Annotated in this window: 45 protein-coding genes, 2 tRNA genes and 7 pseudogenes (1 of these 54 running past the window's edge); 26 read left to right on the top strand and 28 right to left on the bottom strand. The window is 56.0% G+C overall.

From position 1 onward, the window contains the following. The 3 genes in view from tgt to JCM25354_RS06230 are tightly spaced (at most 10 nt apart) and all read left to right on the top strand, a layout consistent with a single transcriptional unit that may run on beyond the window. Window positions 1–408: the final stretch of a tRNA guanosine(34) transglycosylase Tgt gene (gene tgt, locus JCM25354_RS06240; RefSeq protein WP_025885377.1), read on the top strand. Its footprint begins 765 nt before the window's first position; 408 of the gene's 1,173 nt are visible here — the last part of the coding sequence; its start codon lies beyond the left edge, outside the window; the stop codon is at window positions 406–408. A 10-nt stretch (window positions 409–418) separates the two neighbouring features. Then, the gene (queG, locus tag JCM25354_RS06235) at window positions 419–1,480 is read left to right on the top strand and encodes a tRNA epoxyqueuosine(34) reductase QueG (protein WP_025885376.1); all 1,062 of its coding nucleotides are present in this window, start codon (window positions 419–421) and stop codon (window positions 1,478–1,480) included. Continuing rightward, complete coding sequence (locus JCM25354_RS06230) at window positions 1,473–1,682, top strand: ribbon-helix-helix domain-containing protein (protein WP_025885375.1); 210 nt, start codon at window positions 1,473–1,475, stop codon at window positions 1,680–1,682. Before queG ends, JCM25354_RS06230 begins: the two co-directional genes overlap by 8 nt. A gap of 72 nt (window positions 1,683–1,754) precedes the next feature. On the opposite strand, the gene JCM25354_RS06225 is transcribed toward JCM25354_RS06230, so the two are convergent. The 6 genes from JCM25354_RS06225 to JCM25354_RS17130 all read right to left on the bottom strand — a co-directional run bounded on the left by JCM25354_RS06225 (window position 1,755) and on the right by JCM25354_RS17130 (window position 3,821). Then, window positions 1,755–2,009, bottom strand: coding sequence for a hypothetical protein (locus tag JCM25354_RS06225; protein WP_025885374.1), 255 nt, complete (start codon window positions 2,007–2,009; stop codon window positions 1,755–1,757). Beyond that, on the bottom strand, window positions 2,006–2,476 hold the full coding sequence (locus JCM25354_RS06220; RefSeq protein WP_279379550.1) for a DUF2778 domain-containing protein: 471 nt from the start codon (window positions 2,474–2,476) through the stop codon (window positions 2,006–2,008). Before JCM25354_RS06220 ends, JCM25354_RS06225 begins: the two co-directional genes overlap by 4 nt. Window positions 2,477–2,666: 190 nt before the next feature. Next, window positions 2,667–3,089, bottom strand: a complete 423-nt coding sequence (locus JCM25354_RS06215) for a DUF6691 family protein (protein ID WP_199899916.1) — start codon at window positions 3,087–3,089, stop codon at window positions 2,667–2,669. Further along, the gene (locus tag JCM25354_RS22320; protein ID WP_243443938.1) at window positions 3,086–3,349 is read right to left on the bottom strand and encodes a YeeE/YedE family protein; all 264 of its coding nucleotides are present in this window, start codon (window positions 3,347–3,349) and stop codon (window positions 3,086–3,088) included. Before JCM25354_RS22320 ends, JCM25354_RS06215 begins: the two co-directional genes overlap by 4 nt. After that, window positions 3,349–3,510, bottom strand: coding sequence for a hypothetical protein (locus JCM25354_RS22315; RefSeq protein WP_243443937.1), 162 nt, complete (start codon window positions 3,508–3,510; stop codon window positions 3,349–3,351). The genes JCM25354_RS22320 and JCM25354_RS22315 overlap by 1 nt, the downstream gene beginning before the upstream one ends. Continuing rightward, window positions 3,510–3,821 (bottom strand): ArsR/SmtB family transcription factor, encoded by a 312-nt coding sequence (locus tag JCM25354_RS17130; protein ID WP_051537269.1) that lies wholly within the window; start codon window positions 3,819–3,821, stop codon window positions 3,510–3,512. Before JCM25354_RS17130 ends, JCM25354_RS22315 begins: the two co-directional genes overlap by 1 nt. Window positions 3,822–4,094: 273 nt before the next feature. Between JCM25354_RS17130 and JCM25354_RS22310 the strand changes: the two genes are divergently transcribed. From JCM25354_RS22310 to JCM25354_RS06190, 4 genes and pseudogenes are all read left to right on the top strand, one after another. Continuing rightward, complete coding sequence (locus JCM25354_RS22310; protein ID WP_243443936.1) at window positions 4,095–6,896, top strand: PAS domain-containing hybrid sensor histidine kinase/response regulator; 2,802 nt, start codon at window positions 4,095–4,097, stop codon at window positions 6,894–6,896. 20 nt (window positions 6,897–6,916) lie between these two features. After that, on the top strand, window positions 6,917–7,267 hold the full coding sequence (locus JCM25354_RS22305) for a response regulator (RefSeq protein ID WP_243443935.1): 351 nt from the start codon (window positions 6,917–6,919) through the stop codon (window positions 7,265–7,267). A gap of 32 nt (window positions 7,268–7,299) precedes the next feature. After that, a pseudogene (locus tag JCM25354_RS17120) lies at window positions 7,300–8,126 on the top strand (TerB family tellurite resistance protein). A 116-nt stretch (window positions 8,127–8,242) separates the two neighbouring features. Further along, the gene (locus tag JCM25354_RS06190; protein ID WP_025885370.1) at window positions 8,243–9,256 is read left to right on the top strand and encodes a sulfite exporter TauE/SafE family protein; all 1,014 of its coding nucleotides are present in this window, start codon (window positions 8,243–8,245) and stop codon (window positions 9,254–9,256) included. Window positions 9,257–9,293: 37 nt separating this feature from the next. On the opposite strand, the gene JCM25354_RS17115 is transcribed toward JCM25354_RS06190, so the two are convergent. Then, window positions 9,294–10,418 (bottom strand): aldose epimerase family protein, encoded by a 1,125-nt coding sequence (locus tag JCM25354_RS17115; RefSeq protein WP_243443934.1) that lies wholly within the window; start codon window positions 10,416–10,418, stop codon window positions 9,294–9,296. A 385-nt stretch (window positions 10,419–10,803) separates the two neighbouring features. Between JCM25354_RS17115 and JCM25354_RS06175 the strand changes: the two genes are divergently transcribed. Continuing rightward, complete coding sequence (locus JCM25354_RS06175) at window positions 10,804–11,649, top strand: MlaA family lipoprotein (RefSeq protein WP_084294652.1); 846 nt, start codon at window positions 10,804–10,806, stop codon at window positions 11,647–11,649. Window positions 11,650–11,661: 12 nt separating this feature from the next. Further along, window positions 11,662–12,278 (top strand): annotated as a pseudogene (locus JCM25354_RS17110) (MlaC/ttg2D family ABC transporter substrate-binding protein). 387 nt (window positions 12,279–12,665) lie between these two features. On the opposite strand, the gene JCM25354_RS06165 reads toward JCM25354_RS17110, so the two are convergent. The 4 genes from JCM25354_RS06165 to JCM25354_RS06150 all read right to left on the bottom strand — a co-directional run bounded on the left by JCM25354_RS06165 (window position 12,666) and on the right by JCM25354_RS06150 (window position 16,655). Next, a complete protein-coding gene (locus JCM25354_RS06165; protein ID WP_025885368.1) occupies window positions 12,666–13,829 on the bottom strand; it encodes an acyltransferase family protein in 1,164 nt (387 codons plus the stop codon). A gap of 406 nt (window positions 13,830–14,235) precedes the next feature. Then, window positions 14,236–14,754, bottom strand: a complete 519-nt coding sequence (locus tag JCM25354_RS06160; RefSeq protein ID WP_025885367.1) for a GNAT family N-acetyltransferase — start codon at window positions 14,752–14,754, stop codon at window positions 14,236–14,238. A 67-nt stretch (window positions 14,755–14,821) separates the two neighbouring features. Next, window positions 14,822–16,501, bottom strand: coding sequence for an energy-dependent translational throttle protein EttA (gene ettA / locus JCM25354_RS06155; protein WP_025885366.1), 1,680 nt, complete (start codon window positions 16,499–16,501; stop codon window positions 14,822–14,824). An 80-nt stretch (window positions 16,502–16,581) separates the two neighbouring features. Next, a tRNA-Ile gene (locus JCM25354_RS06150) sits at window positions 16,582–16,655 on the bottom strand. Window positions 16,656–16,819: 164 nt separating this feature from the next. Here JCM25354_RS06150 and JCM25354_RS06145 point away from each other — a divergent pair. The 3 genes from JCM25354_RS06145 to JCM25354_RS06135 all read left to right on the top strand — a co-directional run bounded on the left by JCM25354_RS06145 (window position 16,820) and on the right by JCM25354_RS06135 (window position 19,461). Beyond that, on the top strand, window positions 16,820–17,164 hold the full coding sequence (locus JCM25354_RS06145; RefSeq protein ID WP_025885365.1) for a SelT/SelW/SelH family protein: 345 nt from the start codon (window positions 16,820–16,822) through the stop codon (window positions 17,162–17,164). Window positions 17,165–17,258: 94 nt separating this feature from the next. Beyond that, a complete protein-coding gene (gene ppa, locus JCM25354_RS06140) occupies window positions 17,259–17,780 on the top strand; it encodes an inorganic diphosphatase (RefSeq protein ID WP_025885364.1) in 522 nt (173 codons plus the stop codon). Window positions 17,781–17,991: 211 nt separating this feature from the next. Further along, on the top strand, window positions 17,992–19,461 hold the full coding sequence (locus JCM25354_RS06135; protein ID WP_025885363.1) for a carbohydrate porin: 1,470 nt from the start codon (window positions 17,992–17,994) through the stop codon (window positions 19,459–19,461). A 66-nt stretch (window positions 19,462–19,527) separates the two neighbouring features. Here JCM25354_RS06135 and JCM25354_RS17105 read toward each other — a convergent pair whose 3' ends face one another. The 7 genes and pseudogenes from JCM25354_RS17105 to JCM25354_RS06100 form a co-directional block, all read right to left on the bottom strand. Continuing rightward, window positions 19,528–20,751, bottom strand: a complete 1,224-nt coding sequence (locus JCM25354_RS17105; RefSeq protein WP_035446903.1) for a glycosyltransferase family 4 protein — start codon at window positions 20,749–20,751, stop codon at window positions 19,528–19,530. Between the two features lie 151 nt (window positions 20,752–20,902). Then, on the bottom strand, window positions 20,903–21,769 hold the full coding sequence (locus tag JCM25354_RS06125) for a hypothetical protein (RefSeq protein WP_051537259.1): 867 nt from the start codon (window positions 21,767–21,769) through the stop codon (window positions 20,903–20,905). Window positions 21,770–21,985: 216 nt separating this feature from the next. Then, window positions 21,986–24,862 (bottom strand): glycosyltransferase, encoded by a 2,877-nt coding sequence (locus JCM25354_RS17100; protein ID WP_159103460.1) that lies wholly within the window; start codon window positions 24,860–24,862, stop codon window positions 21,986–21,988. Beyond that, a complete protein-coding gene (locus JCM25354_RS06115) occupies window positions 24,855–26,612 on the bottom strand; it encodes a tetratricopeptide repeat protein (protein ID WP_025885361.1) in 1,758 nt (585 codons plus the stop codon). Before JCM25354_RS06115 ends, JCM25354_RS17100 begins: the two co-directional genes overlap by 8 nt. A gap of 31 nt (window positions 26,613–26,643) precedes the next feature. Beyond that, window positions 26,644–28,098: an HlyD family type I secretion periplasmic adaptor subunit gene (locus tag JCM25354_RS06110; protein ID WP_025885360.1), complete on the bottom strand. Its 1,455-nt coding sequence runs from the start codon at window positions 28,096–28,098 to the stop codon at window positions 26,644–26,646. 3 nt (window positions 28,099–28,101) lie between these two features. Further along, a pseudogene (locus tag JCM25354_RS17095) lies at window positions 28,102–30,271 on the bottom strand (peptidase domain-containing ABC transporter). A gap of 270 nt (window positions 30,272–30,541) precedes the next feature. After that, on the bottom strand, window positions 30,542–30,913 hold the full coding sequence (locus JCM25354_RS06100) for a hypothetical protein (protein ID WP_025885359.1): 372 nt from the start codon (window positions 30,911–30,913) through the stop codon (window positions 30,542–30,544). A 153-nt stretch (window positions 30,914–31,066) separates the two neighbouring features. On the opposite strand from JCM25354_RS06100, the pseudogene metH reads away from it, so the two are divergent. Together metH and JCM25354_RS06090 are read left to right on the top strand one after the other, a co-directional pair. Next, a pseudogene (metH, locus tag JCM25354_RS17090) lies at window positions 31,067–34,573 on the top strand (methionine synthase). 135 nt (window positions 34,574–34,708) lie between these two features. Continuing rightward, entirely contained in the window at window positions 34,709–35,458 is a 750-nt protein-coding gene (locus tag JCM25354_RS06090) for a YdcF family protein (protein ID WP_025885358.1), read from the top strand. Between the two features lie 74 nt (window positions 35,459–35,532). Here JCM25354_RS06090 and JCM25354_RS22300 read toward each other — a convergent pair whose 3' ends face one another. The 3 genes from JCM25354_RS22300 to JCM25354_RS06080 form a co-directional block, all read right to left on the bottom strand. Continuing rightward, window positions 35,533–35,850 carry a hypothetical protein gene (locus JCM25354_RS22300; RefSeq protein WP_051537257.1) on the bottom strand — a complete coding sequence of 106 codons (318 nt, stop codon included), beginning with the start codon at window positions 35,848–35,850 and terminating at the stop codon, window positions 35,533–35,535. A gap of 8 nt (window positions 35,851–35,858) precedes the next feature. Then, window positions 35,859–36,407 carry a hypothetical protein gene (locus JCM25354_RS22295; protein ID WP_051537256.1) on the bottom strand — a complete coding sequence of 183 codons (549 nt, stop codon included), beginning with the start codon at window positions 36,405–36,407 and terminating at the stop codon, window positions 35,859–35,861. Window positions 36,408–36,498: 91 nt separating this feature from the next. Then, window positions 36,499–37,575, bottom strand: a complete 1,077-nt coding sequence (locus JCM25354_RS06080) for an alkene reductase (RefSeq protein ID WP_025885357.1) — start codon at window positions 37,573–37,575, stop codon at window positions 36,499–36,501. A 123-nt stretch (window positions 37,576–37,698) separates the two neighbouring features. On the opposite strand from JCM25354_RS06080, the gene JCM25354_RS06075 reads away from it, so the two are divergent. From JCM25354_RS06075 to JCM25354_RS06065, 3 genes are read left to right on the top strand one after another with little or no spacing between them, the layout of a single operon-like run. After that, window positions 37,699–37,995, top strand: coding sequence for an ArsR/SmtB family transcription factor (locus JCM25354_RS06075; protein WP_025885356.1), 297 nt, complete (start codon window positions 37,699–37,701; stop codon window positions 37,993–37,995). 58 nt (window positions 37,996–38,053) lie between these two features. Beyond that, the gene (locus JCM25354_RS06070; protein ID WP_025885355.1) at window positions 38,054–39,178 is read left to right on the top strand and encodes a hypothetical protein; all 1,125 of its coding nucleotides are present in this window, start codon (window positions 38,054–38,056) and stop codon (window positions 39,176–39,178) included. Beyond that, window positions 39,156–40,169 (top strand): hypothetical protein, encoded by a 1,014-nt coding sequence (locus JCM25354_RS06065; RefSeq protein WP_025885354.1) that lies wholly within the window; start codon window positions 39,156–39,158, stop codon window positions 40,167–40,169. The genes JCM25354_RS06070 and JCM25354_RS06065 overlap by 23 nt, the downstream gene beginning before the upstream one ends. A gap of 73 nt (window positions 40,170–40,242) precedes the next feature. Here JCM25354_RS06065 and JCM25354_RS06060 read toward each other — a convergent pair whose 3' ends face one another. Then, complete coding sequence (locus JCM25354_RS06060; RefSeq protein ID WP_159103459.1) at window positions 40,243–40,440, bottom strand: hypothetical protein; 198 nt, start codon at window positions 40,438–40,440, stop codon at window positions 40,243–40,245. Between the two features lie 167 nt (window positions 40,441–40,607). Between JCM25354_RS06060 and JCM25354_RS17080 the strand changes: the two are divergent. The 5 genes and pseudogenes from JCM25354_RS17080 (at window position 40,608) to ahpF (ending at window position 46,104) form a co-directional block, all read left to right on the top strand. Continuing rightward, window positions 40,608–41,590: pseudogene (locus tag JCM25354_RS17080) on the top strand (RluA family pseudouridine synthase). 240 nt (window positions 41,591–41,830) lie between these two features. After that, window positions 41,831–42,745 (top strand): RNA polymerase sigma factor RpoH, encoded by a 915-nt coding sequence (rpoH, locus tag JCM25354_RS06050; RefSeq protein WP_025885352.1) that lies wholly within the window; start codon window positions 41,831–41,833, stop codon window positions 42,743–42,745. Window positions 42,746–42,834: 89 nt separating this feature from the next. Then, window positions 42,835–43,461, top strand: coding sequence for a CPBP family glutamic-type intramembrane protease (locus JCM25354_RS06045; protein ID WP_035446914.1), 627 nt, complete (start codon window positions 42,835–42,837; stop codon window positions 43,459–43,461). A 378-nt stretch (window positions 43,462–43,839) separates the two neighbouring features. Beyond that, window positions 43,840–44,401: pseudogene (ahpC, locus tag JCM25354_RS17075) on the top strand (alkyl hydroperoxide reductase subunit C). Between the two features lie 117 nt (window positions 44,402–44,518). Continuing rightward, window positions 44,519–46,104 (top strand): annotated as a pseudogene (ahpF, locus tag JCM25354_RS17070) (alkyl hydroperoxide reductase subunit F). Window positions 46,105–46,139: 35 nt separating this feature from the next. Here the strand turns inward: ahpF and JCM25354_RS06025 are convergent. The 6 genes from JCM25354_RS06025 to argC all read right to left on the bottom strand — a co-directional run bounded on the left by JCM25354_RS06025 (window position 46,140) and on the right by argC (window position 53,027). After that, window positions 46,140–47,429, bottom strand: coding sequence for an adenylosuccinate synthase (locus JCM25354_RS06025; protein WP_025885350.1), 1,290 nt, complete (start codon window positions 47,427–47,429; stop codon window positions 46,140–46,142). Window positions 47,430–47,441: 12 nt separating this feature from the next. Further along, window positions 47,442–48,587 (bottom strand): ATP phosphoribosyltransferase regulatory subunit, encoded by a 1,146-nt coding sequence (locus JCM25354_RS06020; protein ID WP_025885349.1) that lies wholly within the window; start codon window positions 48,585–48,587, stop codon window positions 47,442–47,444. Continuing rightward, window positions 48,584–49,744 carry a phosphoserine transaminase gene (locus JCM25354_RS06015; RefSeq protein ID WP_035446900.1) on the bottom strand — a complete coding sequence of 387 codons (1,161 nt, stop codon included), beginning with the start codon at window positions 49,742–49,744 and terminating at the stop codon, window positions 48,584–48,586. Before JCM25354_RS06015 ends, JCM25354_RS06020 begins: the two co-directional genes overlap by 4 nt. Before the next feature lie 102 nt (window positions 49,745–49,846). Next, a tRNA-Leu gene (locus JCM25354_RS06010) sits at window positions 49,847–49,930 on the bottom strand. A 59-nt stretch (window positions 49,931–49,989) separates the two neighbouring features. Continuing rightward, window positions 49,990–51,948, bottom strand: a complete 1,959-nt coding sequence (locus tag JCM25354_RS20035) for a putative bifunctional diguanylate cyclase/phosphodiesterase (RefSeq protein ID WP_025885347.1) — start codon at window positions 51,946–51,948, stop codon at window positions 49,990–49,992. A gap of 173 nt (window positions 51,949–52,121) precedes the next feature. After that, window positions 52,122–53,027 carry an N-acetyl-gamma-glutamyl-phosphate reductase gene (gene argC, locus JCM25354_RS06000; protein WP_025885346.1) on the bottom strand — a complete coding sequence of 302 codons (906 nt, stop codon included), beginning with the start codon at window positions 53,025–53,027 and terminating at the stop codon, window positions 52,122–52,124. 66 nt (window positions 53,028–53,093) lie between these two features. On the opposite strand from argC, the gene JCM25354_RS05995 reads away from it, so the two are divergent. The 4 genes from JCM25354_RS05995 to JCM25354_RS05980 all read left to right on the top strand — a co-directional run bounded on the left by JCM25354_RS05995 (window position 53,094) and on the right by JCM25354_RS05980 (window position 57,455). After that, a complete protein-coding gene (locus JCM25354_RS05995; protein ID WP_025885345.1) occupies window positions 53,094–54,470 on the top strand; it encodes an amino acid permease in 1,377 nt (458 codons plus the stop codon). A gap of 38 nt (window positions 54,471–54,508) precedes the next feature. After that, window positions 54,509–55,312, top strand: a complete 804-nt coding sequence (locus tag JCM25354_RS05990) for a class I SAM-dependent methyltransferase (RefSeq protein ID WP_025885344.1) — start codon at window positions 54,509–54,511, stop codon at window positions 55,310–55,312. Window positions 55,313–55,390: 78 nt separating this feature from the next. Beyond that, a complete protein-coding gene (gene mazG / locus JCM25354_RS05985) occupies window positions 55,391–56,179 on the top strand; it encodes a nucleoside triphosphate pyrophosphohydrolase (RefSeq protein WP_025885343.1) in 789 nt (262 codons plus the stop codon). 448 nt (window positions 56,180–56,627) lie between these two features. Beyond that, window positions 56,628–57,455 (top strand): FkbM family methyltransferase, encoded by an 828-nt coding sequence (locus JCM25354_RS05980; protein WP_035446910.1) that lies wholly within the window; start codon window positions 56,628–56,630, stop codon window positions 57,453–57,455. Window positions 57,456–57,671 lie beyond the last annotated feature (216 nt).

The following is a 57,671-nucleotide window of genomic DNA, read 5'->3' as shown; positions in this document are numbered from 1 at the left end:
GATGACCTGCTGGGCGGTGTCGAGCGCGGCGTGGACATGTTCGATTGCGTCATGCCCACGCGCGCAGGCCGCACGGCGCGCGCCTATACCGAGCGCGGCACGCTGAACCTGCGCAATGCCCGCCATGCAGAAGATAACCGTCCGATAAGCCCTGATTGCGATTGTCTGGCCTGTTCGCGCCACAGCCGCGCCTATCTGCATCATCTCTTCCGTGCCAATGAGATCCTCGGGCCGATGCTGCTGACATGGCATAATCTCGCCTATTACCAGCGTCTCATGCGCCAGATCCGTGCGGCCATCGTCGATGGCACCCTGCCGCAGAAGGCCATCGCCTTGCGCGCCGACTGGGCCGCAGGGGACTGGACGCAGGACGAATTCCCCCAGCCGGACTGGCCGCCCGTGCCATGACCCATACAGCATGACGAAGAGCATCGAAGACCGCATTGCCGACCATGCGCGGCATCTCGGCTTCGATGCGATCGGCTTTTGTGACGCTTCCCTGCCCGAGGAAGCCCGCACGCGTCTGCGCCAGTTTGTCGAGGACGGACGTCACGGCACGATGGGCTGGATGGAGCAGCGCATCGAGCAGCGTGGCGACCCCAGGGCGCTCTGGCCTGAAGTCCGTAGCGTGATTTCGCTCGGGCTTTCCTACGCACCCGAGGCCGACCCTGCCGAAACGCTCGACCAGCCCGATACCGGCACGATCTCGGTCTATGCCCGCCATCGCGACTATCATGATGTGCTCAAAGGCATGCTCAAGCATCTCGCGCAATTCGTGGTGCGTCAGGATGTTGGCGGCGATGGCACAGAGGTGAAGGTGTTTGTCGATACGGCACCGGTCATGGAAAAGCCTCTGGCCGAGCAGGCCCAGCTCGGTTGGCAGGGCAAGCACACCAATGTCGTCTCACGCGTTCATGGCTCCTGGCTGCTTCTGGGCGAGATCTATACCACGCTCGAACTTGCCGCCTCACCGCCTCGCGCCGGGTCATGCGGCAGTTGCACGCGCTGCCTGGCAGCCTGTCCTACCGATGCCTTTCCTCGTCCCTATGCGCTCGATGCCCGGCGCTGCATTGCCTATCTCACCATCGAGCATGACGGGCCGATCCCGGTCGAATTTCGCAAGGCCATGGGCAATCGAATCTATGGCTGCGATGACTGTCTCAATGCCTGCCCATGGAACCGTTTTGCTGCAACGTCACGCCACATGAAGCTTCAGCCCCGGGCCGATCTGATGGCGCCCAGACTAGATGATCTGGCCCGGCTGGACGATGCCGGATTCCGCAGCTTTTTCTCCGGCTCGCCCATCAAGCGTATCGGACGCAATCGCTTTGTGCGTAATGTGCTGATTGCGCTCGGTAATTCCGGCGATCGCGCGCATCTGCCACTGGTCGCGCATCTGACGCAGGACGAAAGCCCGATTGTCGCTGACGCTGCCGCATGGGCACAAACCGAATTACAGAAAGCCGCACCGAATGAGTGATCTCGTCAAACGCAGCTTCACATTGTCACGCCATCGCACCAGTATCGCCCTTGAGCCTGAATTCTGGGCCGTGCTGGAAGAAATGAGCGCAGATAATTCTCTCGCCTCTCTGATCGCCAGTATCGATGCGACCCGTCCACCGGAACGCCCGCTTGCCTCGGCATTACGGGTGGCTTGTCTGGTTTTTCTGCGCAGCACGTGAACATGATCCGTCAACGTATGTAAGCATCAAGCCGTCGGGATTATCACCACTTCCTTCGGCACCCTGTGACTGTCAGCCCCTGCGACGGCGGCCCATCAATGCGCCCAGCCCCGTCACGATGACATACGCCAGAACGATGCTGACCAGCATCATCGTCGCCATGATGATGCTGGCCTGGCTCAGACCCAGACCAAGAGTGTCATTGAGATAAAAGACAGGTGACAGGATCTTCCATGTCCGACCTGACCAGGCAAAATAGTGATGCGTCGCATTGCCCAGAGCAAGATAGACAAGAAGAGCGACCGGCAGGGTAACAAGCACTTTCATTTGACTTCCAGCGTCCCGTAGGAACGCATTCCGTTCAGATAGACGATAGGTTGCGCAAGCAGAAACTCACGCAGGCGATAGAAATCATGGGTATCGGGTAGCGTGATGCATCCCTTGCTGATCCCCCAGAACCCGACCGGATGCAGCCGGAAAGCGCCTCGTCTTATGCCATCTATCGATGTCTGATCATCTATGACGCCATCATCACGGTAGAGAGCGAACCAGTCCTGACGACGGGTACCCGCAAAGAAATCACCGATATGATCCCTGACACCACCCAGGCGGCCTCCGCACTGCCGATCGAGGATATGATAAAGCCCTAGCGGAAGGGGGCCATTATTCCTGTTGCCGGTCGCAGCGGAACGATTGGTCAAGTCGCCAGACCCGGAATAGGCAGGAAAGGAACCGAACCCTGCACAGGTAAGTACCGAGAAATCTTTTCCGTTGAGGTAGAATACGCAATGCACGGACAATCGGGCTGTCTCCGATATCAAGAACAGAATGATCTGCAGCAATAATCTTCTCTTTTTTACATTTTTCTGGCTGGAAAACCATTGGTGCACGATCCCGCCCGCGCTTTTGCCAGTCTCTTGTCTTGCTGATCACCAGCATTGATTCTGCCGGGCGGTTCAGTCGCCAGTCACTCCGGTTACAGACTCACCCCGGATCTCGGCTGAACACACCATGAAACAACGCAATACCTGCGCCCATGGAAACCAGAAACAGCAGGGCTTTGGCACCACCGAACAAAATGGCGGCGATAGCTGGCCCCGGACATAAGCCGATCAATCCCCATCCGATACCGAAAAGGATGCTTCCCAGGACGAGATGCGCGTCAATCCGGGTTTTCCCGGGGAGATGAAACCGGGCATCGTACCATGGACGCACCATGCGCTTTTGCAGTCTCAGGCCAGCAAATGTCACACAGACCGCACCACCCAGCACGACCATCAAAGAGGGGTTCCAGTCCCGGCCAGGCATCAGAAAGGACTGGATGGTTTCAGGGTCGGTCATCCCCCCCGATATGAGACCAAGCCCGAATATCACGCCGCATAGCGCAGCAAGGCCAAAGCGCTTCACGGTCTTGTCCACCACCCTGCCATGTGATGGGCGCAGATGGCTGTTGCGATTGCGGCAGTCATGAAACACCCAACAGCGACAAGAGACCGGGGAGACAGACGCGCCAGCCCCATCACACCATGGCCGCTAGTGCAGCCACATGCCATCTGCGACCCGAAGCCGACCAGAACGCCGGCAGGGACAACCACAAACCAGGGCTCCCTGATTGTCAGAGGAGGCCAGTGACCCGAGATACCTCGCCAGAGAAGAGGCGCAACCATCAGACCCAGAAGAAAGATAACAGCCGGGCGATCAGCTGCCTGTTGAGAAACTTTGCAGCCATGCCACTGATCCCGGCTATGCGCCCGATCCCCATAAGATAGATCGTGCAGGCTGTCCCGATCAGCACACCCCCCAGAAGACTGGTGAAAAAAGGCGCCATCAGAATGCTCCATCGTCAACGCGAGGCTCGCAATAGATGGTATGTAGCGCTGCAATAACATGCCCGGCTTTTTCATCGGCCAAGTGGTAGAAGACAGAACTGCCCTCACGACGGAAATTGACGACGCGTGCGGCCCTCAGGCTGGTGAGGTGGCGAGACAAACCAGGCTGGCCGATGCCAAGCATCCTTTCGATCGCACCAACAGACAATTCCTGACCGACCAGAAGACAGGCGATCATCAGGCGCTCCGGATGGGCGAGAACCTTAAGAAGCAGGGAAACCTGCGAGGCTGTCTCACGCATGGGTATCATGATTATTCTCTTATTATCGATAAACCGATAATTATCACCTGATACAGGTCTTGTCGAGCAGAAGATGTCATGATGCCATCTCCTGGTCACCAGGCAGGCCGATACGGGAAGGGATCGCGCAACCCTGATCTGGTCTGACCGTTTGTTTTGCCAGGTGGTCTGCACGGCACCACCCCTGCTCGACGAGGCTTTTCTCTGGTCAATGACATTCGTTGTCGATAATTAACGATTTGAATTCCCGCTTTCACTGTGGCGCAAGGGCCCTGTCGATCCATGACATCTCGTCCCTCATTTCCGCTTCCCTTTTCGGAAGCACTTTCACGCGCCCTTGAAGCGGAACTCTCCCAGGGTGCGTTTGCCTCTGCGGAAGAAGCCCTGAAGGCCGGTTTGTCTCTTTTACGGCAGAAGCGCGAGGCAGCAGCTTTGCGCGATGCCAGGGCTTTCCCGCTTGCAGGCGGGGAATGCGGTGCCCTGATACGCGCGCTTGACTGGGCTCATAACCCTGTGGGTGCCTTGTCCCTGTGGTCTGACGTCCTGCGCGCCACGATCACAAACATCGTTAATTCCCCGGTCGCCAAAATGCTTTTCTGGGGGCCTGATCATATTCTGTTCTACAATGATGCCTTCAGCCGTATTGCTGGTGACCGGCATCCTTGTGCGCTGGGTATCCGCAGCGACGAGGCCTTTCCCGAACTATGGGCATGGCAGAAGCCCGTGCTTGAGCAGGCGCTTCACGGTCAGGCCGCGACATTCCGTAATCGCCATGTCAGGTTCGATCATCCGCATGGACGTGACAGCTTCACGCTTGATCTTTACTACACTCCGGTTTTCGAGACGGATGGGCATGCAGCTGGCGTACTCTGCACCGTGGTCGACAATACCGAGCGTGTGAAAGCCGAAGCCCGTCTTGCTGCAAGCGAAGCCAATCTGCTTCGTGTCACCAATGCAACGCCAATGCTCGTCTCCTACGTCGATCAGGCCCATATCTATCGTTTTGCCAATGCAGCCTATGAGACTCTGCTTGGTCTGAAGCTGGACAGTATTATCAATCGTCCCGTGTCCGAAGTATTGGGTGCACGCGTTTACGAAGACAGACGACCGGATCTGGAACGCGCCCTTTCCGGCCAGACAATCACAGCCGAAACACTCTTGCCACAGCGCGATGGCACATTGCGCCACACCGAATTCCGCTATGTACCCCATACAGATGGTGAGGGCGTCGTGCATGGCGTCCATATCCTTGGCATTGACATCGAAGAACGGGCAAGGCGCATTGCCGAGGTAGCCGCCAGCGATCTTCGCTTTCGTACGGCAATGCGGGCTGTTCATGGTGTACTCTGGACCAATAGTGCCGATGGCCGCATGACTGGCGAGCAGCCTGGCTGGGCTGCACTGACGGGACAGAGTTATGACGCCTATCAGGGTTTCGGCTGGGCCAATGCCGTTCATCCCGATGATGCAGCCGCGACCATTGTCGCGTGGAATACCTCTGTCACAGCACGCAGCATGTTTGTTCACGAACATCGCGTTCTGAGCCGCGAAGGGGTCTGGCGGAATTTCGCCATACGCGCCCTGCCAATTCTGAATGATGAAGGCGTTATAACCGAATGGGTTGGTGTGCATTCGGACATCACTCACCAACGTGCGGCAGAAGCTGCCTTGCGTGAGCGCGCCGATGATTTGGCGCGTCAGGTAAGCCATCGCCAGCGCGCCGAAGAGCAGCTTCGCAAACTCAACGAGACGCTCGAGAATCGCGTCATAGAGGAAATTGCCGAGCGCCGTCAGGCAGAAACCCGCCTTGCCCAGGCACAGAAAATGGAATCCATTGGCAAACTGACCGGCGGTGTAGCCCATGATTTCAATAATCTGCTTCAGGTGATCAGCGGTAATCTGCAGTTACTGGGCAAGGATGTTGCCGGTAATGCGCGTGCTGAGCGTCACGTCAGTAGCGCCATGGGCGGTGTGCAGCGTGGCTCGCGCCTGGCCAGCCAGCTTCTGGCGTTCGGGCGTCGTCAGGCGCTGGAGCCGAAGATCGTGAATGTCACGCGTTTTGTGCGTGGCATGGACGAAATGCTCCGACGTGCCATTGGCGAGGGAATCGAGATCGAGACAGTTGTCTCGGCAGGATTGTGGAACACCTTTATCGATCCCGCGCAGATCGAGAATGCACTTCTCAACCTCGCCATCAATGCCCGTGATGCCATGGATGGCCATGGCAAACTGACAATCGAACTGGGTAATGCCCTGCTCGATGATTCCTATGTACGCCAGCATGACGACGTCAAAGCAGGTCAGTACGTACTGCTTGCTGTTTCGGATACCGGCACTGGCATGACTCCCGAGATCCTGTCGAAAGTGTTTGAGCCCTTTTTCTCTACCAAGGCCGAAGGCAAGGGATCAGGTCTCGGTCTGTCGATGGTCTATGGTTTCGTCAAACAGTCCGGTGGCCATATCAATATCTACTCCGAGCCGGATGAAGGCACGACAATCAAGCTGTATCTGCCACGTTCAATAGACGCCGAGGATGTGGAAACTGACCTCCACATGACCCCCGCTACAGGCGGCACCGAAAGAGTACTCGTTGTTGAGGATGACGACGAAGTGCGGGCTACGGTGGTCGAAATGCTCTCCGATCTCGGCTATCAGGTGCTAAAGGCGACAGATGCCGCCAATGCTCTTGTAGTGATCGAAAGCGGCATTCCCATCGACATGCTGTTTACTGATGTGGTGATGCCAGGAACGCTCAAAAGCCCGGAACTGGCCCGGCGCGCCAAAGAGCGTCTGCCTGATATCGCTGTCCTGTTTACCTCGGGTTATACCGAGAACTCGATCGTCCATGGCGGTCGGCTTGATGCCGGGGTGGAACTCCTTTCCAAACCCTATACGCGCGACGCTTGGCACGGAAATTCCGCCATGTTCTTGCCAATCGTGCGCAACGTCAGCAGGCGGCTGATCCGGCCGTATCAGAACGGCAGATCCACCCGCTCTCTCATTCTGCCGATGCAACATCGGACGGCTCTGCCCCCTCTCGTTCCCTCTACCTCACAATCCTGCTGGTTGAGGATGACCGTCTGATCAGACAGACGACGTCAGAAATGCTCAGGGATTCCGGCTATCTGATGATAGAGGCCAGCGATTATGCCGAAGCCCTGATCGTACTCCAGACCATGCCAGTCGACGTGCTGCTGACGGACGTGAACCTGCCAGGTCTTTCCGGCAAGGATCTCGCCACTCAGGCCCGTAGCCTCAAACCGGATATCGGAATCATTTTTGCTACAGGTGACACTCATTCTGTCCAGGGCGATCCATCCGTTACGATTTTGCCCAAGCCCTATGATCTGACAGCACTGACCAATGCGATCAGCCAGAGCCTGCCGCGCCTTTCCGTGAGGAATGATGAGGGTACAGTCGATCTGCCCTGTGCCAATCCGTCAGCCATCGTTTGAACTCATCCCCTGCCTCATGCTACCGATAGATCATGGCATTCTGGGGCAAGATGTTCGGTGGTGTAGCCGGTTTCGCAGTGGGTGGACCGATGGGCGCGCTCATGGGGGCGGCGCTCGGTCATGCCGCCGATCGCGGCTCGCTACTTGAAACGCCAGCCGGTGGCTGGCATGAGCATTGGCGCACAAAAGGCCAGCCCGATCCAAATGGGGCAGCGTTCATGGCGGCCGCTAAGATGGCAACCCTGCTTGGCAAGACCGATCAGCTTTATGCCATCGGTCTGGTTGCACTCTGCGCCAAGATGGCCAAGATCGATGGACCTGTGAACAAGGCAGAGATCTCGGCTTTCAAATCCCTTTTCCAGTTTCCGGCAGAAAACAGCCGGGAAATCGGCATGCTTTTCGACCGCGCACGTGACCGGACGGATGATTTTGAAATGTATGCGCGCGAGCTTGGAAAGGGATTCGCCAAGGATCGCGCACCACTCGAAAATCTGTTGATGGCACTATTCGTTATTGCCAGAGCCGATCTGCCCCCCGGTGCGCCTCTCAACCCTGCCGAGACAGCTTTTCTCAGAAAGATCCATACGGCTTTCGGCTTGCCTCCGGGAGCCTGGGACCGGGCTGAAACCGGACGCTCCGCTTCGGCAAGCAATGAAAACGATGCCTATGTCGAGCTTGGCCTTTCTCGTTCAGCCAGTGACCAGGAAGTACGTACACGGTGGCGCGTCCTGATCAGGGAGCATCATCCTGACGTTCTGGGGCAGAAAAATCTCAGCCCCGATGCCATGGCCAAAGCGCTGATCGTGTCGCACGCATCAATGCCGCCTGGGACAGGATCAAACGCGACCGAAAACTCTGATCGTTCTGACAACCTGACATGATTTGATATCAAATTGAGAATAATTCTCATATAGATTCAACGATCGCTGCCTTCCTCAGCCCTGAGTCGGGCTATTGAGACGGAATGCGAGGATCATGCTGGTTTTTGTGCTGCTTTTCTGCCTGTCCTGCGGGGCTTTTACCATTTCTGCTGTGGCAGGTGGCGGAGCGGGTCTGGTTATCATGCCTGTTCTCGGCCTGCTCCTGACTGCGTCGAAGATACCGGCTGCGCTTTCTCTGGGAACCATGTGCAGCACGATCGGCCGGATTGCGACCTTCCGTCATGCGATTGACTGGCGCGTCGTGTCCTGTTTCCTGCCCGCCGCCTTGCCTGCCGCAGCATTGGGTGTGTTCTGTCTGCGGCTCATGCCCCCGGTCTATCTTGAAATGTTTCTGGGCCTGTTTCTGAGTGGCAATGTTGTTCTGCTGCTACGCCCAGCCTCACCGGTCATGACCGATCAGGGCGCCTGGAAGTATCTGCCCGCCATTGGCCTGGCGGCCGGGTTCATCTCGGGTTTCACTGGCGCCACGGGACTGTTGTTCAATCGCTTCTACCAGAAACTGGGCCTGCAGAAAGAAACCATCATTGCCACGCGCGCAGCGAACGAAGTCCTGCTCCATGCCATAAAGCTCTTTCTGTACGCCCGTTTCGGATTGTTTGACGGCCCCGTGCTTGTGGCTGGGCTCTGTGTCGGCGTCTCTGCCCTTGCGGCCCTCAGGGTCACAAAAATTGTGCTTCCTTTGCTCAGCCATGCCCAGTTTTGCCGTATTGGCCATGCAGCCGCTGCGTTGGCCGGTCTGTTTATGTTGGGCAATGCCGCACATCAGATCGTGCAGAAGGACGCGATGTCATTCCGCTATGGACGCTTTAATGGTGAGACCGAACTGGCCATGACCTGGCGTAGCCACCGTCTTGCGCTGGAAATCGAACGACCTCTCGAGATCGAGGTCAAACATCGTATCGCCGGTTTTACTGATCCGCATACCGGACTGGCAAAGGAAAAGCTGACCGTACTGCATCTGGCAGCAGATCGGGGCGTCTTCGTGACACATCGGGAGTTCATGCCAGATCCTGGCCATCACCGCCGCCGCCATCACAGAGACGCCTGAAGCCTGCCTGCCCAGAGACCAAGCAGGCAGGGTAGGCTCAGCGCGTGCCGAGCTTGAAGATGGTCGTGTAGTCGAATTTCTGGCCCGGACGTAGCTCCGTCGTCGGGAAAGAAGAATGATTGGGGCTGTCCGGAAAATGCTCCGCCTCGATAGCCAGGGCATCGGTCTGGCGATAGGCACGATGTGAGATACCGGCATATTTCCCGGTCAGGGAATTCGATGTGTAGATCTGAACACCTGGCTGATTGGTCGAGACATCGAGCGTACGACCCGAAGCCGGATCATACACCGTCACTGCGGGGCGCGGTGCTTTGCCATATTCTCCCTCGACGACCCAGTTATGATCATAACCGTGCGCGTACATCATCTGGATGAAATCACTGCGCAGGCGATCGCCAATACGTGCAGGCTTGCGGAAATCAAGTGGTGTTCCTTCGACCTGGGCCAGCTCTCCTGTCGGGATCGAGGTCGAATCCGTCGGAGTGTAACGCTCTGCATTAACCCGAAGAACCTCGTTCTCAATCGAACCCGAACCTTCGCCGTTCAGATTCCAGTAGCTGTGATTAGTCAGATTCAGCACGGTTGGTGCGTCTGTGGTGGCCTGATAATGCAGGCTGAGCGCGTTATTGTCATTGAGTGTATAGGTAATGCTGGTCGTCAGCGTTCCCGGAAACCCCTGATCACCGTCCGGGCTGACCAGACGCAACGTGACGGAAGCCTCTCCGGCAGTCTTTCTGGTATCGACCAGTGTCCAGACGTGTTTGTCAAAGCCGATCTTGCCACCATGCAAGGCATTTGGCGGATCAGTCAGATCGGTGTGATAGCTCTTGCCATCTATCGTAAAGGTGCCATGGGCCAGACGATTGGCGTAACGGCCGATCATGGCGCCAAAAAACAGCCCCCCTTCTGCCGAGTCCTTCGTATAGCCTTCAAGTGTCCCGAAACCGAGGACCAGATCCTGGACATGGCCAGCACGATCCGGGGCCTCAACGGACTGGATGATTCCGCCATAGGTAATAACCCGAACAGTCATGGCGTGGTCATTGGTCAGTGTAATGATTTTGACGTCCTGACCACCCGGAGTCTTGCCCCAGGCTGAACCGTCACAGCCGGCGCTGCCAGCGCCGCACCATCTACCATACTGGCAAACGCCGCCAGACAAACAGCGCTCATAACAATTGCTCTCATGGGAAAGGTGCTTCCATCTGTTGATTTGACGCCACACTGGTAGGAGAAACGATCCATGTCAAAATACTTGGAATCCATCTTCGCCAACCGTGGCCCTCCTCAAACGCTAGGCAGGGAGCATGAGTTGACATCTACGGTCTGGCATCTGTCGGACATCATGCTAAAAAACCACAATGCTGCGTCTCCAGAGAGACAGCATTGATGTCTTCTCCCCTAAAGGAGATGGTGTCATGCTGCATCTGTGGCGGCGCTTTCAGGCTATTGAAACCGGGGCTGTTCACAGCCTGTAACGAAACGATCGTGGGCTTGTGCGCAGATTCTGGCGCAGCCAGGCGCGCTGACACGACTTGGGGACTGCGATGACCGCACCGCTAGGTGATTCCGATAACCGGCCTGATACCGGATCTGCCGTCGAGAACCGGACGCAACGGCACAAGCAGCGTAAAGGTGGCCGTCTTCTTGTCGGACTGACAGCCCTGCTCTCTCTGAGCGCCTGCGCCAGCTGGCGTAATCCGCCACCTAAAGACCCGGAAGCCCTTGCAGACTACAAGGAAGCAAACGACCCCTATGAGCCTGTCAATCGCAAGATGTATGGCATACAGATGTGGGCCTATCATCATGCGTTGCGACCTGTCGGCAAGGCCTGGGCCTGGGCAGTTCCCAAACCGATTCGTAACTCAATCGATAACCTGAACCAGACATGGTATATGCCGACCGTCTTCTTCAGCGATGTCGGTGCAGGAAAGCCGCGCCGCGCCGGCGACGATTTCATGCGTTATATCATCAATATGACCATTGGCGCGGCCGGCTTTATCGACGTGGCCACATCGCTGGGTTACCCGCATCACGACAGCGATCCGGGCCTGACCCTCGCCACTTGGGGTGTTCCCAGCGGTCCTTACATGTTCCTTCCAGGACTCGGGCCAAACACATTGCGTGACGCTGGCGGCTATGTCATCGCGCAAGGTCTGTCACCCATCAATTATGTGCCACGCGGCTATGGCCTCCTGACATTCAACTGGGCCTATAATATTGCCGGAGTGCTCAGTGGTTTCTCGTCTCATATTGACGAGATCGATCAGGTCGAGCAGGATTCACTCGACCCCTATGCGTTCATCAGAAGTGCCTGGCAGCAAAACCGGCAAAGCCAAGTCGACTCCATGCGTAACGACCACCGGGCGACCGTGCCGGACTGGTACAATTAAGGACCTCCCGACATGCTCAAGACATGCCTTTCTTTCTCCCGCCGTGCGGCTCTCGGTCTCCTGACCACGGCCCTCGTTTCGGTTACTGCCATCGCCACCCCTGCACAGGCTGAAGACGCACAGGGCTTTGTGAACAATTTTGGTGGCAAGCTGGTCGGAATCATCAACAGCGACAAATCTCTGGGCGAAAAGCGACAGGAAGTCCTGCCGCTGCTCCAGAACAATGTCGATATTGCCACGATCGGCAAGTTCTGCCTTGGTCGCTACTGGCGCACAGCGTCACCCGAGCAGCAGGCACAATACCTCAAACTGTTCCATCAGGTTCTGGTCAATGCTGTCACTGACAAGATCGGTGATTACAAGGGCGTAAGCTTCAGAGTTATCGGGACCACTACCACGCCCAATGGCCAGCTCGTCAATGCCCAGATCATGCGCCCTGGCCAACCAACGGCCGATATCGGTTTGCTGATCGACCGGAACAGCGGCATGAAAATTGTTGATATGATCGGTGAAGGGACGAGCCTGCGCTGACACAGCGTCAGGATTACAGCTCCTATCTCGCCCGCAACGGGGGCAATGTCGCAACGCTTATCAGCGCTCTGGAGCGTCAGCTTTCCCATCGTCACTGATGACAGATATTTCTCTCTGCCGGGGATCAGGATACCCCCCGGCAGAAAGCCTCTTGTTTTGAAAAAAGCTGCACTGCAGGACATACACGGCAATCTCGCAGCACTTGATACGCGCCCTTGCCGGCTACACTCGTGAGATACTCGAATCCGTCGCCCTGACAGGATAACCTCGCTCCTCACAGTATTCCTGCCTGAGGAGTAAATTTTCGTCCTCCCCCACCCGACTGATACTGCCTTATTCGGTCAGACATGCTGGATAGGTGCTCGCTGCCATCGCATCTATCGGGTCAGGGCTTTCTCTCAAGGAAACAGCGCTATCACTCTTGCCATTGGTCCTGGCACGAATGGAAGACGCAGAACCACTCCCGTTCAAGATAAGATCACACGTCAACGACGTGCCCGCATCGCTGACCGAAGGCGGGATCGGATCGGCTCATCCCAGAATACGAGACCCGCCCAGGCAACAAGCAGCGTAACGGGAATCGTCGCCAACCCGTAAGCGAGCAGTTGGCGGGACGTGGGATGACAGTTGGCCACATAGTTCATCCATACGTACAGGATCGGAAAATGGGTAATATAAAGGGGATAGGAAATACGCCCGCTTGCCTTGCATAACCCCAACATTCCACGCCCGGCATTCGAGTGCTGGCCAGCGATGATGATTGCCGGAAAAAGCAGGATCACGCAAAGCGCCTCATAAAAGCCGTTCCATTTTACGCCATCAGATTCCGGGATAATCGGAACCAGCATTGCCGCGGTCATAATGACACTGAGCGGCAGCCACCCAAGCCGGAAACGCGGCAGACGGTCACGAAGGCGGTAAAGCCAAAGCCCCGTAACGAACGGGAAATACAGACGGATCTGCGCCATCCAAAGCGTTTCGAAGCTCGATCCCTGATCCAGTGTTCCGATGCTCAAGGCACAAGCCGTCAGAACGATACCTGCAACGATCGCGATACCGCCGAGCACACGAGCGGACAAATGCCGCAGCACCAATGCATAAGCGATATTGCCTATATATTCCTGAAGCAGGCTCCAGCATGGACCATTGAACGGGTGCGTATCGGTCCAGCGGTTGGGTAGTGGTCCTGCAGGCAGTAGCAACAATCCAAGCACGAACACGCCGAGCAGGGTCTCCAGTGGGACGTTCTGCAGACTGCCCTTGAAAGGATCGAACAGATAACTGACCAGGCCCATGGTCACACCCAGAATTACCAGCGGGTGCAACCGGATCAGGCGAAGCGTCAGGAATTGACCAACGCTCATTTTCTTCCATCGATCATCATAGGCATAACCCATGACAAAACCCGAAAGCGCAAAGAAGAAATCAACCGCTAGAGGAGCATGATGAAGGATAACCTTCTCCCCAACCCAGGTAACCGTAATCCCCTGGATATGGAAAAGTACAACAAGTATTGCGGCTGTGCCGCGAAGCCCGTCCAGCACCTCAAAATGTTCTTTGCCCGTTTCTGTCCGATCAGGGACCGGTTCGGACCTTCCCATATCAAACGATGACACCGTCGCGCCTTCTGAATCCAGAGTATTTACCATTCGCGCTTCTCCTTTTTTCAAAGTATAAAGCAACAAATGCATTAATTAATATTCACTAACGTAATTTTGTTCTGGATAAATATGTTTATTAATATCAAATAATTAACACGTATGCTTGATCGCTCAATCCGATATATTCTGCATAGAAAACCACAACGATCAGACTGAAAGTACGTACGATCAATTCGATATCATGTGAAATCTCCGGCTTTCAGCTGGCAGCAAAGCCGATTTCATGGAGAGCGTTTCGCGCCGGGAATCTAAACACGTCTCCACAACAGAAAATTACGACTTACGCGCGACCACTCCGTGTGGCTGTACTCATATGCCGCGTCAGCTGGTCCTCAGTCAGGAGCGACTGGCAACTTCAAGCAGTGAGGGTCAGGCCCCTGCGCACATCTCGGCTTCAGGCTGTAGGGAACTGTCTGCTCTGTCGGATTTCGTAAACAAGCATTAGATACCCGTCACGCTCGAAGCTCTCAATATGATGCATCCCGATACTACCCAGAACGATACGTGAGGGCATGTTGTCTTCGCGAGTTACCCCCACAATACGTTCAATACCGGCATCGAGGGCAAAACGAAGCGCAGCACCGGCCGCCTCTCGGGCAATCCCCCGCCCCGATGCCTCGGGTACAAGGGCAAAACGCAGACCCAGACCGCGACCATCCGGACGCTCATGCAGACCGGTCATACCGACAAAGCAATCATTCTCACGGATGGTAAAAATGCCGATACCGCGCTTTGCCCAGAAAGCGAGGTCATCGGCCATTTCGTCTTCAACCTGCTGAAGCGAACGAACACCACCCAGCATACGCCCGAAAGACGCGCCACTGGTCTTGAGACGGATCATGTCCTGCATGTCGCGCCAGGTCACCGCTTGCAGAACAAGGCGCTGGGTACGGATCTGACGCCCGAGCGTCACGACCCATCTCCCGGAACGACATCAACAGGATAGATGTCAGAGAGGCACCACCCCGACATCCTCATCCTTAGCGTGCGATGGGACGATACTTGATACGGCTTGGCTCGGTCGAATCGGGACCAAGACGACGACGCTTGTCTTCTTCATAATCCTGGAAGTTCCCCTCGAACCATTCAACATGGCTGTCACCCTCGAAAGCGAGGATATGGGTGGCCAGACGGTCAAGGAACCAGCGATCATGCGAGATCACCACGGCGCAGCCGGCAAATTCGGCCAGAGCATCTTCGAGAGCGCGCAGCGTATCGACATCAAGGTCGTTGGTCGGTTCGTCGAGCAGAATGACATTGCTGTCCTTCTTGAGCATCTTGGCCAGATGCACGCGGTTGCGCTCACCACCCGATAGGACGCCTACACGCTTCTGCTGATCGGAACCCTTGAAGTTGAACGCACCAACATAAGCACGCGATGGCACCGTACGCTTGCCAAGCTGGATAACATCCGTACCGCCGGAGATTTCCTCCCAGACCGTCTTGCTGTCATCAAGCGAGTCGCGTGACTGGTCTACATAGCCGAGCTTGACCGTATCACCGATCTTGAGCGCGCCGCCATCGGGCTGATCCTGACCGGTGATCATCTTGAAAAGCGTGGATTTACCGGCACCATTCGGCCCGATTACACCCACAATGCCGCCTGGTGGCAACTTGAAGCTCAGACCGTCGATCAGCAGACGGTCTCCAAAGCCCTTGGAAAGATTCTCGGCCTCGATCACCGTACCGCCCAGACGTGGCCCCGGAGTAATGACGATGTCAGCCGTGCCACCGGCACGCTCCTGATTCGCGGCCAGCATTTCCTCATATTTGGTGATACGGGCCTTGCTCTTGGCCTGACGGGCCTTGGGCGAGGAGCTGATCCAGTCCTGCTCGGCAGCAAGGGCGCGCTGGCGCGAGCTCTCTTCCTTCTCTTCCTGGGCAAGGCGCTTGCGCTTCTGTGTCAGCCAGGAAGAGTAATTGCCTTCGAACGGATAGCCACGACCCCGCTCGATTTCGAGAATCCAGTTCGTGACATTGTCGAGGAAGTAGCGGTCATGGGTGATAACCATGACGGTACCCTGATAGTCGCGCAGGGTCTTTTCAAGCCAAGCTACACTCTCGGCATCGAGATGGTTGGTCGGTTCATCGAGCAGTAGCAGATCGGGCTTTTCGAGCAGCAGGCGGCACAGGGCCACGCGGCGACGCTCACCACCGGAAAGCATGGTGACGGGGCTGTCGGCGGGTGGGCAACGCAGAGCTTCGAGCGCGATTTCGAGCTTGCGATCCAGCTCCCAACCATCGCCGGCGTCGATCTTTTCCTGCAATTCTGCCTGTTCGGCGAGCAGGGCTGTCATTTCGTCATCGGTCATGGGCTCGGCGAAAGCCATGGAAATCTCATTGAACCGATCGACGGCTCGTTTCAGATCGCCGAATCCCAGTGCCACATTCTCACCGACAGTCAGAGACTCGTCGAGCTTGGGCTCCTGCTCCAGATAACCGATACGTGCGCCTTCTGCGCCCCAGGCTTCACCGCCATATTCCTTTTCGATCCCGGCCATGATCTTGAGCAGAGTCGATTTACCGGCGCCGTTGACACCAAGCACACCGATCTTGACCCCGGGGAGGAAAGAGAGAGTGATGCCCTTGAAGACCTCGCGCCCTCCGGGATAGGCCTTCGTCAGGTCCTTCATGACATAGACATACTGATAGGCGGCCATGACGGATCTCCTGATGAAATGGTCGGTCGGAAAGGACGAGAACGCAGCTCGAGTGCGCTCCTTCAAGGAGCGAAAACCCCTGCGCCCGGCAGGACTCGAACCCGCAACCAAGCCGTTATGAGCGGCCTGCTCTAACCAATTGAGCTACAGGCGCACAGGTAAGCTGCAAATTGCGCAATTCGGTGTTTATTGCAAGTCGAAGAGAGAAAGAAATCCGTTCGCGGTGCAATTTAGCAATGATAAAGACAGGTTCCTGCCCAAAACTGCCCGCCATTCTGATTGCTCTGGCGCCGCAGGACAGCTTCCGGAGAGGCTCTCATGAATACAACATCGCCACCCCTCGCCGAAGGGCGACCGCGCATCGCCATACGTTACTGCACACAATGTAACTGGATGCTGCGTTCCGCCTGGATAGCGCAGGAAATCCTTTCAAGCTTTGGGACCGATCTCGGAGAGGTGGCGCTCATTCCTGATACGGGCGGCCATTTCAGTATCATGCTTGATGATACCCTGATCTGGGAGCGCAAACGCGATGGTGGCTTTCCGGGACCGAAAGATATCAAACAGCGGCTGCGCGACGTAATCGCCCCGGAGCGGGACCTGGGTCACGTCGACCGTCAGGAAGCCACCGGACGACCGGGACCAGACAGGAGGCAACCCTGATCACGCTGCAACTCGGACGTCACAGCATCTGGGCAGGAGAGCAACGAACCGCTAAGATCGGACCATATTACCAACCATATCAGGAAATACAGTGATGGACGTCACCAAGATATCCCCAGGCAAATCTGTTCCAGACGATATCAATGTCGTCATCGAAATTCCTCAGGGCTCTTCTGTCAAATACGAAGTGGACAAGGAAAGCGGCGCAGTATTCGTGGATCGCTTCCTGTTCACCCCGATGAACTACCCGGCAGCATACGGATTCATTCCGAACACGCTGGCAGCCGATGGTGATCCGGCTGATGCCCTTGTTCTGGCACCTGGCCCGATCGTTCCTGGCGCCGTTATTCGCGCCCGCCCTATCGGCATGCTGAAAATGGAAGATGAGAGCGGGCAGGATGAGAAAATCATCTGCGTTCCGCATGACAAGATCCACACGCAATATACCGACGTGAAGACGATCAACGATCTGCCGGAAATCACGCTCAAGGCAATCGGTCATTTCTTCGAGCGTTATAAAGATCTTGAGCCAAACAAGTGGGTCAAAGTCTCAGGCTGGGCCGGACCAGAAGAAGCCAAGAGCGCCATTCTCGCTGCTCTTGACGCCGCAAAGTAAGATGATCCCCCTGTAAGGAAACGTGACCGGAAAGACACAGTGCTTTCCGGTTTTTTACCTTCATATGGGTTTGAGGAAAAAACGTCCATTGCTGACGTTGCCAAATCTAAATCATATGTAATAAAAAGGTCATGTTGAGATCAGGGTCGATATCCTGATTCCTTCCTTTGACGGAATTTTGCGTTTTCCATCCGACTGGCGGACTGCCCTCATGTCTCTTACCCGTAATTCACTAAAGGCGCTGGGCGTGGTCACCACAGCTCTCGCTACATTCTCCGCCATCCCGTCAGCCCAGGCGCAATCGCCGTTGGCCGGTGGCGCACCGAACGGCACCGGCCTCGCGCCCTCCGTACGTGTTTCGAGTCCGATCGGCACCTACAACCTCCAGACCTCATCCGTTCCCCCTCTGCCCCATCCGGAAGCCATTTTTGACGATCCATGGGGGTGGAACACCTGGCTGCGCCAGCATGGTGTCGCGATCCTGCTTGATACGACCAACGAGTTCGCAGGGGCTATTACAAGCCCGACCAAAGGTCTGGGCCTGCGTCAGGGCAGCAGCAACGCCGGTCAATACGGTTTCGAAAATGATATCGACTGGGAAAAGCTGGCTGGTATCCGGGGCTTTTCGACCCATGCCGTTATAGTAGGTCGTTATGGCATTCCAGCAAGCCGCATGTTTGGTGACAACCTGAATCCCAGTCAGGAAATCTACGGCGGCGGCGGCAATGTGGTTGTCCATCTCGTCTACATTTACGGTGAAGAGACACTCTTTAACGGTCATCTTGATATAGCCGCTGGCCGTATTCCTCTTCTGACCGATTTCTCATCGAACCCGCTCTATTGCAACTTTATGAACAATGCATTCTGCGGTAACCCGAAAGCATCGTCAGACAATACGAGCCATTCATCCTATCCGGACTCAAACTGGGCAGCGCGTATTCGCGTACGTCCATCGCAATATACTTATATTCAGGCTGGCGTTTACTTCAATACGATGGGTATCTACGGCGTTCAGCAGATGCGCACCGGCTTCAAATGGAATGGCGCTGATATCAATGGTGAAGCGGCTCCGGTCGAGTTTGGCTGGGAACCAATCTTCGGCAAGGACAAACTGCCTGGTCACTACAAACTTGGTGGTGCCGTGGATACCGCTCCACACCCCGACATGCTCTATGACGTGAATGACAATTACTGGGCTGTTACTGGCCAGGCCCGCAAGGTCCATAATAACTCGTGGTCTGCCTGGGCGCTCGCTGACCAGATGATTCTGCGTCACAAGGGCAATGGGCCCGATGCAGGCCTCACTGTCCTTGGCGTATTCTATAATAACTCACCGGTCACCCAGACCCGCGAACGTCAGTTCTCGATTGGTGTACTTGATCGTGGTTTCTGGAAGTCACGTCCGCTGGATGCCTGGGGTGTGAATTTCAGCTATGTTCAGGTCTCGAAAAAGGTCAAGACAGCACAACAGATCCAGCAGAGCCTGGGCTATCAGACCCTTCTCAATGGATCATTCTTCCCGCAAACCAACGGTATGGTGATCGAAGCCATGTATCAGATCCGGGTTTGGCGCGGGATTACCTTTGCCCCTGACTTTCAGTACTTCATCCGTCCGGGTGCACAGCCTGGCCTGAAGGATGCTGCAACGCTGGGATTCAAATCCCATATCGAAATCTTCTGATCCTCATCTGCCCTGGTATTCCGGGGCAGAACCAGGGTTCATGATCTGAAACACCCGATAGCCCTGTCAGCCTACGAGAGATGCGATCAGGGCGTCGTAATTGGCAAGATAACCTGAAAGGGATAATTCCGCTTCGGCGAAACTTCTCGCCCCTCTCCTGAGACTGGTTGCCAGAGACCGGTCTTCCAGGATTTCCAGAATTGATTGCGCAATACGGGCTGGTTCGAGAAACGGCGTCAGAAGACCGTTATGCCGGTCAGTAATGAATTCTTCTACTGGCGCTGTCTGGCTCCCCACGATCGCACAGCCTGTTGCCATGGCCTCACGCAACGACCAGGAGGCAACAAAGGGGTAAGTCAGATAAACATGGGCATCGGACCGTTTGAGGGTTGTGCGAAAAAGATCATAGTCAACCCTGCCCATGAAATGCACCCGGTCCATATCAAGGTCGGTTACTACCTCATTCAGGAAATGATCGCGCCAGCTTCCAGATTCAGCAGGTGGCAATGCGCCATAACTTGTCCCGTCTCCACCAATCAACACAATGCGCACATCGGGTCTTTCGGCCAGAACGCGTGGCAGCGCCCTCATAAAGCTGTGATACCCCCGATAAGGTTCGAGATTACGCGCAACAAAAGTGACCAACTTGTCGTGTGGACGAATAACATGCGGTCCGATCATGACGTCGCGCCGGAAAATGGCTGGATCAGGTGCGCAGAGATCAAGATTGGCGCCCTCGCGTAACAGGCTGATCCGGTCATGAGCCCAGATCGGATACGTATCTTTCTGGAAGAGAGTCGGCGTCTGCCCATGCTGGTTCAAGTTTAACGCCAGAAGATTAATGGCGTTTTTGACTCTGACATTTGCAAAAAGATCTGACCGGGGCGGAAATTCCGGATCAAAATCAACATCGTTTCGATCCGTATGATAGAAAAACTCGAAATATCCGAGGATTGGTGTTGCAGGATAAACATCGACAAGGTTGAGTAATTCCCCCCAACCGTGATGCCCTATTATAATATCGGGCACATAGCCCAGTCCCTTGAGCGTCTGAGCGGCGCGTGCCACCGCTTCGGCCCGGATCAGCCCGGTCTCGAGTTCACGAAGAGACGGATGCGTCTGCGGCGAAACTGCTCTATCCTGACGATAAAGCACACGCCTGACACCAGGCAGAGCCCCCTCGTTGGCTTCGGAAATAAAGACAATCTCATGTCCACCCTGCTCATGCAAATGCCTGACCAGATGGAGGAATTGGCCCGGAAAATTCTGATGCACAAACAGAAAACGCACAGCAAATCAGCTTTCAGATCACGATGACAGGAAAAAGCCACTTCCCCTGGCACTTTCCCGCACATGGATGAGGATCTTGTAAATCACACTGTCATCCATGCGACGATATCAGTTGCTATCGTCCACTCGTCGACCGCAACTATTCTTTCTCTCAATCCTCAGAGGATTTGCGTCGGGAACTGGTTTTTTTTGACGTCTTGCCAGATGTGCTCTCCCCTGAGCCTGTGTGTGCCCCTCGGGGGAGAATCTCAAGACGGAATGCCTCAAGCGGCGCAAGCGATTCAGCTTCAAGCGCCTCGCCGGCAGAAACAGGGCCGAGACGGGTACCATCAGTAAACGTGGCACTCAGAGCAAGATCGAACTTTTCCTCTGCACCATTTTTCAGGCGAACACAAAGTCCGAGAATGGGAAGAGCCATACCCCGTGAGCCACAATACTGACCGGCCTCGGCCCAGGGCGACAACCATCCCTTCCCCAGAACAGCCTGATACTCAACATCCTCTGGAGCGATCAGACTTTGAGGTGCAATACCGAAACCTTCAATCCAGTTCTGGCTGCCCGGCTCACCCATCCATTCACCAATCTTCGCCAGCACATCACCACGACGCTGCACATGCGCTGCGACCTCGGGTTTGAAGTCCGACTGTGAGGTCTGGGCAGAAGTCGCACCTGAAGCTGCCCGAGCCGTTTCCGCAGCCGCAACAGGCGAAGTGGTCGCAGCAGAATCACCTGAAAGACGCGCAACCTGGATACTTGGCGCTGGCAGGGTACTGTCAGGCTCCTGATAGGTCGTAACCAGAATCTGTGCCGGACCGCGAGAGACGCGCACGACCGCGGCACCGGCCCCAGCTCCATGATTTGCACTGATAATGCCGTCATCATCAATCGTGGTGATGGACACGATGCCTGCTGGTATATTCGGCGCATGAGTAACCGTTACCGCCGGGTAGCCATTCACAGATTGCCCGGCAAATTCCGGTGGCAAGAAAACACAGTATAATCCGGCATCGAACGTCATCAATGACCCATGGACCTTAAGCTGAACTACCTGCCCTGCCCGGGGGGATGCGTCGCGTTAGACATCTATACTTACCCATCACTCAATAAAGATTTTTTAACATGATTACAGATCGAATCTGTTCATGCCATTTCAGGAAATTTCCCACACTTTAGCATATGCTTTAACAAGCTGACAGTCGCATCCTCTAATGTGATAAGTGTAGCAAGAAATTACTCAATAATGACACTGGCATTCCAAGTGGCACCACAGCACCACGACCGGATTTCTGAATACGCTCTGACTGGCGCCCAGATCAAAACTTACCACTTTCAATCCGGCCTGCCACAGATTTGACAGTGCAAAACACCATGTTTCAGGCCAGATCGACGGAATAAGCCCAATATCGCACTCAAAAGAATTGATAACGTCTACCGCCTCGTCCTCTCTATACTCTCCCGACACCATCGCATGACCTGTCGCCATCAGGCGTTCGTCATCAATGGTATAACCGGCAATGATATAATCCAGGGGTAAACCGCGTTTCGCTGCATCCTCTGCCAGTTGCAGCACAATCTCAAACCCTTTTTCCTTACCGATTCCGCCCGGCACACAAATGCGGCGTCTGCGATGACCATGGTCGCGCATTGGTTTGAGAGGAGGATAGCTCTCCTGCTCAAGCGGTTCGATCCTGATCTCCACTCCTGGAAAGTGACGCTTCATCCGGCGTTGAAGATCAAGGGATCCTGCACTCACTTCCCGCGCGTCTCTCAACAAACTACCTGAACGACTGACAAGTTCCGTTACAGAAAGATGACCATCAATCAGCGATCCCTGCTGCGCGATACAGCTCTCGCAGCCCGAGATAGAGGGCTCGCCACAGTAATGTGTCGTCGGGCCGATCAGACAGATACGCGGGCAGAACCAGATGTAATCATGCAACACGACATCCCATTTGAGATCAAGAGCTGCCGCAAGCTCATGCATGCCGGGGGCATGACCAAGCAGGTGATGCCACTCGATCCGGTCTGCTCTCATACGACGCAGGATCGTGACGAGATTGCGCCACTCGTGAGGCAGCTCGAATATCATATTGGTGGTATCACCGCCACAATCCTCTATCAGACAGCCTTTCTGATGGGGTCTGAGGATCAGAACCTGTACACCTTTGGCTTCAGCCTCGGCGCGACGACGCCTGACGACACGCTCAACCCCCCCTCCGGAATCATGAGTAACCATGATGAGGCATGATGCTGCAGCCTTGCGGCGGGTGATCATGCGAACCAGAGCAACGTTACGTCTCACCGAGCCAAGAGGATCCGCCGAAATGAACTGCGCCACCTCTGCATCATATCCCGGATGAAGCGCATTGAGCATACGTAGATTGCGCTCCAGGAGAAGCGTACGCGTATGACCGAACGAAACAGATCCCACATGAATGACGTAAAGATCTGTTGCAGCAACATGGCGCCATCCATGAGCAGCAGCCCGGCAACAGAAATCATTTTCCTCGCCATAGCCCTGCGCAAAAACATCGACATTCAGCAAACCGGTCTGCGCAAGACAGTCCCCGCGTATTGCCATGCAGAAGCCGTTACCGGTCGGAAGATCGATCAGGCCGTTTTGCGGTAGCGATGAAAAGATCCGGTCCAATGTCCGCCCTGTCTCGGCGTCAGGAACAGGATTTGTTTTTGTGACAGATGGATAAGACAGGATAGTTGCATCATTGGAAAACGGTGTGGCCGTTCCGATCCGGTCATCCCGGTCAAGCCAGGCCCGCAAGCGGCCAACTCCCCCTCGGGGGATCAGGGCATCACTGTTGAGCAGAATGGCATCCCGCCCCATGGCCTTTTTCAGTCCAGCATTGGCACTTGCCGTAAAACCCCGATTCCGCTCGTGACGGATAAGCGTAATCGCCCGGCGTGACGCCATCGTAGCGAGATAGGCCGTCAGCTCAGGTTCAGGCGAAGCGTCATCAATCACCAGACATTCCACATCGCTCTGTCCTTCTGCCAGAACAGCCTCGACGCACGTCCTTGTCAGAGCCGCATCACGATAGGCCGGAATAATAACCAGACAGCCGGGCGTTCTTGCGGCGATATGCGGGGTTTTTCGCTCCTTTCGTACCTTGCGACGCCCTCCCCCTTCGTGATCAAGCAATTTTACCACCGCTGGACTGATCGGACTGCCAGTCAGAGGCTGCCCGTAACGATCAACCAGCTCGATCCGTCCATCAGGCAGCTTTGCAAGTGGAATGTCAAAATGACGCGGTCGGGCAAGAGGTTTATCAAGCTTTGCTTCCTGCTCGAGTTCGGAGGCCGTGATGTCGATACGATCAGCACCGGTTTCGTAAACGACATGAGGTGTGAAGTCCGGGTCAGCCGGATACCAGATCCAGCCTTCGAGCCGATGGTTGCGAACAGTCGCAAAACCCTGAACTGTCCGTATGGACTCAAGCGAGACGGGTGCCCCATAAAGGAGGGTATCGTTATAAAAAACACTGAGCCTTCTGGCCTGCTTCCAGCTATCAGGCAGCGAAAACGGAAAAATCGCATCTTCTGCGACGGTCTGATCATCGAGGACGATACGTACGGGACCCGGGGCCTCTCCCTGTACGATCCCTTCATTGCTGGTGGCACACCATCCAGGCAGACCGGACTGATTGGTGAAGAACGCTGTCCGGGAGTGAAACCCTGGAGACGGAGCATACAGACTTAGCATTTTGCCGAAAACAGCTACAGCGTCATCCATCCGGTCCATATGGGAAAGCGCAATTGCCTGTGCGGCCTGCGCCTTGCGCATGATGAAACGCTCGGTAATCCAGGCAAATCTCTCCTGTGCTTCTGCCCAACGCTCGGCAGAAAGCAACGCCATGCCATAAGCAAAGATGACATTGGGATTATGACGGGCCATGCGGGATGCACGCCCAAGCCAGAAAAGCGCTGCATTCTGCTCGCCGGACTGAACAGCATCGGTACCACGCCTGAAAGCTTCCTGCGCTCTGGCATCATGCCATCTCTGCCAGTCAACACGATCTTGTGCCGTAACAGCATGACCGTATCCGGATGCAACCGGAGGAGGGCGCCGGGTCTGTGGTGGACCTTTTTCAGACACGGCCGCCCAGACGACGTTCAAGTTTACCCAGCTCTGTCCGGGCATCGGTCACACCCTGTGCCTGCGCTCGTTCGAGCCAGACCCGGGCTTCTACCGGATTGACCTCTCCGCCAAGTCCCCGTTTCAGGTACCGACCGAGCATCAGCTGGGCCATTGCATGACCACGTTCAGCAGCCATGCGGAAGTAGCGCTGCGCCTCACGCCGGTCGACCGGCACGTCATGCCCCCCGCCCAACATCGCCCCAGCAAAGAACATTGCCTCGATACTGCCCATCTGTGCCGCCTCTCGGTACAGAGCCAGAGCAGCAGCATGATCTCGGCCTTGCGGCGCTCGACCCGAAACCAGAATCTGGGCGAGAAGTGTCATGGCATCGGTCATGCCCACGCTGGCCGCCTTGTTCAGCCACTGGACAGCGAGACCGATATCTTCCTTCAGACCACGGCCTTCAAGATACATCCGACCCAGCCAGTATTGCGCATTGATTACGCCATCTGCCGCACGCTGCATCCAGTAGGCAGCCCTGGCTTCATCGCGTTCGGTACCGACACCTTCAGCATAACAGACGCCCACATTGAACGCACCGACCAGATCCCCGTTTTCCGCTGCCTTAAGAAAACGTCGCTGCATGCCATGGCGATCTTCTTCCGTCCCGACACCAGTCAAGGCCAGATTTCCCAGATCGGCATCAGCCATGCGGTCCCCGCACTCTGCCGAGACCCGGAACCATTTGGCAGCTTCATCCGGATCCCGATGAACGCCCGTACCGGTCAGATAGAGCAAAGCCAGACCACGAGCGGCAGGACCATGTCCCAATTCGGCAGCAAGCTGATACCACGTTGCTGCCTCAAGGTAGTTCGGAGCCGTATCCTCACCCCTTACATGCAGATCGCCCAGCAGAGCTGCCGCTTCGGCATCTCCCCCCAGTGCCGCACGACGCAGCCAGGTTTCGGCTCTGTCGAGCCGGCGCTTTACCCCCTTGCCCTGAAGCAGATAAAGGGCAAAACGTGTCTGTGCCTGAACGACACCGCGCTCTGCTGCTTTTTCGAAATACCGCGCAGCGGCTACGAAATCCTGATCCTTGCCAATACCCTGTTCGTTGATCCAGCCAAGAAAATAGAACGCTGTTGCCAGACCGGCTTCTGCGGCAAGAACGAGCTCTGCCGTACCGCGCACAAGATCCTCAGATGATTGCGGATCGGTATGCAGCGCCATGCCGAGGCCCAGATGCCCCTGCGCGGAGCCGGCAGCTGCAGATTTTTCGTACCACTCCCGCGCCTGGGCAATATCGCGCAACGCATCAGGGCCATTGGTCAGAACATAACCGAGCAATGCCTGAGCATCTGGTTGCCCTTCTTCTGCGGCAAGCCTGGCCCAGTGAGCTGCCTTGACCGGATCGGGTACACGTTTGCGTTCTGTCTCATCACGCAGGATAGCCGGGCGGTTTTCATCAAACCCCTCAGGGAAACCCATAAGATAAAGAGTCGCAAGAACGAGACGCGCCTGGACATGCCCGGCCTCGGCCGCTTTACGGACCCATCGCGTACCATCCTCAAGGCTGGACGGTGTCCCCCACCCTTCAAGATACGCCTTGCCGACGCGATACTGAGCCTCGACGTTATCCTGCTGGGCGAGCTGGGCCAGAGCCTTGAAGCCCTGAACCGCATTCTCTCCCGTCTCAAGTTGTTCGATCGCCTGTTTGAGTTTGACATCGCGCGAGACGAAGGATGCCAGACGTGTCTTCAGAGCCAAGCCACTTTCCTTTCGAGCAAACTCACCGTACTCAGGACGGCTCCCTCAGCCCGTTTGTAGCAGCTGGTATCATCTTGCTGAAGAAATACTGCAGCATGGTCCTCTTGCCGACCTGAATATCTGCTGTGACAGGCATACCAGGTGTAGGATGGAAGAAGCTCGGCACACCATGAAGCGTATAGCGATCAATGCGCAGACGTACGCGATAGAAACCGGTCTGCGAAGGATCATCATCTCCAGAAGGCGGCTGTCCCATAGCAGCGCTCTTCATGTCACCCGGCGTGAAAGCATCGGCACTGATCAGACGTACCGTACCTTCAGCCCCGCCATACTGAGTATACGGAAAGGTGGAAAATTTCATCAGGGCGTGATCACCAAGCTTGACGAAACCGGCGTCATTACCTTTGAGCACAGCCTCCATTTCAAGAGCTGCGCCTGTCGGAACAATGGCCATCAGCATCTGGGCAGGAGAAATGACTGACCCGACAGAAAGCTTGGCAATATTGAGTACGACGCCATCCTGCGGCGCTTTAAGAACGACGAGCTTGTTACGCAATGCCGCCTTGTCATATTCGCCAACCGATTCATCAAAATGGTGCTGGACCTCGGTCAATTGGGTATAAACCTGCGCTTTCCAGTTCTGCACATAGGCATCACGCTCGGCCTGCACCGATGCCAGCTTGGACTTGGTTGCGGCAGCTGTCTGCTGAGCTTCGATCTGCGCACGTTCCGCGTCCATGAACTCGCTCTGGGCGGCGAGAGTAGAAAGTTTACTCCCTACCTGATCAGCCTGCAAACGCCGTCGCATCTGCAGCACTTCATTGGCGACACGACCACGGCTCTGATGCATGGCCGCATTGGCCAGCGCGCCATTCATCTGGCTCTGAAGCGCTGCAATTTCCTGATTGAACTGATCAATCTTGGCCGTGTATTCCGCATGTCGCCGCTCATAGGAAGCAGCCTCGCGCACAGAGTAGCTGTTATCGAGATCGGGCGTGTAAGGCTTGCCATCTGCTTCAGCACGCAGACGCGCCAGTGTTGCCTGATAGGAGTCACGCTGCGCCTTGAGATTGACGATATCGGCTTTGGAAAGCGTCGGATCGAGATGGGCCAGAATCTGGCCTTTCTTTACATATTCCCCGAGCTCGACATCGATAGACCGTATGATCGACATTTCCAGCGGCTGGATGATCAGATCCCGATCAACGGCAACAAGCCGACCAGGGGTGCTGACTACCTTGTTGAGCGGGAAAACCGCTGCGGCAATCAATCCGGCAATGAACAGGGCTCCGACAATCCAGATGATATAGCGTGCCGATGCCGTCGGGGGCATATTGACCAGCGCGGCACTTGGAGAGTGGAACTCGAGCAATGCCAGGGGCATGCCCTGCTGGGCAAACGGATCATCTGCCTGGCGCGGCACGTGTGGCTGGATTCCACGGCCTTCCTCTTTCCCGTCTTCGGGGACAATATCCTGATTGCTCACGGCTTATTCCTCATCCATCAGCATGGGATCGTCATTCTGATCAGTCTGATCGGTGTGCCCGCCCTTTGCCCGATGTTCATGGCGGTTCTGCTGTATCCAGAGCATGCGGTAAATCTCGCAACGCTCAAGCAAAACGGCATGAGGCGCCACATCAATAACCTTACCCTTGTCCATGACGCAGATCTGGTGACAGTCAACAAGCGACGACAGTCGATGCGAGACGATCACCATCGTGCGGCCCTTGCCAATACGCTGCAAATTGGCGTTGACCAGCGCTTCACTTTCCGGATCGAGAGCTGAAGTCGCTTCATCCAGAATCATGAGCTTCGGATCACTGATTACGGCGCGGGCAATGGCAAGACGCTGCCTCTGACCACCCGATATATTGGTCGACCCTTCCTCGATCGGCGTGTCATAACCTGCAGGCATACGATCGATAAACTCTTCTGCACCCGCCAGACGGGCAGCGCGGATGACATCATCCATGGTATAACCTGGACGACCTGCCGTGATATTGTCTCTCACGGAGCCGCGAAACAGAAAGTTATCCTGGAGTACAACGCCGAAAGACCGGCGCAGATGACTAAGGTTGATTTCACGCAACTCCACCCCGTCGAGACGCAGATAACCGGTGTAATTGCGACTTACCCCTTGCAGCAAACGGGTCACAGTCGATTTGCCCGAGCCTGAACGTCCGACAAGACCCAGCATTGTGCCCGCAGGAATCTCGAAATTGACGTCGTTAAGCGCCTTGACCGTCGATCCTGGATAACTGAAATCGACCTGCGAAAAGGAAAGTGCGCCCTTGATCGGAGGCCTGAGCCCCGATGTCAGAGCCTTGGTCTCGGTGGGCTGGTTGAGCACTAGCTGCCTCTCCCAGTGCGGTCATTACCTCGTTGAGATCTTCAAGAATTTTAGCAAGCCCGACCAGTGGCTGCGCCACACGACCACCCAGCATCATGAAGGCCATGAGGGCGCCTGCCTGTATGCTGCTGGAACCGGAAAGAATGAGATAGGCGCCTACAAGAATGATCCCGCGATTGATAAACATGTCGAGCGGCATAACGAGCGTGCTTGGCCAGTTCTGCATGCGCCCGGCCGCCAGCTTCCAACGGATAACTTCCGCAGTCGTCTCGTCCCATTTGTCACGACGTGTACCTTCGAGAGCAAGCGTCTTGACAGTGCGAATACCGGCAACAGTCTCATAGAGAATGGAGGAGCGGTCCATTTCGGCATTCATCAACCGGTTATAGACGCGTGTCATCGGCGGCAGGAAGATCATGATGATCAGACCAATGAGACCGGCAGAGGCCAAAGTCAGCCAGGCAAGGGTCGTGCTCATGACGAAAAGGACCGGAAGAATCACGACCAGCGTGAACATGTCCAGAAACGTGGACATGAGCTTGCCCGTCAGGAAGTCACGCACCTTGTAGATGGCCATATAACGACCGAGAACGCGCCCCGTCTGCTCACGTTCGTAGAACTCCAGCGGCAAGGCAAGAAGACGGTTGAACGCATGAAGCGAAATACGTGTGTCGATGCGGGTCGTCATGACCAGTGTCAGCTCACGCCGACCATAGGTCAGAAGCGTCTCATAGAAGCTCAGGATTATGACGATGGCAGTAATAGATACCAGCGTGGACATCGAATGGTAATTTACCACACGATCAATCACCTGCATTACGATCAGCGCCGGGAAGATCTGCAGGATAGCCAGTATCATGGAGGCGAAAAGAATGTCACGCAGTGACTTCTTCTCGCGCATGACGACTTTGACGAACCACATAAGGTCGAAAGGCGCATCGGCTTCCGAAAGATCTCTCCGCCGTTTGACCAGCAGGATATCGCCGGTCCAGACTTGGGAGAGACGCAGTTCATCGACCGCTACCGGAATACTGCCCTCATCCCCGAGCGGATCACGCAGCCAGACAATATTCTTTTCCGGGTCAGCACGCACCATCAGCGCTGCAGAACCATCGCGGAACATCAGGACGATCGGCGGCGTATTATACATGCGAACAAGGAAACGCCATTTGATGCGCATGCCCTTCGCCACGGCACCATTCTCATTCAGCCAGCGCGCCAAGGACGCTGGAGAAGGAGATGGCTCTCCAGGCTCGGCTGCAAAATCACGGATATCGAGATCCAGCCCATGATATTTTGCTGCGGCCATCGCAGCGCGCAGTCGGATATAAACGGGGTTCTGGTTTTCGCCATCCGCAGCGAGGCCATCACGATGCTTCACGAAGCTTCCTTTTGTGTTTCACTTAGCAGCTCAGACTCCAGGCCGCCCGGACCGGGCAAAACCCCTCCCCATGTCGAGCAAGAATTTTCAGTTTCATCTCAAGTTCAAGAAAATGCTGCAATATGCACCTAAACTCTCCATATTACGTAACCGATATTGTGTAAATTCCTCTCAAACTTTTCTAAAAAGACATAATATCTAAAATTTGTAACGTGCACTGACTAGGACGTCACCTTCCAGCACTTGTCTGACATGATTAACCTGATCTGCCTGACAGGCGATGCAGACAAAGGAAAACAACGGGCATCGCCGGCGTACGCGATCCATAAAAAGCTGACGCAGCACTGTGACAAGGGGATTCTGCCCGGAACAACAGGAACAAAACGGTTTGTGAGGCCCCCAGAGGAAAGGAATGGGAGGAATATCATGCGTGATAAGCCATACCTCGTCTTTTGCCTCACCATGCCCCAGACGCAGCAGTGCGCCTTTGCCCGGATCATCAGGCATGAGCAGGTTTGGGTCTCTTTCATTCTCCCTTACCAGCAGGGGTATGCGCGCAGTGTCCGGCACGGCATGTCCTTCTTATAAACCACTTTCGACGCACATAGTGATTGAATGTCACACTGGACATAAGAGGATGCCTCTGAAAAAAGCAGGCTATCGCAGTTTTTCCTGCTGCGCGCCCCCGACCGGGCCTGAATCCTGACAACGAGACCGATTGCTATCATGACACGCCCTCATCTGCTCGATGCCCTGCGCGACCATGTTCTGCTCTGCGACGGAGGCATGGGTTCACGCATCCAGATGCTCGATCTGGAGGTCGAACGTGATTACTGGGGGCAGGAGAACTGTACCGAGATCCTTACCCTGTCGCGGCCGGAACTGATCCGCGAAATTCATCGGGGGTATTTCGAGGTCGGCGCAGATATGGTGGAGACCAACACCTTTGGTGGCTCGATCGTGACTCTTGCCGAATTCGGTCTGCAGGACCGGGCACGCGAGATCAACCGTCGCTCAGCTGAACTGGCGCGCGAGGCCGCCGAGACCTTCAGTGACGGGCGCCACCGTTATGTCGTGGGTTCCATTGGACCAGGCACAAAGCTGCCCAGCCTTGCCAATATTGATTACGATACTCTTGAAGCCGGTATTATCGAGCAATGCCGCGGGTTAATCGATGGGGGCGTCGACGCTTTCCTGATCGAGACCTGTCAGGATACCTTGCAGATCAAGGCCGCCGTCAATGCCGCCAAGGCGGCGCGGCGCGAACTTGGCTCCGATGCACCTATTTTCGTCCAGGTGACAGTGGAGACAACGGGTACGTTGCTGGTCGGCCCCGATATCGCCGCTGCTGCCACCACCATTCACGCGCTCGATGTGCCGCTGATCGGCATGAACTGCGCCACCGGTCCGCAGGAAATGGCCGAGCATGTCAAATGGCTTTCCGAAAACTGGCCGGGCCTGATCTCGATCCAGCCTAATGCGGGCCTGCCCGAGCTGGTGAATGGCACCACCCACTACCCGCTCTCTCCGGCTGAGATGGCAAGCTGGTCGATCGCTTCATTACAGAAGACGGGCTGAACCTCGTTGGCGGGTGCTGCGGCACCTCCACCCCGCATATTCAGGCACTGGATGAAATGCTGCGCCGCCGAGGGGGCAGCACCTTCCATCGCCCTGCCCCGGTCAAGCGCATTCACCACTGGGTGCCGTCCGTGGCGAGCCTCTACAGCCAGACGCCGCTCCGTCAGGAGAACTCCTATTTCTCGATCGGCGAGCGTTGCAACGCCAACGGCTCGAAGAAATGGCGCGAATTGCAGGAAGCCGGTGACTGGGATGGCTGCGTCGCCGTCGGGCGCGAACAGGCCGCAGAAGGCTCGAATGCGCTCGATCTCTGCACCGCCTTCGTCGGTCGCAACGAAATCGCCGAAATGAACGAGGTCGTGACGCGCTTCACCTCATCGGTGAACGCGCCGCTGGTGATCGATTCAACCGAAACGCCGGTCATCGAGGCCGCGCTCAAGCTGCATGGCGGCAAACCCATCATCAACTCCATCAATTTCGAAGATGGTGAGGGCCACGCCGAAGACCGCATGATTCTGGCGCGCAAATTCGGCGCTGCCGTCATCGCCCTGACCATCGATGAAGTCGGTATGGCCAAGACGGCCGAAGACAAGCTGCGCATTGCCGAGCGTCTGGTCGATTTTGCCTGCACCAGACACGGTCTGCCCCAATGCGATCTGATGATCGACCCGCTGACGTTCACCATCGCCACCGGCGTGGAAGACGACCGCAAGCTGGGCGTCTGGACGCTGGACGGCATTCGCCTGATCCGCGAGCGCTTTCCGGACATCCAGATCATTCTGGGCCTGTCGAACATCTCTTTCGGCCTCAACCCCGCAGCCCGTGCCGTGCTGAACTCGGTCTTTCTCGATCATGCGGTCAAGGCCGGTATGACGGGTGCCATCGTGCATGTCAGCAAGATCCGCCCGCTGCATCTGATTGCCGCCGAAGAGGTAAAGGTCGCTGAAGATCTCATCTTCGACCGTCGTAGCGAGGATTACGACCCGCTTCAGAAGCTGCTGGAGCTTTTTGCAGGCCGCAAAGCCGCCGATGCCGTGCAGAAGCGCCGCGCCGAAACGCCTGCCGGGCGCCTGAAAGACCGCATCGTCGATGGCGACCGCAAGGGGATTGAAGACGATCTGGCCGCGGCAATGGAAGAAATGCCCGCGCTCGACATCATCAACACCGTCCTGCTCGACGGCATGAAGGTGGTCGGCGAGCTGTTCGGCGCGGGCAAGATGCAGCTTCCGTTCGTGCTGCAATCCGCCGAAACCATGAAGACCGCTGTGGCCTGGCTCGAGCCCTACATGGAGCGCGTCGAAGGTCAGGCGCGTGGTACGATGGTGCTCGCCACGGTCAAGGGCGACGTGCATGATATCGGCAAGAATCTGGTCGATATCATCCTGACCAATAACGGCTATCGCGTCATCAATCTGGGCATTAAGGTGCCTCTGGCCGACATGATTGCCGCGACCAAGGAGCATAATGCCCATGCCATCGGCATGTCGGGGCTTCTGGTCAAATCGACCGTGATCATGCGCGAAAATCTCGAGGAAATGGCGCGGCAAGGTATCGACGTTCCGGTGTTTCTTGGCGGCGCGCCCTGACCCGCAATTACGTCGAAGAGGAATGCGCCCGCTCCTACGGCAATGACGCCCCCGGTCGTGTGGCCTATGCCCGCGATGCCTTTGACGGGCTCTCGCTGATGGACAAGGTCGTCAACAACCAGTTCGACGATTATCTGACCGCCATCCAGACGAGGCGTGCGGGCAAGAGCCAGCGCAAGACCGAACGGCGCCCGAAATCGCCGAAACGCGCGGCTTCACGCCCATCGACCCGGAGCAGGCACGCGCCCGTCGCGCCCGCGTTGCGGGATCGGTACCGGTTTCGACCCCGCCCTTTTGGGGGGCTCGCGTTGTGGAGTCGGCTCCGGCTGCGGTTCTGCCCTTCCTCAATGAGCGCTCGCTCTATCAGTTCCAGTGGGGGTTCAGGAAGCAGGGGCGCTCGCTCGACGAATTCATGACCTACGCCAAGCAGGAGCTACGCCCTGTTCTGAAGCGGATGCTGGCGCTCTGCGCGGAAGAGGAAATTCTCAAACCACAGGCCATCTATGGCTATTGGAAAGCCGCAGGCGACGGCAATGATCTTGTTCTGTTCGAAGAAGACGGCATAACCGAAGTCGCCCGCTTCGCCCTGCCGCGCCAGCCGCGTGAAGACGGCGAATGCATTGCCGATTTCGTGCGCGACATCGGCGAGTCAGAGCGCGATGTGATCGGCTTGCAGGTCGTGACCGTCGGGCAGAAGGCGTCGGATCTGGCGCGCGACTGGTTCGAAGCCAATCGCTATCAGGACTACCTCTATCTGCACGGGCTTTCGGTCGAAATGGCTGAGGCCATGGCGGAATATACGCATAAGCGTATCCGTGCGGAGCTTGGTTTTGCCGCGGAGGACGACCGCGACATGGAAAAGATGCTGGCACAATCCTATCGCGGCTCGCGCTATTCCTTCGGCTATCCGGCCTGCCCGCGCCTGGAAGATCAGGAGCCCATCCTGAAATTGCTGGGCGCGGAACGCATCGGCGTGTCGCTTTCGGACGGTTATCAGCTTCATCCCGAGCAATCGACCTCGGCCCTCGTCATTCTCAACCCGCGTGCGAAGTATTTCACGGTCTGACTCGAGTGTGATGCCGGGTTTACGTCCGGCATCGGCAATACTGGAGTCCGCATGAATTACTGGCGCAATCAGAAACATCACTCCTGTTGATTGCGCCGCCCCTTGCGAGGGGGAAGAGTCAAAAAAGGGATCGCGATGTCGGAGAGGTTCGCAGCATTACATACCCCTGAAATCAGGGAACGTGCCGATCGGATTGCCGCATTTCTCGCCCTTACCAGTGTAGATGACGCCCCGAACCGGATCGATCTCATCTGTCTTGCGGGCAATGGCGTTCTGGCCTGTGTCGATCACGCCGCACGCCTTGCCCGTCATCATGGCTGTCTTTTGTTAATAACGGGCGGGGTCGGCCACTCGACTGCCCCCCTGATGGCGGCCCTTGCTACGCGTCTGAACTGCGCGCTTTCGACCCTTGCCGGTCTCTCCGAGGCCGAACTGGTTGCCCGTCTCATCATCGCCGACGCGCTTGTTGCGCCCGATCAGATCATTCTGGAAACCCGCTCGACCAATACGGGTGAAAATGCTGCCTTCACGCGCGATACGCTGGATGAACGCGGCCTCACGCCCCATAACGTCGTGCTGATTCAGGACCCCTTGCTCCAGCGACGTACGGAGGCAACGTTCCGCCATGTCTGGCGGGACACCCAGACCCGCTTTTTTTCCTCGCCGCCTTTCGTGCCGCGCCTTGGCGACACGCAGACAACAGAGGCGTGGGCTGATGAGCGTTATCTTTCGCTTTTACTTGGAGAAATTCCTCGTCTCCGCGACGATGCTCAGGGCTATGGCCCGAAAGGCCAAGGCTTTATTGGACATGTCGAGATACCGGATTTTATCGGCGCCGATTACGCCATCCTGAAGGCCCGTTTTGCACAACAATCAGAACGATAGGGTCGCTCGCCCTCAGGTCTTTGGTCTTGATCATGCGGGCAATCCAGAAGAAAGCCCGCACCATCGCTCCATCGTCAGTATTGGTAGGCCAGTCCCGCATGCAGAACCAGACCGTTCTGGAATGCCCCGGAAGAATCGATACCCGTCTCCGAATAGGACGAGGCAGAAGAGGCATAAGAGTAGCGGCTCGTGGCGTGACCGTAATCCGTATAGGCGTAATCGCCGCCCCCCGTCAGATGAAGATGCCGGGTCATACGGTAATCGAGCCCCAGTCCTCCTTCCCACCGTGATTGTACGCCACCGTGATACATGAAGCGCCGCTCAAGCTGTGCTGCCCAGCCAAAACGCCCGCGAAGGACAAGCCGGGAATTAAGCGCGTAATCCGCCTTCACACCCGCACCTACGAAGGTGCTGGAACCGTCATCGCCATAGGTGTATTCGCCTTCGGTGAGATACCCCCCTGCGCGAACGGGGTTAAGAGCAGATTGTTGTGCAGAAGAAGAAATCCCTTGCCGATTTCACCCCGCGTATAGGTCGAGTGGGATCCTGATCCTTCTCCATACTGCGACGTACTCGCCCCGTAGAGAGAGGTGCTTGAGGAATAGCTTCTCTTGTAGTTCCGGCTACCCGATCCAAGAACAAACTGAGCCGCGACATAGACATTCTCGACCGATCCGACAGTAAACATGCTGGAGGCATCGACCTGAAAGCCTGGCACCCAGCCGATACGACGATAACGGCTATGTGACGTTGAGCTGTAAGCCGGATAATAAGCGGACGATGACGTATTATAGCTGTAGGTACCTCCGCTGACACGGTTGTCGAACAATCCGGCCATCGAGAGGCCAATTTCGCGATTGACCGCCACTACGGGCAGAGGATCTGCCAGGGCCGTTGAGACGGTCAAGATGGAGGCAAGAGAAAGCACAAGACCGGAAAATTTGCTCATGAGGATTCCAGAAAGAAACGAAATGTATCTCTCTGGAAACCAATCTTAAGCACTCAGTCAATGTTTCGACGGGGCAATTAAACGAAAGTCATCATTCGTTATAAAAAGGATAATCCGTGTACCCCTCTTCACCCCGGCTGTACCATGTTTTCATATTGTCCGCCTGAAGCGGAAGATCGCGCTTTAGACGCTCTGGAAGATCAGGGTTCGCAATGAATTTACGACCGAAAGCGATGGCGTCTGCGGTGCCGTTAGCGACCGTTTCGAGCGCCTCCTCACGTGTATAGTCCTGATTCAGGACCAGACCGTTCTTGAATACTTCACGAATCGGCCCATGCAGCTTCGGCTGGTCGGTCTTGCCGAAAGTGCCGTTCGGTCCGGGTTCGCGCAGTTCGAGAAAGCCGATCCCCAGATCATTGAGTAGTTTGGCGGCGGGCACGAAGACCTTTTCCGGGGCGCTGTCGATGCAGCCCTGGGTATCACCATTGGGCGAGAGACGCACTGATACGCGCTCGGCGCCGATAGTCGCGATTATCCGTTCGGTCACTTCACGAAGCAGGCGGATACGGTTCTCGGGTGAGCCGCCATATTCGTCCTCGCGATGATTGGTGCCATCGCGCAGGAACTCATCAATCAGATAGCCATTAGCCGCGTGAATCTGCACGCCATCGAAGCCAGCCTCGATCGCGTTACGAGCTGCCACTTCATATTCGCCCAGGATACGGGAGATATCGTCCTTCGTCAGCGCCCGCGCCTGCTCGGGGTCCTGCTTGCCATCATAGGTGTGGAGCTGCCCCGGTGCGGAAGTCGGCGAGCTTGAGACAGGCTGCTGCCCGGTCACACTGGAATGCACCATGCGACCCATATGCCAGAGCTGGACGACAATCTTGCCACCCTTGTCATGTACGGCCTTCGTGATCGGCTTCCAGGCCTCGACCTGCTCGGCAGACCAGATACCCGGCGCATAGGGCCAGCCAAGACCTTCGCGGCTGATACCGGTCGCCTCGGAGATAATGAGCCCCGCAGAGGCGCGCTGTGCATAATACTCGGCCATGATCGGCGTCGGCACATGTTCGCGCGTCCCGCGGCCGCGCGTCAGCGGCGACATGAGTATGCGGTTCTTCGCGTCGATAGCGCCAAGCTGGATCGGATCGAACAGAGTTGTCATAATGCTGTGTCCTCATGAACCCGTGGGGGTTTAATTCGATTTTGATCGAACAATATCAGGAATGGGGACGCGTCTGCCTCAAGACAACCCCTCCCCCGCATTTTTTGGAACCGGACGACGCCGATGGCTGACTATGACCACCCCGCTTCAGAAAGCCTGACCCTGCTGGGCGTCCTGCGCGGTCTGGCCGACCCGATCCGTCTTGAAATCGTTCAGCACCTTGGTTCGGTTCCCGAGGCCAGTTGCGCCGCCTTGCTGGGTGACCGCCCCAGATCGAGCATGTCACATCATTTCCAGGTACTTCGTGAAAGCGGCCTGCTGCACACCCGCATACAGGGGGTGCAACATTTCAATTCTTTGCGCAAAGCTGATCTTGATGAGCGTTTTCCCGGCCTTATGGAGGCTATTCTTGCAGGATAGGCGCCTCTGGACCATAGAGAGGAGAGTAATAAGCGCCTAGGCATGAAAGGCCGAGATAATGCCCCATTTTCTGCTCTCCTGGCATGGTACGATCCTTTGTCATGATTCAACTCGCATTTTCCCGGCCTCCCTTGATGACGCAGATGCTGGGCGTGCAACACCCATATTAATTGATACCGGGAGCAGTCTGGTCCCAGAGCTTTCCTCACACTCGATCCACCCTGACATTGCTCCTGATTTTCCCGGGGCTGTTGCCCTGCGATCGGGAGAAACCTATCTGACCGTCACTTCCGAAGGAAACGTAGGGGAGAGTGAGACCCGTGACCAACAGGCACTGTTTCTGCCTTTGTCCAAGGATATTCTTCCCCTTCTCAACGTCCTGACATCCAGAGACTGGGCAGACGGAAATGGTCATGTTGTCCGAGGACAACTGAAAGAACTCTCTCTTTTCCTGGGAGAGACCCGTCTCGATCCGCGCGGTTTCGAAAACGGTCCGGAAGGAACAATCCTTCATCATGTTTCCGGAACAGTTCTGCACTCCTGGCCCAACGAGAATGTGGAACGGGCCCTTGCTGCAGTGCGCTCTGCCTCTGAAACGGGAGAACCGGGAAAACACGCAATCTGGGCGCAATGGTCGGAGCTGGAAGGGCAGATCGCGCTTGTACATGCCCACCGCGACCATCCCCCTCATCTTTATTATCTTGCGCGCCTTTGCACACTGCTTGGTCTGTTCAACGAAGCCAATCTCTGCCTTGATGCCCTGAGAGGGGCTATAAATGAGATAGATCTTCTTGTGGCGCGATCGATTGTGGCAAGTTGTGCCGAAGACGACATCGTGAGCGCGCTTCTCCTCAGTCAGGCTTTCAAGAAAGCCACGTTGACCCGGCTTGAAACAGCCGAAATCGAGGATTACGCCACCCGGATCCGAATGGGGGAATTCACCCACAAGCGGGTTCTGAACGACATGAGGTTCAGGTATCAGATTGCTCTTGATGCCGCTTTTGAAACCGCATTGATGCCTTACAGCTTCCTCAGAATTCTGAATATGGAATACGCCTGTATTATTATCAGGAACTCGAACACGCCTGGAGCAGCTGTCCCCGATCAGGCGCGCCGCCTTTATCGCACGCGAAGAGCATCTGAATGGTGTCTCCCACGCCTTGCACCTCGCCAAGGCACATAATTCCTGGCTCAACCGTGATTTCGCCGATGCCAACATCCATTATGACAAGGCACGCAGCCTGGCCATCGCCAATGGTTATGGTTTTGTTCATTTCAACTGTGGAACATATTCCTGGTTGACTGATACGCCACGCCCGCCAGAGCCCCATCCAATCAGTGTAGCACACTGGGAATGGCACTGGGCTCCCGCGCCACAGACAACGCCTGAGGTATGCCTCGTTCTCGGATGCGATTCGACCTATTTCAACTTCTTCCCCAAGCTCCTTGCCTCTCTCATTCAGGCAGCAGAGACGACCCCCCCCTCTGCTACCATTCGTGTGGTTTTGGGCGTTGCTCTCCCCACAAGGGAGCAGCTCGCCTTTCTCAGGGCCTGCAGCCAGGCTCTGGCCGAGAAAAACCATGCCGTGCAGCTCAGCTTTGCCTGGGGAACGCTGAGCCATCCAGATGGCGCAAGCTATACATGCATCCGCTATATGCTGCTGCCCGAGATCACGAGGCAGTATTCCTGCCCCATAATCACACTTGATATCGACGCCATGATCCCGCGCGACTTCACGAATCTCCTGCGCACCCTCAAGGCAGAGTATGATTACGGCTTCCGCCTCTACGCTTTTGATCGCGAAGGACACCAACTTGCCGGCGAGCCATGGGGCTTTGGGGCCACTGTTTCCTATTTCGGCGAAACAGATCAGCTGCCATTGCTCGCGCAGGAGTTACATGATTACGTCGTTACCGCCTATAATTCGGCCAATCCGACCAACTGGTGTGTCGATCAGTGCGGGCTTTCTGCCGTCTATCACCGTCATATAGCGCCACGATGGAACTCACTGCGTATCCGTTTCATGGATGACGACCCGGCTATCGTAGCCATGCCGCATCATTACGGCATGGACAAGGACAGTTTCCGCGCCTGGGACGGGATTGTGGATATCGTACCGGTTTACACATCACTTGGCATCGACCCGGAAACTGCCCGTCATCTGGGGCAATAAGACCCGGTAGGAGCAAACTGAAAAGCCCTTCATCACAAGCAATCAAACCACCCCTGACACCCTTATGGGGATGTCAGGGCGTCAGGATAATCTGCGCCACAATCCTGTTCGTTTCGGGATCCCATATCACCACACGATCGCCCTGCGGGGAGCTGATCTGAAGCGCAAGTGATCCATCGGGTCTGACCGCCTCGGCAATAAGCCGCCCTCCTCCGGGGAGGGCAAGACGTGGCGCTTCGCCTTGCGGCACGTCCTGCCGGGCCACAGTCATCACTTTGTGCGCCGGTGACATGGCACGATGGATGATCACTCCTATCAGCCCGCCGTACCCAGGACGATGAGAACCCCCATGACAATAACGACCGCCATAAGCAGGCGGGGAGTTCTGGGAGGGGGTATATCCATGGCGATAAATGATCCTAGTTGCTACAGGGACGCATGACTGACGCCAACGCCAACGCGCCTACTCGATTCGACCTTACTGTAACGCCCGAACAGGCAGGACAACGTCTCGACCGTTTTCTGGCCGATGCGGTCGATACCCTCTCCCGTTCGCGCATCAAATCCCTGATCGAAGCCGGACAGGTTTTCTGCGATGGCACCATCATACGCGAGGCTTCCGAAACCACCAGAGCCGGACGTCTTTTCACCCTTATCGTTCCACCGGCAATCCCCGCCCGACCTCAGGCAGAAGACCATGCACTTCCTATCATTTTCGAAGATCGTGACCTGATCGTACTCGACAAGCCCGCCGGGCTGGTGGTGCATCCGGCACCGGGCAACGAAACCGGTACGCTGGTCAACGCACTGCTCGGTCATTGCGGCGATGATCTTGAGGGCATTGGCGGTGAGAAACGACCGGGCATCGTTCATCGCCTCGACAAGGATACATCGGGCCTGATGGTTGTGGCCAAGACACCGCTCGCCCATAACGCACTTTCAGACGCTTTCGCCGCACGAGATATTGATCGTTCCTATCTGGCGCTCGCCTGGGGACTCCTTCCTTCAGAGATCAGCTATGACGGGGCTATCGGACGCGACAAGCGCGACCGCAAACGCATGACTGTGGTGGCCCAGGGTGGCAAGCATGCCCTGACCCATGTGCGCTGTCTGGAAGCCTTCAACGCCGCTGTCAGTCTGGTGAGCTGCAAGCTTGCAACCGGCCGCACCCATCAGATCAGAGTACATCTCTCCCAGGCCGGACACCCTCTTCTGGGTGACCCTGTATATCTGCGACGTATCCCTGCCGCAGCACGCGGCTGGGAGAAACAGCCAGGCGTGCTGCGCTTGATTTCCCGCGTCAGGCGCTACATGCAGCGCGACTCGGATTTACTCATCCCAGAACGCGGGAAACCCTACTTTTTCAATCCGAACCGCCCGAGGATTTCAGGTTTTTGCTACAAACCCTGCGAGCCGGTTAATTAGGAGTAATGCAGTACGTTTTCTTGACACAAAAAAAGCTGTATGTTCCATTCATAGTCAATCCGACGAAGTGACGCGCCGCCGGAATGGACGTACCGCCTGGCATCGCTCATGCTGAGGGTGCTCTGCGGGGACGAAGGTCCTTCCCTAACCCAGCGTCACCCGGTGACGGGAACTCTGACGGGCGCACCCCGTAAATAAGGTTCCTCTCTGCACCGGGCGAAAGGAGTTGCAGCCCAATGGCCTCTTCCGCCGTTTTGTCCCTTGGTCCTGAAAGCAATCTGACACGCTATCTTCAGGAAATCCGTAAATTCCCTATCCTGAGCCCACAGGAAGAGGTCGAGCTTGCCCGTCGCTGGCGCGACCGCGAGGATGACGCCGCAGCGCATAAGCTCGTTACCTCTCACCTCCGGCTGGTCGCGAAGATCGCCATGGGTTATCGCGGTTATGGCCTGCCGATCAACGAGCTGATCAGCGAAGGCAATATCGGCATGATGCAGGCGGTCAAGCGCTTTGATCCTGACCGCGGCTTCCGGCTGGCAACCTATGCCATGTGGTGGATCCGTGCTGCCATGCAGGAATATATCCTGCACAGCTGGTCGCTGGTAAAAATGGGTACCACCGCCTCACAGAAGAAGCTTTTCTTCAATTTGCGCCGCCTCAAGGGGCAGATGCAGGCCATTGAAGACGGTGATCTGAAGCCCGAGCAGGTCAACAAGATCGCAACGACGCTTGGTGTTCCCGAGCAGGATGTAGTCTCGATGAACCAGCGTCTTTCAGCGCCGGATCACAGTCTGAATGCTCCGCTACGCAGCGACAGTGAAGGCGAGTGGCAGGACTGGCTGGTCGACGATCAGGAAAGTCAGGAAACAACTCTGGGTGAAGCCGAGGAAATGAGCGGCCGTCAGGCCTTGCTGACCGAAGCGATGAAATCACTCAATGACCGTGAGCGACATATTCTGACGGAACGCCGCCTCAAGGATGAACCTTCTACTCTGGAAGAACTCTCACATGAATATGGCGTGTCGCGTGAGCGCATTCGCCAGATCGAGGCGCGGGCATTTGAGAAACTGCAAAAAGCCATGGCCGCGGAAGTCGAACTGCGTCGCAAACAGGATGAAGGTATCTCGCTACGCAACCACGTAGAAGGGTGAAAGGTCGGCAAAATGTCCCGTGCGATCAAGGACATTTTGCCTTTCCAGAAGCGCCACTTGATCCCTCAGCACGCAGCACCTGCAGGGCTGTGAAACGCCTTCTTCTTGCCCTGGAAATGGGTGCAATCTACGGCGCGGGGCCCCTGCTCGTCCTGATGGTCAGACAACCGGGTGTCCTTTTTGCCGTACTGTGGCTCGGGGCATCTGGCGCTCTTGTTTCGATACGCAAACGTAGCCCGAAGCCTCATCTGCATGACCTGATCCCTGAGCTGCTGAATATTCTTTTACGGTTCACAATACTCGCTCCTCTATTCGCATTTTGTACCTGGTGGATCTCGCCGGAGTATTTTCTTCGGCTGCCACGACAGGATCCGCGACTGTGGCTTCTCATCATGGGGCTCTACCCTCTGCTCTCGGTCTGGCCGCAAGAAGTGCTTTATCGGGCCTTTCTGTTCGAGCGTTATCACACGCTGCTGCCGACGGCATTTGCGCGCATCACGGCCAGCGCCCAGGCTTTCGGCTTTGCTTACATAATTTTTCTCAACTGGTTCGCGATCATCCTGACAACGGCGGGAGGCGCGCTTTTTGCTCTGGATTATGAAAGGCATCGTTCCCTTCGTCTCACGTGCCTTGAGCATAGTCTCTATGGATGTCTGATTTTTACCCTGGGATTAGGCAGGTTTTTCTATACCGGCACTGCCTGGCACCAAGGCTGAACCTGATCCAATCCTGTTCAGGGTCAGACTACTGGCACATATGTCCTGCCGCACAACCAAGCCACTTCAGGGGAACAATGACCCGATGCGCTCTACTGGAGACGCAGACGCATTACCGACATCTATACGCTCATGAAATTCATTACGGGCCAGGCAGATTTCAGAGTTTCACAAGCCAGGATCTGGCTGCCATCGTATTCTGGCATGGTGCCGAAAAAATGCGGCAGGACTATCCATAACAGATACGCACTTTCGATGAACTCCATCATTGAGAGGCTCAGCCTGTCACAAAGATCAGAACGATCTGTTTTGCTTTGGAATAGGGCGATGGCAGGGTGATCAGGCTCTCACTGAGACCCTTTTCACGGAGACAGGCTCATGACCAGAATAGATTCATCCATTCGTCCATTTACGACAGATGCCTATTGTCGCGGTAAATTCCTGACCGTCACGGATCAGGATCTGAATGGAAAATGGTCTATCTTTTTCTTCTATCCTGCAGATTTCAGTTTTGTCTGCCCGACCGAACTTGAGGATCTGGCTGACAGTTATGCGGAATTCCAGAAGCTGGGTGTTGAGATCTACTCTGTCTCAACCGACAAGCATGTCACGCACAAGGCATGGCACGATACCTCACCCGCTATCGGCAAGATTGATTACGTCATGCTCGCCGATCCGTCTGGAACGATTGCCCGGAATTTTGGTGTGATGATCGAGGAAGCGGGTGTTGCAGACCGCGCAACCTTCCTGATCAACCCCGAAGCGGATCCAGTATATCGAGGTCACTTCAGGCGGCGTGGGACGCAGTGCAACAGCCCTGCTCGACAAGGTTCGGGCAGCCCAGTATGTCGCCGCCCATCCTGGTGAGGTCTGTCCGGCGAAATGGAAAGAAGGCGCCCATACGCTCGCTCCTTCACTCGACCTGATCGGCAAGATCTGATCCGCGCGCTCTGACAGACTGCACTTTCCTCTTTCCGGTAGCCGGAGTGCATGCGGCAAAGCCTGCCTTGGGCACACCCGGCCTCTCGCCCGAACCGCTTTTTTCAGGACACGATTAATGCTCGATACAACCATCAAGGATCAGCTGCGCAGCTATCTGACCAATCTGCGCCACGATATCACTCTTGAAGCGTCGCTGGATGACAGTGACAAGGCGCAGGAACTGCATGAGCTCGTCGAGGATATCGCCGCCCTTTCCGACCGCATTACAACAAGACTGGTCACCGATGGTCTGCGTGCGCCAGCCTTCCGTATCCGTCGGACCCATGGTGAGGAGACAGTAACCTTTGCCGCCATTCCCATGGGGCATGAATTCACATCGCTTGTTCTTGCGCTGCTACAGATCGGCGGACATCCGCCCAAGATCGAAGACGATGTGGCAGCTCAGATCCGCGGCCTGAAAGGCCCACTGCGGTTTGAAACCTATATGTCACTCTCGTGCCAGAACTGCCCGGATGTCGTGCAGGCACTGAACGCCATGGCGGCACTCAATCCCGCAATCGAACATACGTCGATCGACGGCGCGCTGTTCCAGCAGGAAGTGACCGAACGCAATATCATGACGGTGCCGCAGATCTATCTGAACGGTGTTCCGTTTGCCTCAGGCCGAATGGATGTAGAGGCCATTATTGCGAAGCTCGATACAGGCTCTGCCTCACGCAAGGCTGAACAGCTTTCCGAAAAGGCTCCTTTTGAAGTTCTGATCGTAGGCGCAGGTCCGGCCGGAGCAGCGGCGGCCGTCTATGACGCCCGCAAGGTATTCGCACAGGGATTGTCGGGGAACGTTTCGGCGGACAGGTACTGGATACAATGGCTATCGAGAATTACATTTCGGTGCCTGAAACCGAGGGGCCAAAACTGGCAGCAGCACTTGAAAAGCATGTGCGCAGCTACGAGGTGGATATCACAACTGGTCAGCGCGCATCGGCGCTTATCCCCGCCTCAGAGCCAGGCGGATTGCATGAGATCCGCTTTGAAAGCGGCGCCGTGATGCGCAGCCGCTCGATCATTCTGGCACCTGGTGCCCGCTGGCGCGCGATGAACGTACCGGGCGAGGATGCCTATCGTAACAAGGGTGTTGCCTATTGCCCGCATTGCGATGGCCCGCTTTTCAAAGGCAAGCGCGTTGCCGTAATTGGCGGTGGCAATAGCGGCGTTGAAGCAGCCATCGACCTCGCCGGTCTGGCCTCGGAAGTGACGCTTCTCGAATTCGCTGACGTGTTACGGGCTGACTCCGTGCTGCAGGACAAGCTGTTCAGCCTGCCGAATGTGCGTGTCATCATGAATGCCCAGACCACCGAGGTCGAAGGTGACGGCAGTCGCGTTACAGCATTGGCTTATCGTGATCGTCCCACGGGCACGCCGCACAAAATCGAACTGGAAGGAATTTTTGTCCAGATTGGTCTGGTGCCTAATACCGAATGGCTTGGCGACAGCGTGGTCCTGAGCGACCGTGGCGAGATCGTCGTGGATACGCATAATGCAACATCAGTGCCCGGTATTTTCGCTGCAGGTGACGCAACGACGACACCGTTCAAGCAAATCATTGTTGCTACCGGCGAGGGGGCGAAAGCTGGCCTCTCGGCCTTTGACTATCTGATCCGCCTGCCTTCAGCAGCTCCGCTTGCGGCCGCTGCCGAATAAGAAAAAAGCGGGCCCGAAGGCCCGCTTTTTTTGTCTCAATCCTCGAAAGGATCGCGCATCAGAATGGTATCATCACGCTCCGGACTGGTCGAAAGCAGTGTGACCGGAGCCTCGATCAGCTCCTCGATGCGACGGATATACTTGATCGCGGCAGCAGGCAGATCGGCCCAGCTGCGTGCACCGAAAGTTGTCTCCTGCCAACCGGGCATGGATTCAAAAACGGGCTTTAGACGTGCCTGAGCAGCAGGGCTGGAGGGGAAAGAGGTGATCATCTGGCCGTCGAGTTCATAGCCGATGCAGATCTTCACTTCCTCAAAACCGTCAAGCACATCGAGCTTGGTCAGCGCGATTCCGTTCACGCCACCCACACGGGAAGCACGACGCACCAGCACGGCGTCGAACCAGCCGCAACGACGCGGACGGCCCGTGACGGTCCCGAATTCACGCCCGCGCTCACCCAGCTTCTGACCGACATCGTCGAACAGCTCGGAGGGGAACGGCCCCTCACCCACGCGGGTCGTATAGGCTTTGGCAATGCCAAGCACGAAGCCAACCGAACCGGGACCAACGCCACTGCCGCTGGCTGCAACTGCTGCAACGGTGTTCGAGCTGGTTACGAAAGGATAAGTGCCGTGATCAACGTCAAGCATAACGGCCTGAGCACCCTCAAACAGAATGCGACGGCCTGCGCGGCGCGCCTCGTCCAACCGCTCCCAGACCGAGCAGGCATACGGCAGCACGCGCGGCGCGAGCCTTGCCAGATGGTCGAGGATTTCCTGCTTGGTAAAGGTCGCAGCACCCAGACCTGCCAGAAGCGTGTTGTGATGCAGCAGCAGCTCATCAAGCTTCCAGTCGAGCGTTTCGGGCTCGGCCAGATCGCACAGACGAATGGCGCGACGGGCCACCTTGTCTTCATAGGCAGGGCCAATGCCACGGCCGGTGGTGCCGATCTTGCGATCGCCACGCGCAGCCTCGCGGGCGCGATCCGTGGCAACATGCAGCGGCAGGATAAGCGGTACGTTATCGGCAACCCAGAGCGTCTCGGGATTGACCACAAGACCCTGAGCCGAAACACGATCAATTTCAGACAGGAGCGCTTCAGGATCGACAACAACGCCATTGCCGATCACGCCGGTCTTGCCGCGCACGAGACCTGAAGGCAGCAGGGAAAGCTTGTAGACCTGATCGCCCACCACGAGTGTATGACCGGCATTATGGCCGCCCTGGAAGCGGACGACGATATCCGCACGGCTGGCCAGCCAGTCCACGATCTTTCCCTTGCCTTCGTCACCCCACTGGGTGCCGATGACGGTGACGTTGGACATGCTCTTATCCCTTTACAGCGTGATGAGTTCGTCAGCGACGAAAATGAAAGCGCAGTTGAGGCGACGGGCCTCGGCTGGCAGATCCTCGACCATGTCGAGACCGGCCACCGTGGCGTAACCTTCGGCGCGAAGACGGGCAGCTCCAGGCGAATCCTGCATCTCGGCTGCCACATAAACACGCGGACGCAGAACGATCGGACGGGCCGCACGAAGGAGGATTTCCGGCCGGAAAGTGAGGCCGCAGGCTGGTTCATCATCCTGCGCCTGATAGCGCCCGCCACGGCCCAGCTCTTCGCGCTGGCTTCTCGCAAAGACGGTCATGCAGATACCGGTATGATACTGCCAGCCGCGAAACTCGGCCGGATCAACCGTCAGACGCAGATGCGGCGCGCGGGCATGCAGGGCACGCACGACTGCAACAAGGCGCTTGGCATGCAGTCCGATTCCAGCTGGGAGATCGAGGGTTTCAAGAATGCCAAGGGCAGAATCTGAAGGACCACAGGCTTCGACCAGAGACGTCAGGATTGAGGCCACAGGACCACCAAGCTCGTCTACAGCCGCGATATCCTTACGGTCGAGCGCGTGCACAAGTGCTGCGCGACGTGGCCCTGTATAACCGGACAGATCAACCAGCGCCTGAACCAGAGCCGGACAGGAGAGATCAAAGGAATAGTCCTCGACCCCCAGTTTTTCGAGCGCCTCGGCAGCAATCAGCACCACTTCACAATCGGCCTCGACGGAATCAGCCCCGATCAGTTCAATGCCGGCCTGGCTGATCTGACGATCTCCCTCACGACCAGGTGTCCCGACCAGAATGCACGAGCCGGCATAGGACAGACGCAACGGGCGCGCCGTCGTGGCCAGACGGGTAGCCGCAATACGGGCGATCTGGGTTGTCATGTCCGGACGAAGCGCCATCATGCGACGCGATTCCGGATCCATCAGACGAAAAGTCTGCTCCTCGAGTGCCTGACCGGCCCCATGCAGAAGTGACGTCTCAAATTCGAGCAGAGGCGGACGCACGCGCTCATAGCCATGAGCGGTGAAAACCTCCATCACCGATTCAATGCCTTGTGCCTCGGCCTCGGCCTCATGCTGAAGCAGGTCGATAAACCCTGACGGCAGGAGGGCTGTTACGGGCTCTTCAGTCAGTTTCATACGCTGTATTCCATCCTGACGCTCTCATAAGCCCAGTCGAGCCAGGGGAGAAGGGTCTCGATATCCTCGGCCTCGACCGTAGCGCCGCCCCAGATACGCAAACCTGGCGGGGCATCACGATAGGAAGCAAGATCGAACCCTGCCCCTTCATCAGCGATCATCGCCGTCAGTGCTTTGACGATTTTCTGCTGTATCTCCACGCTCTGGCCCGCAAACCATGGGGCCACGATACGCAGGCAGATCGAGGTTGTGGAACGCTGTGCGGGTTCGACGGCGAGAAATTCCACCCAGTCTCTCTGCTCAACCCAGCGCGCGACCGTCTCGAAATTGGTACGTGAGCGGATCTTGAGCGCCTTGAGACCGCCTATGGCATCGGCCCATCTCAACCCGTCAAGCGCGTCTTCAACGCAAAGCATGGATGGCGTATTGATCGTATCGCCGGAGAAGATGGCGTCGATCAGCCCCTTCTTGTTCGTCAGGCGAAAAATCTTGGGGAGCGGACGCGGCGCGGCCTGTTCGAGCCTTGCAACAGCACGCGGGCTGAGCGCAATCATGCCATGAGCAGCCTCACCACCCAGCGCCTTCTGCCAGGACCAGGTCACGATATCGAGGCGATCCCAGGGCAGGTCCATCGCAAAAGCCGCCGATGTCGCATCGCAGATCACCAGCCCCTCATGTTCTGCCGGAATGCTGTCAGCCCCGGGTATGCAGACACCAGAGGTAGTGCCGTTCCAGGTCAGGACCACGTCATGCGACCAGTCGACCCTCGACAGGTCGGGAAGCGTTCCGTAAGGCGCTTCATGAACAGTTACTGCGTCAAGTCTGAGCACATCACGCAGATCCTGTGCCCAGAGCCCCGAGAAACTCTCGAATGACAGCACCTCGATTGGGCGCTCACCCGCAAGGGACCAGAGGATCATCTCGACTGCCCCGGTATCCGATGCCGGCACAATACCGACCTTCCAGTCGGCAGGAGCTTCGAGCAGACTGTGGGAACGATCAATCACCTCTTTGAGACGCGCCCTGCCCTCAGGCGCGCGATGCGACCGCCCGAGCAATGCGCCATCGAGGGCATTCAACGTCCAGCCCGGGCGCTTTGCACATGGGCCTGACGAAAAGAACGGTCTGGCGGGTTTTCTGACAGGACGTTGGGGCATGATGGGTCCGGCAAACTGAAAGAAAGTTCGCGAGATATGCCGGAGGCAGGCCTGAAGGCGCAAGCCATGGCCGGGTCAATAGCATGTTTTCGATAAAAAATCTGGTACGAGAGGGGGGATTCGAACCCCCATGCCTTGCGGCGGTCGATTTTGAGCCGACTACGTCTACCGTTCCGTCACTCTCGCCTGATGCGCAAATTGTTAGCGATGTTTGATGGAAAACGCAACGGATACGCTGGAACCGATCAGACAGGGAATGACCTGCTGCCGGCAAGAAGCCGAGCGAAGCCTGAAAATTCTATGGGTGCGGAAAACAGGAAGCCCTGACCGGTCGGACATCCGATCCGGCGTAGCAAGGCCAGTTGCGCCGGCGTTTCTATACCCTCGGCAACAACATCCACCGAGACAGCCTCACCAAAGCGGATAATGGCCTCCACAATGACCTCCATGGAGGAGTCGTCACAGACCTTGCTGATAAAGCTGCGATCAATCTTGATCGATGAGACCGGAAAATCACGCAGAAAACCAAGAGAGGAATAACCCGTACCAAAATCATCGAGCGTGACCCGAACACCGGCATGACGCAGACGCGTCAGAGCGCGATGGATGAAAGGCTCACTGTTCTGATACAGAACATGTTCGGTCAGTTCGAGCTCGATAAGCCGCGCCGATAATTCATGACGATCGAGCCGGGAAAGAAGCTTTTCAGCATAGTCATCCTGCATGAACTCGACAGGGGCGACATTGATCGAAATGGGTGGCGGCATCAGACCCGCCCTGGTCCAGTAGGCAATATCGGTAAAGACGCGCTCCTGCATACGGGCCGCTACCCGTGATGCCAGATCATAATTGCGGAAAATTTCGGGACATGCCTCCGGGCCACAGGATGGCTCATCCCGACCATGCCAGCGCATCAGGGCTTCAGCCCCTATGATATGCCCGTCAGCAAGGCGTATTTTTGCCTGATACGCAGGGTAAACCCGATCCTGGTCGAGCATCTGACGCACCAGATTTGTCTGGGCGGTCACGCCTGTTCCACGCTTTTCCATGCTTGGATCAAAAAGACGAAATCCGCCCCGTCCATGCGCCTTTACCTCACTGAGCGCCAGCTGGGCTGCATAGCTGAGTCGAACAAATCCGTCGCCGTCATTCGGGTAAATGGCTGCTCCTATACTCAGTCCGAACCGGATCTGCCGGTTGTCGATCCTGAGAGGCAGGTCAATAAAACTGAGCAAGGCCTGGGCATAGTCAGCCAGAGCCGATACCGTGACATCCCCTGTGACAAGCGCAGAAAATTCATCATCCCCCGTACGAGCGATCTCGTCTCCCGTCGCAGTAACAAGACGGAGCCGATCGGCTACAAGTTTGAGCACCTGGTCGCCGATGTCCCGTCCATAGAGATCGTTCAGATCACCGAGATAATCGATATCGACCCGCATCAGGCCAAGTTTGTGCCCTTGCACCCTGGCCGCTGCAAGAGCGCGTTCGAACCCCGCCTCAAACCGCGCACGATCAGGAAGACCGGTGAGACGATCCACGTGATCAGTAGCGCCCGAACGTACTGCCAGTTCACGACCCAGTGCATGGAATGCACGACGAGCTGTATAGGAGGCCGAGCGCGTGAGCAGCCGATCTGGCTTCGCAGTCTGCATCGAGCCTGTAACGCAAACAGAATAAGCGGCGCCTTCAACGATACAGGGAGCACTGGCTGCGCCTTCAAACAGGTCAGCAACCTTTTGCGAGCGACATATCACGGGCCCTTCTTCTCGCGCCTGGTCAGAGATCATTGCCATATCTGGCACGGTTTCAGACGCCAGCTTTCCAGTGAAACGAGAAAGCGGCGGATCACTCTGGGGATGACAGAAAACTATCCATCCCCCTCCACTACCCGCGCCTAATCTCTGCCAGTGCAGATCAGTCCTGACCGAAGCGCCTCCCTCATGACGCAGGATGATATCTTTCAGGACACACCGAGCCACTACACCCGGCTGGCAGGAAGAGTGACATGGCGGCTCGCGCCTTTCATCCAGCAGGTCAGTCCAGAAAGTCTCTCCTGGCCTGTCACCCAACCCGGAGAAAGAGCGCCAGCTCTGATTCAGATAAGAGATGCGTCCATCGACTTCGACATGGCAAGCCAGCATCGGAAGACAGTCGAGAATATGACCGGAAAAATCTGCCTCTATCGGCTGCGTAGCTTCTCTCATGTGAGCGATGCCCTCTCGATCAATCCGACCCGGACTCGTTACCCGAAAGAACGCATAATGGGTTATAGGTCACAAATTATTACTAAAATGTAATTCATTTGATACAAACAGATATGCTCTGGACTGTACTGTTTCTTGATAAGGCCAGAGCTCTGCCACGCAGCTGAAGCGGACTAATCGTCGAGACCACACATCAGGCGGATATTCTGAAGAGCAGCACCGGCAGCCCCCTTGCCCAGGTTATCAAGACACGCCGTAAGCAACACCTGCCGTCTTGCTTCATTACCATGCACTCGCAGTTCCATGGCATCGCTGCCCGCAAGACCGGCCGCATCAAGACGAATCAGGTCAGCGGAAGCTAGGCTGACATGAGAAGCCCCCTCGTAATGGGAATGCAGACAGGCTTCAATATCCGGGACACGCACATGACCCGGCAGATCGGCCAGATGCAACGGGATGGAAACAATCATGCCCTGGGGAAAATGACCGATAGACGGAACAAATAGGGGGCGCCTTGTCAGCCCGGTATAATGCATGATTTCCGGCACATGCTTGTGCTCCAGTCCAAGCCCGTAAAGCTCGAAAGCGGGACCACCAGCCTGATCATGCGCCTCGATTTCGGAACGCCCTCCCCCTGTATAGCCGCTGACAGCATTGATGGTGATCGGATGATCAGCAGGGACAAGCCCGGCATCAATCAGGGGACGAAGAAGGCCGATGGCACCTGTCGGGTAGCATCCGGGATTGGATACATAGCGCGCCGAAGCAATTCGGGCAGATTGCAGGCCATGGAGTTCAGGAAACCCATATGTCCAGTTATCGGCCACACGATGGGCCGTGCTGGCGTCAAGGAACCGTGTCTGTCCGAGTCCTGTTCCCAGTGCCACTGCCTCACGCGCAGCATCATCGGGCAGGCACAATATCACAACATCGGCAGACTGCATCATCTCGAGGCGAGCCTGCGGGTCTTTGCGCAGGGCAGGATCGATAGAAAGAATCTCGACAGGCTGGGCATACAGACGATCCCTGATGCCCAATCCCGTCGTTCCTGCCTCTCCGTCGATGAAGACCCGTATCATCAATTCATTTCCTTGCTAAAATATGTATCTGGACGAAGTAAGCATTTACATGGCTTTGTCCAATCCATGATGGATAAAGATAAAGTTTCACCCCAGGGTTTTTATCGCGAAGGTGAGTCACCCCTCCTGCAGGGCGGCAAACTCAAGGATCGTCATATCGCCATGATTGCCCTTGGTGGCGTCATCGGCGCTGGGCTTTTCATAGGTAGTTCCGCTGCCATTGCTTCGGCTGGCCCTGCGATCCTTCTGACCTATATGGGCACAGGACTCATGGTGGTCATTGTGATCCGTATGCTTGGCGAGATGCTTCTCGCTCGTCCGGGGATTGGCACCTTCATAGATTGTATCAGAGCGGCTCACGGCAATGGCGCGGGCTTTCTCTCCGGATGGCTGTACTGGTTGTTCTGGGTAGTCGTAATCGGCGCCGAAGCCATTGGCGGTGCAATTGCCATGCAGGACTGGGTCACTCTGCCTGTCTGGATTCTTGCCCCGTTACTCATCATTATCGTGAATCTGATCAATCTTATATCAGTGCGCGTATTCGGCGAGTGCGAATTCTGGCTCTCACTTATCAAGGTAGCCACCATTATCGGCTTCTGTGCGCTCGGCCTTCTCAGCCTGAGCCATCTGGTAGGCCCTCATCCCAGGATTATTCATAATGTTTTCAACCATGATGGGCTTTTCCCTCATGGCTGGGGCGCTGTTCTGGCAACCGTGCCGACCGTACTGTTTTCGATGATCGGTTCGGAATCGGCAACTGTCGCAGCAGCCGAGTCCGAAAATGCCGAAGAAAATCTTGCGCGTGTTACACGCACCATAGGCGTTCGGGTTACCCTGTTCTATCTGCTCTCGGTCATCCTCATCCTGACGCTTGTACCCTGGACCTCCATTGAGCCAGGCTATTCACCCTTTGTCACAGTCATGCGCGCTGTTGGTGTGCCCGGTGCCGCAACACTGATGCAGATCGTTGTTTTTACAGCCATCCTGTCCTGCCTGAATTCGAGCATCTACATTACCTCTCGCACGCTTTTCGGCTTGGCCGAACTCAACGACGCGCCAAAAATGTTCGCAACACTCTCAGGCAGGCATGTACCCCAGAATGCTGTTACCTTTTCCAGCTTTATCGGGCTTATCGTAGCTTTCTGCTCCATCCTGTCCCCGAAACTGATCTTTGCCTTTCTGCTCGGAGCCACTGGCGCCGTCATGCTGCTGATCTATGGGCTGATTGTCTCATCACATCGTGTTTTCCGTCTGGCAGATCCGAAAAACCGGGCTTTCACGCTTCCTTTTGGTTCAGCTCTTAATATCGGAACCCTTGGCGCAATCGGTCTGGTCGTCATTGCGATGCTCGTCCAGTCAACACAACGCCAGACAATCATAACAAGCCTTGTCAGCGTTGCCGTTATCATGGCGTTGTACGTCTTGTGTCGCAAAGGCAGATAGGACACAGTCTTTTCCTTGCTCTGCTCAGGATGACCGGTATGAAATCTCGTTTCACCCTCGCCCTCATCCTGATCGGGTGCACCCTCACACACTATAATCTGGCTCTGGCAAAATCAGACCCGGCATCAGGTGTTGCCGCAGGCCTACAGCCGACTGAAGCACTACTCGCCTCTCCGGCGCGACCTGACAGCGATCACACCGCCGATCCGTTGCGAAAACCGCTCGCAGTTCTGGCCCTTGCCCCGGTGGCTCAAGGCGCCATCGTGGCGGATCTGATGCCGGGCAGTGGCTATTTCACCCGACTGCTCAGCCTCGAGACAGGGTCATCCGGCCATGTCTATGCTGTTGTCCCGGCCGAGATGGTCGCACGTCATCCCGGAATTCCCAGAATGGCGCAGGCCATTACTGCCAATCCCGCCTTCTCGAATGTTTCGGTAGTGATCACCCCGGTTGTCGATTTTCATGTGTCACAGCCGCTCGATCTTGTCTGGACCTCGCAAAACTATCACGATGTCTATGGTGGAATGGGGCCGGAAACCGCACTCCGTATGGATCGGGCAATCTACCAGGCCCTTAAACCCGGTGGTATTTTTATGGTGATCGACCATATTGCGCTACCCGGCACAGGTCTGACAGCTACGACGACCTTACACCGTATTGACCCGGAGCTGATCATCCAGCAGATCGAATCCGTTGGGTTCCAGCTTGAGACAAACAGTCCGGTTCTGCGCAACCCCGATGACTCTCATACCCTGCCTGTTTTCGACAAATCCATTCGCGGTCATACCGATCAGATCGTGCTGAAATTCCGCAAACCTCTCAAGCAGAACGCAGATCACTGACCCCCTTCTGGTCAGGTGGCAAGACAGGCGAACGCTGCCTATACTCGGCAAAGTCCCTTTGCCAGACCGGAGCCTGACGTGAACGCCGCCGAAGAACTCAATCGCCTGCTTGCCATCATGATCCGCCTGCGTGATCCACAGACAGGTTGTTCCTGGGACCGTGTCCAGACTCATGAAACGATTGCACCTTTTGCAATCGAGGAAGCCTACGAGGTGATGGACGCCATTGCCCGTGAAGACTGGCAGGCTCTTCCCGACGAACTTGGTGATCTTCTCCTGCAGGTCATCTATCAGGCACGCATTGCCGAAGAAGCCGGGCGCTTCGGATTTGCTGACGTGGCTCGTCAGATCAGCGACAAGATGATCCGCCGTCATCCCCATGTATTCGAAGGAGAGGAGCTCGACCCGGATCTGTGGGAACGCAACAAGCAGGCCGAACGCGCCGCCAAATCGGAGTATGGTCTTCTGGCGGGGATTGCCCCTGCTCTGCCTGCCCTGATCAGAGCGGAGAAACTGGGCAAACGGGCAGCACGTGTCGGTTTCGACTGGGATACACCAGAACAGGTTCTGGAAAAGATCGGCGAAGAACTCGACGAGGTGCGAGCCGAATTACCACTTGGCGACAAAGACCGTCTCGAAGACGAAATTGGTGACGTCCTTTTCACCGTTGCCAGCCTTGCCCGCAAACTCGGACTGGATCCTGAAGCCTGCTTGAGACAAGGTAATTCCAAATTTACCAGACGTATTGAAACGATGGAAGCTGTTCTGGCTGAAACGGGCCGCTCCCTTGCCGATCTTGATCTCGCTGAACAGGAAGCGCTCTGGAGCGATGCCAAGAAAAGGCTCGCCGCACCAACACCAGCCTGATATTCCTTTCGTGTGCCTCCTTCATGGTCAAGGGCGCAGTCTGACTCTCTGATAGATCATCATCCGCTTTCTCATGTAATGAGTGAAATCCCTAGCCTGCCTGACCTGAGAAAGCATAGGATACTATTTCTGATATAGACACAGCGCTTCAGGATAAAATTAATTATTAAACATTCGGATGTTTGAAATTTCCATAGTTAGATCATATGATAAAAATTGATTTCCCATATTACCGTGATTGTATCCAATAAATATCTTTATCTGATGTTATAACAATCACAGGAATCCGAGCGAAATTATTTGTTTTAAGTTTTCAGAATGAATGTATCAAAATATAATGACTACACATAAATACATACAAATCGGCCTATCAATATCTTTTGCCAAGACTGATTTTATAATACAAACTTTTATTATTTAGATAATAGCAGTCTAGGGAATGCTTGAAATGTCATCGACTCATGAGACGCCTGATAGATCGCGCAAAGCTGCATTCGTTCTTGCCAGTACGGATCATGGAACGATGATCATAAACAGATTTGATTACCATAGGACAGGAGCAGAAGATCACGCTTATGGTGTGGGCTTCAGCCTGCTGGAAGACGGACATTTCGAGCCGGGAGATGTTCTGTGCTTGAAAGACATACTCTCAGTGCAACGCAGACTCCGTGGTCAGGGTGTAGTGGCGCTCGATATTGGTGCCAATCTTGGCGTCCATACAATCGAATGGGCAAAACATATGTCAGGCTGGGGAAACGTTCTGGCTATTGAGGCACAGGAACGCATTTTCTATGCCTTGTGCGGCAATATCTCGATCAACAACTGCTTCAACGCACGTGCAGCCAATATTGCCGCAGGCAATCAGGTTACGACAATGAAGATACCGGTACCGGATTATTGTTCCCCCGGCAGTTTCGGCAGTCTGGAATTGCAACCACGACCACAAACAGAATTCATAGGCCAGTCAATCAACTATGCTGAGCACGCCATGGCCGAAGTCAGTGTTCGCACCATAGATTCCTTTGCATTACCCAGACTTGATCTCATAAAGATCGACGTTGAAGGCATGGAAATGGCTGTATTGGAGGGCGCAATCAACACGATAAAAACGTTGCGCCCGGTTATGTTCATCGAGCATATCAAGATTGAGAAAGACCATCTCATCAGCTTCATGCGAGAAATGGATTATACCCTCATCGATACGGGTATGAATAGCGTTGCCTTTCATCGTGAAGATCCCATCCACGAGTGTATCCGGGTCATACCAGCATCATAGCGCTTCACTCCATGCGGTATGACTGATTCGTGAAACCCGATATGGCAACGGTTACAATCAGCAGCTGCAATCATGTCCGGCAATGATGGTCTGTGGTATCAGGTCAGAAATATCATTTCCCATCATTGCAAGCTGCTACGATCCCTTTCATTGCACGGCTGGATAGCAATTGAGCTGGGTCAGACGACCTTCAGTGCTTCGTCGATATTCTTCGTT

Source organism: Asaia prunellae JCM 25354 (genome assembly GCF_000613885.1).
Lineage (GTDB): Bacteria > Pseudomonadota > Alphaproteobacteria > Acetobacterales > Acetobacteraceae > Asaia > Asaia prunellae.
The sequence above is the reverse complement of the archived record's forward strand: the minus strand, read 5'-3'. Positions and strand labels throughout refer to the sequence as shown.

Excerpts from the sequence above, each read along its gene's own strand:
- JCM25354_RS17130 (WP_051537269.1), bottom strand. The coding sequence starts at position 3,821 with ATGATACCCATGCGTGAGACAGCCTCGCAGGTTTCCCTGCTTCTTAAG.
- ettA (WP_025885366.1), bottom strand. The coding sequence starts at position 16,501 with ATGGCCGCCTATCAGTATGTCTATGTCATGAAGGACCTGACGAAGGCC.
- ppa (WP_025885364.1), top strand. The coding sequence starts at position 17,259 with ATGGACGTCACCAAGATATCCCCAGGCAAATCTGTTCCAGACGATATC.
- JCM25354_RS22295 (WP_051537256.1), bottom strand. The coding sequence starts at position 36,407 with ATGAGCAAATTTTCCGGTCTTGTGCTTTCTCTTGCCTCCATCTTGACC.
- JCM25354_RS06190 (WP_025885370.1), top strand. The coding sequence starts at position 8,243 with ATGCTGGTTTTTGTGCTGCTTTTCTGCCTGTCCTGCGGGGCTTTTACC.
- JCM25354_RS06090 (WP_025885358.1), top strand. The coding sequence starts at position 34,709 with ATGTCGGAGAGGTTCGCAGCATTACATACCCCTGAAATCAGGGAACGT.
- JCM25354_RS06125 (WP_051537259.1), bottom strand. The coding sequence starts at position 21,769 with ATGACGTTCGATGCCGGATTATACTGTGTTTTCTTGCCACCGGAATTT.
- JCM25354_RS06175 (WP_084294652.1), top strand. The coding sequence starts at position 10,804 with ATGACCGCACCGCTAGGTGATTCCGATAACCGGCCTGATACCGGATCT.
- JCM25354_RS06060 (WP_159103459.1), bottom strand. The coding sequence starts at position 40,440 with ATGACTGTGGCCCGGCAGGACGTGCCGCAAGGCGAAGCGCCACGTCTT.
- JCM25354_RS06070 (WP_025885355.1), top strand. The coding sequence starts at position 38,054 with ATGCCCCATTTTCTGCTCTCCTGGCATGGTACGATCCTTTGTCATGAT.
- JCM25354_RS06080 (WP_025885357.1), bottom strand. The coding sequence starts at position 37,575 with ATGACAACTCTGTTCGATCCGATCCAGCTTGGCGCTATCGACGCGAAG.
- JCM25354_RS20035 (WP_025885347.1), bottom strand. The coding sequence starts at position 51,948 with ATGAGAGAAGCTACGCAGCCGATAGAGGCAGATTTTTCCGGTCATATT.
- JCM25354_RS05995 (WP_025885345.1), top strand. The coding sequence starts at position 53,094 with ATGATGGATAAAGATAAAGTTTCACCCCAGGGTTTTTATCGCGAAGGT.
- JCM25354_RS06075 (WP_025885356.1), top strand. The coding sequence starts at position 37,699 with ATGGCTGACTATGACCACCCCGCTTCAGAAAGCCTGACCCTGCTGGGC.
- JCM25354_RS06145 (WP_025885365.1), top strand. The coding sequence starts at position 16,820 with ATGAATACAACATCGCCACCCCTCGCCGAAGGGCGACCGCGCATCGCC.
- JCM25354_RS06020 (WP_025885349.1), bottom strand. The coding sequence starts at position 48,587 with ATGAAACTGACTGAAGAGCCCGTAACAGCCCTCCTGCCGTCAGGGTTT.
- JCM25354_RS22320 (WP_243443938.1), bottom strand. The coding sequence starts at position 3,349 with ATGGTTGCGCCTCTTCTCTGGCGAGGTATCTCGGGTCACTGGCCTCCT.
- JCM25354_RS22310 (WP_243443936.1), top strand. The coding sequence starts at position 4,095 with ATGACATCTCGTCCCTCATTTCCGCTTCCCTTTTCGGAAGCACTTTCA.
- JCM25354_RS22315 (WP_243443937.1), bottom strand. The coding sequence starts at position 3,510 with ATGGCGCCTTTTTTCACCAGTCTTCTGGGGGGTGTGCTGATCGGGACA.
- JCM25354_RS22305 (WP_243443935.1), top strand. The coding sequence starts at position 6,917 with ATGCTCAGGGATTCCGGCTATCTGATGATAGAGGCCAGCGATTATGCC.
- JCM25354_RS06015 (WP_035446900.1), bottom strand. The coding sequence starts at position 49,744 with ATGCCCCAACGTCCTGTCAGAAAACCCGCCAGACCGTTCTTTTCGTCA.
- JCM25354_RS05980 (WP_035446910.1), top strand. The coding sequence starts at position 56,628 with ATGTCATCGACTCATGAGACGCCTGATAGATCGCGCAAAGCTGCATTC.
- queG (WP_025885376.1), top strand. The coding sequence starts at position 419 with ATGACGAAGAGCATCGAAGACCGCATTGCCGACCATGCGCGGCATCTC.
- JCM25354_RS06135 (WP_025885363.1), top strand. The coding sequence starts at position 17,992 with ATGTCTCTTACCCGTAATTCACTAAAGGCGCTGGGCGTGGTCACCACA.
- JCM25354_RS06225 (WP_025885374.1), bottom strand. The coding sequence starts at position 2,009 with ATGAAAGTGCTTGTTACCCTGCCGGTCGCTCTTCTTGTCTATCTTGCT.
- argC (WP_025885346.1), bottom strand. The coding sequence starts at position 53,027 with ATGATACGGGTCTTCATCGACGGAGAGGCAGGAACGACGGGATTGGGC.
- JCM25354_RS06025 (WP_025885350.1), bottom strand. The coding sequence starts at position 47,429 with ATGTCCAACGTCACCGTCATCGGCACCCAGTGGGGTGACGAAGGCAAG.
- JCM25354_RS06165 (WP_025885368.1), bottom strand. The coding sequence starts at position 13,829 with ATGGTAAATACTCTGGATTCAGAAGGCGCGACGGTGTCATCGTTTGAT.
- rpoH (WP_025885352.1), top strand. The coding sequence starts at position 41,831 with ATGGCCTCTTCCGCCGTTTTGTCCCTTGGTCCTGAAAGCAATCTGACA.
- JCM25354_RS06230 (WP_025885375.1), top strand. The coding sequence starts at position 1,473 with ATGAGTGATCTCGTCAAACGCAGCTTCACATTGTCACGCCATCGCACC.
- JCM25354_RS05990 (WP_025885344.1), top strand. The coding sequence starts at position 54,509 with ATGAAATCTCGTTTCACCCTCGCCCTCATCCTGATCGGGTGCACCCTC.